At 72.3% G+C, this 44,276-nt stretch carries 42 protein-coding genes and 4 pseudogenes; 26 read left to right on the top strand and 20 right to left on the bottom strand.

All coding sequences use genetic code 11. From position 1 onward, the window contains the following. Positions 1–193: 193 nt before the first annotated feature. The 3 genes from V7E45_RS11730 (at position 194) to V7E45_RS11720 (ending at position 2,956) form a co-directional block, all read left to right on the top strand. The gene (locus V7E45_RS11730) at positions 194–760 is read left to right on the top strand and encodes a GNAT family N-acetyltransferase (RefSeq protein WP_333774047.1); all 567 of its coding nucleotides are present in this window, start codon (positions 194–196) and stop codon (positions 758–760) included. A 661-nt stretch (positions 761–1,421) separates the two neighbouring features. After that, entirely contained in the window at positions 1,422–1,988 is a 567-nt protein-coding gene (locus V7E45_RS11725; RefSeq protein WP_333774046.1) for a GNAT family N-acetyltransferase, read from the top strand. 170 nt (positions 1,989–2,158) lie between these two features. After that, positions 2,159–2,956, top strand: coding sequence for an NAD-dependent epimerase/dehydratase family protein (locus V7E45_RS11720; RefSeq protein ID WP_333774045.1), 798 nt, complete (start codon positions 2,159–2,161; stop codon positions 2,954–2,956). A 138-nt stretch (positions 2,957–3,094) separates the two neighbouring features. Here the strand turns inward: V7E45_RS11720 and V7E45_RS11715 are convergent, their stop codons facing one another. Further along, positions 3,095–3,991, bottom strand: coding sequence for a hypothetical protein (locus V7E45_RS11715; protein WP_333774044.1), 897 nt, complete (start codon positions 3,989–3,991; stop codon positions 3,095–3,097). Positions 3,992–4,059: 68 nt separating this feature from the next. Further along, positions 4,060–5,490, bottom strand: coding sequence for a selenium-binding protein SBP56-related protein (locus tag V7E45_RS11710; protein WP_333774043.1), 1,431 nt, complete (start codon positions 5,488–5,490; stop codon positions 4,060–4,062). A 760-nt stretch (positions 5,491–6,250) separates the two neighbouring features. On the opposite strand from V7E45_RS11710, the gene lanL reads away from it, so the two are divergent. The 5 genes and pseudogenes from lanL (at position 6,251) to V7E45_RS11685 (ending at position 12,331) form a co-directional block, all read left to right on the top strand. Further along, entirely contained in the window at positions 6,251–9,187 is a 2,937-nt protein-coding gene (gene lanL, locus V7E45_RS11705) for a class IV lanthionine synthetase LanL (RefSeq protein WP_333774042.1), read from the top strand. A 44-nt stretch (positions 9,188–9,231) separates the two neighbouring features. Further along, positions 9,232–9,387, top strand: a complete 156-nt coding sequence (locus tag V7E45_RS11700) for a VenA family class IV lanthipeptide (protein WP_317440737.1) — start codon at positions 9,232–9,234, stop codon at positions 9,385–9,387. 111 nt (positions 9,388–9,498) lie between these two features. Then, positions 9,499–10,119, top strand: a pseudogene (locus V7E45_RS40570) (ABC transporter ATP-binding protein); the annotation flags it as partial. Between the two features lie 459 nt (positions 10,120–10,578). Beyond that, entirely contained in the window at positions 10,579–11,325 is a 747-nt protein-coding gene (locus V7E45_RS11690; protein WP_333774052.1) for an ABC transporter permease, read from the top strand. Positions 11,326–11,461: 136 nt separating this feature from the next. After that, entirely contained in the window at positions 11,462–12,331 is an 870-nt protein-coding gene (locus tag V7E45_RS11685; RefSeq protein WP_333774041.1) for a class II glutamine amidotransferase, read from the top strand. Between the two features lie 114 nt (positions 12,332–12,445). Here V7E45_RS11685 and V7E45_RS11680 read toward each other — a convergent pair. Both V7E45_RS11680 and V7E45_RS11675 read right to left on the bottom strand, forming a co-directional pair. Then, positions 12,446–12,577: pseudogene (locus V7E45_RS11680) on the bottom strand (DNA mismatch repair protein MutT); the annotation flags it as partial. Positions 12,578–12,599: 22 nt separating this feature from the next. Next, a pseudogene (locus tag V7E45_RS11675) lies at positions 12,600–12,795 on the bottom strand (ATP-dependent DNA ligase); the annotation flags it as partial. An 80-nt stretch (positions 12,796–12,875) separates the two neighbouring features. Here V7E45_RS11675 and V7E45_RS11670 point away from each other — a divergent pair. Beyond that, positions 12,876–13,652 carry a hypothetical protein gene (locus tag V7E45_RS11670; RefSeq protein WP_333774040.1) on the top strand — a complete coding sequence of 259 codons (777 nt, stop codon included), beginning with the start codon at positions 12,876–12,878 and terminating at the stop codon, positions 13,650–13,652. 7 nt (positions 13,653–13,659) lie between these two features. Here the strand turns inward: V7E45_RS11670 and V7E45_RS11665 are convergent. Beyond that, positions 13,660–14,040 (bottom strand): annotated as a pseudogene (locus V7E45_RS11665) (ATP dependent DNA ligase); the annotation flags it as partial. An 88-nt stretch (positions 14,041–14,128) separates the two neighbouring features. Beyond that, a complete protein-coding gene (locus tag V7E45_RS11660; RefSeq protein WP_333774039.1) occupies positions 14,129–14,914 on the bottom strand; it encodes an SDR family oxidoreductase in 786 nt (261 codons plus the stop codon). A 99-nt stretch (positions 14,915–15,013) separates the two neighbouring features. On the opposite strand from V7E45_RS11660, the gene V7E45_RS11655 reads away from it, so the two are divergent. After that, complete coding sequence (locus tag V7E45_RS11655) at positions 15,014–15,592, top strand: winged helix-turn-helix transcriptional regulator (protein ID WP_333774038.1); 579 nt, start codon at positions 15,014–15,016, stop codon at positions 15,590–15,592. Between the two features lie 914 nt (positions 15,593–16,506). On the opposite strand, the gene V7E45_RS11650 is transcribed toward V7E45_RS11655, so the two are convergent. The 5 genes from V7E45_RS11650 to V7E45_RS11630 form a co-directional block, all read right to left on the bottom strand. Beyond that, the gene (locus V7E45_RS11650) at positions 16,507–16,998 is read right to left on the bottom strand and encodes a hemerythrin domain-containing protein (RefSeq protein ID WP_333774037.1); all 492 of its coding nucleotides are present in this window, start codon (positions 16,996–16,998) and stop codon (positions 16,507–16,509) included. Between the two features lie 361 nt (positions 16,999–17,359). Then, a complete protein-coding gene (locus V7E45_RS11645) occupies positions 17,360–17,755 on the bottom strand; it encodes a hypothetical protein (RefSeq protein ID WP_333774036.1) in 396 nt (131 codons plus the stop codon). Next, positions 17,752–18,036 (bottom strand): hypothetical protein, encoded by a 285-nt coding sequence (locus tag V7E45_RS11640; RefSeq protein WP_333774035.1) that lies wholly within the window; start codon positions 18,034–18,036, stop codon positions 17,752–17,754. Before V7E45_RS11640 ends, V7E45_RS11645 begins: the two co-directional genes overlap by 4 nt. Positions 18,037–18,543: 507 nt before the next feature. Then, positions 18,544–19,722, bottom strand: a complete 1,179-nt coding sequence (locus tag V7E45_RS11635) for a PP2C family protein-serine/threonine phosphatase (RefSeq protein WP_333774051.1) — start codon at positions 19,720–19,722, stop codon at positions 18,544–18,546. A 169-nt stretch (positions 19,723–19,891) separates the two neighbouring features. Then, positions 19,892–20,383 carry a hemerythrin domain-containing protein gene (locus tag V7E45_RS11630; RefSeq protein WP_333774034.1) on the bottom strand — a complete coding sequence of 164 codons (492 nt, stop codon included), beginning with the start codon at positions 20,381–20,383 and terminating at the stop codon, positions 19,892–19,894. A 216-nt stretch (positions 20,384–20,599) separates the two neighbouring features. On the opposite strand from V7E45_RS11630, the gene V7E45_RS11625 reads away from it, so the two are divergent. Both V7E45_RS11625 and V7E45_RS11620 read left to right on the top strand, forming a co-directional pair. Then, positions 20,600–20,827 carry a DUF5133 domain-containing protein gene (locus tag V7E45_RS11625; RefSeq protein ID WP_333774033.1) on the top strand — a complete coding sequence of 76 codons (228 nt, stop codon included), beginning with the start codon at positions 20,600–20,602 and terminating at the stop codon, positions 20,825–20,827. 27 nt (positions 20,828–20,854) lie between these two features. Next, complete coding sequence (locus V7E45_RS11620) at positions 20,855–21,310, top strand: DUF6098 family protein (RefSeq protein WP_333774032.1); 456 nt, start codon at positions 20,855–20,857, stop codon at positions 21,308–21,310. Between the two features lie 81 nt (positions 21,311–21,391). Here the strand turns inward: V7E45_RS11620 and V7E45_RS11615 are convergent, their stop codons facing one another. Beyond that, positions 21,392–21,733, bottom strand: a complete 342-nt coding sequence (locus V7E45_RS11615; RefSeq protein ID WP_333774031.1) for a hypothetical protein — start codon at positions 21,731–21,733, stop codon at positions 21,392–21,394. 118 nt (positions 21,734–21,851) lie between these two features. On the opposite strand from V7E45_RS11615, the gene V7E45_RS11610 reads away from it, so the two are divergent. Further along, positions 21,852–22,385, top strand: coding sequence for a 2'-5' RNA ligase family protein (locus tag V7E45_RS11610; protein ID WP_333774030.1), 534 nt, complete (start codon positions 21,852–21,854; stop codon positions 22,383–22,385). 14 nt (positions 22,386–22,399) lie between these two features. Here V7E45_RS11610 and V7E45_RS11605 read toward each other — a convergent pair whose 3' ends face one another. Beyond that, positions 22,400–23,125, bottom strand: a complete 726-nt coding sequence (locus V7E45_RS11605) for an SDR family NAD(P)-dependent oxidoreductase (RefSeq protein ID WP_333774029.1) — start codon at positions 23,123–23,125, stop codon at positions 22,400–22,402. A 542-nt stretch (positions 23,126–23,667) separates the two neighbouring features. Here V7E45_RS11605 and V7E45_RS11600 point away from each other — a divergent pair. From V7E45_RS11600 to V7E45_RS11585, 4 genes are all read left to right on the top strand, one after another. Continuing rightward, positions 23,668–27,837 (top strand): SpoIIE family protein phosphatase, encoded by a 4,170-nt coding sequence (locus tag V7E45_RS11600; RefSeq protein ID WP_333774028.1) that lies wholly within the window; start codon positions 23,668–23,670, stop codon positions 27,835–27,837. Beyond that, entirely contained in the window at positions 27,837–28,148 is a 312-nt protein-coding gene (locus V7E45_RS11595) for an STAS domain-containing protein (protein WP_333774027.1), read from the top strand. Before V7E45_RS11600 ends, V7E45_RS11595 begins: the two co-directional genes overlap by 1 nt. A gap of 29 nt (positions 28,149–28,177) precedes the next feature. Continuing rightward, positions 28,178–28,618 (top strand): STAS domain-containing protein, encoded by a 441-nt coding sequence (locus V7E45_RS11590; protein ID WP_333774026.1) that lies wholly within the window; start codon positions 28,178–28,180, stop codon positions 28,616–28,618. A gap of 148 nt (positions 28,619–28,766) precedes the next feature. Then, complete coding sequence (locus tag V7E45_RS11585; protein WP_333774050.1) at positions 28,767–29,585, top strand: class I SAM-dependent methyltransferase; 819 nt, start codon at positions 28,767–28,769, stop codon at positions 29,583–29,585. 18 nt (positions 29,586–29,603) lie between these two features. Here the strand turns inward: V7E45_RS11585 and V7E45_RS11580 are convergent, their stop codons facing one another. After that, a complete protein-coding gene (locus tag V7E45_RS11580) occupies positions 29,604–30,788 on the bottom strand; it encodes an abortive phage infection protein (protein WP_333774025.1) in 1,185 nt (394 codons plus the stop codon). Between the two features lie 319 nt (positions 30,789–31,107). On the opposite strand from V7E45_RS11580, the gene V7E45_RS11575 reads away from it, so the two are divergent. The 6 genes from V7E45_RS11575 to V7E45_RS11550 all read left to right on the top strand — a co-directional run bounded on the left by V7E45_RS11575 (position 31,108) and on the right by V7E45_RS11550 (position 36,194). Beyond that, positions 31,108–31,509, top strand: a complete 402-nt coding sequence (locus V7E45_RS11575; protein ID WP_333774024.1) for a hypothetical protein — start codon at positions 31,108–31,110, stop codon at positions 31,507–31,509. A 333-nt stretch (positions 31,510–31,842) separates the two neighbouring features. Next, complete coding sequence (locus V7E45_RS11570) at positions 31,843–32,484, top strand: hypothetical protein (protein ID WP_333774023.1); 642 nt, start codon at positions 31,843–31,845, stop codon at positions 32,482–32,484. 202 nt (positions 32,485–32,686) lie between these two features. Then, the gene (locus tag V7E45_RS11565) at positions 32,687–33,670 is read left to right on the top strand and encodes a potassium channel family protein (protein WP_333774022.1); all 984 of its coding nucleotides are present in this window, start codon (positions 32,687–32,689) and stop codon (positions 33,668–33,670) included. 111 nt (positions 33,671–33,781) lie between these two features. Next, entirely contained in the window at positions 33,782–34,594 is an 813-nt protein-coding gene (locus tag V7E45_RS11560) for an alpha/beta fold hydrolase (protein ID WP_333774049.1), read from the top strand. Next, positions 34,594–35,844, top strand: coding sequence for a PP2C family protein-serine/threonine phosphatase (locus V7E45_RS11555; RefSeq protein WP_333774021.1), 1,251 nt, complete (start codon positions 34,594–34,596; stop codon positions 35,842–35,844). The genes V7E45_RS11560 and V7E45_RS11555 overlap by 1 nt, the downstream gene beginning before the upstream one ends. Continuing rightward, positions 35,841–36,194 (top strand): STAS domain-containing protein, encoded by a 354-nt coding sequence (locus V7E45_RS11550; protein WP_333774020.1) that lies wholly within the window; start codon positions 35,841–35,843, stop codon positions 36,192–36,194. Before V7E45_RS11555 ends, V7E45_RS11550 begins: the two co-directional genes overlap by 4 nt. 117 nt (positions 36,195–36,311) lie before the next feature. On the opposite strand, the gene V7E45_RS11545 is transcribed toward V7E45_RS11550, so the two are convergent. Beyond that, positions 36,312–36,743, bottom strand: a complete 432-nt coding sequence (locus V7E45_RS11545) for a gas vesicle structural protein GvpA (protein ID WP_333774019.1) — start codon at positions 36,741–36,743, stop codon at positions 36,312–36,314. A gap of 221 nt (positions 36,744–36,964) precedes the next feature. Beyond that, positions 36,965–37,228 (bottom strand): hypothetical protein, encoded by a 264-nt coding sequence (locus V7E45_RS11540; RefSeq protein WP_333774018.1) that lies wholly within the window; start codon positions 37,226–37,228, stop codon positions 36,965–36,967. A 210-nt stretch (positions 37,229–37,438) separates the two neighbouring features. Between V7E45_RS11540 and V7E45_RS11535 the strand changes: the two genes are divergently transcribed. Beyond that, the gene (locus V7E45_RS11535) at positions 37,439–38,629 is read left to right on the top strand and encodes a PP2C family protein-serine/threonine phosphatase (RefSeq protein WP_333774048.1); all 1,191 of its coding nucleotides are present in this window, start codon (positions 37,439–37,441) and stop codon (positions 38,627–38,629) included. A gap of 101 nt (positions 38,630–38,730) precedes the next feature. On the opposite strand, the gene V7E45_RS11530 is transcribed toward V7E45_RS11535, so the two are convergent. Next, complete coding sequence (locus tag V7E45_RS11530) at positions 38,731–39,282, bottom strand: YceI family protein (RefSeq protein WP_333774017.1); 552 nt, start codon at positions 39,280–39,282, stop codon at positions 38,731–38,733. Between the two features lie 230 nt (positions 39,283–39,512). Next, positions 39,513–40,118, bottom strand: a complete 606-nt coding sequence (locus V7E45_RS11525) for a TetR/AcrR family transcriptional regulator (RefSeq protein WP_333774016.1) — start codon at positions 40,116–40,118, stop codon at positions 39,513–39,515. A gap of 182 nt (positions 40,119–40,300) precedes the next feature. Here V7E45_RS11525 and V7E45_RS11520 point away from each other — a divergent pair, with 182 nt between their 5' ends. Further along, the gene (locus tag V7E45_RS11520; protein WP_333774015.1) at positions 40,301–41,266 is read left to right on the top strand and encodes an alpha/beta hydrolase family protein; all 966 of its coding nucleotides are present in this window, start codon (positions 40,301–40,303) and stop codon (positions 41,264–41,266) included. Between the two features lie 74 nt (positions 41,267–41,340). Here the strand turns inward: V7E45_RS11520 and V7E45_RS11515 are convergent, their stop codons facing one another. Continuing rightward, the gene (locus V7E45_RS11515) at positions 41,341–41,868 is read right to left on the bottom strand and encodes a DUF6584 family protein (RefSeq protein ID WP_333774014.1); all 528 of its coding nucleotides are present in this window, start codon (positions 41,866–41,868) and stop codon (positions 41,341–41,343) included. Positions 41,869–42,051: 183 nt separating this feature from the next. After that, positions 42,052–42,717: a TetR/AcrR family transcriptional regulator gene (locus V7E45_RS11510; RefSeq protein WP_333774013.1), complete on the bottom strand. Its 666-nt coding sequence runs from the start codon at positions 42,715–42,717 to the stop codon at positions 42,052–42,054. A gap of 111 nt (positions 42,718–42,828) precedes the next feature. Between V7E45_RS11510 and V7E45_RS11505 the strand changes: the two genes are divergently transcribed. Beyond that, entirely contained in the window at positions 42,829–44,268 is a 1,440-nt protein-coding gene (locus V7E45_RS11505) for an MDR family MFS transporter (RefSeq protein ID WP_333774012.1), read from the top strand. Positions 44,269–44,276 lie beyond the last annotated feature (8 nt).

Genomic DNA, 44,276 nt, shown 5'->3' with positions numbered 1-44,276 from the left:
GCCCCCAGGCCCGCCCCCCGCCCTTCAGGGGCCGGGAAGAAGCCGTCCTCGCCCGCGCGGGGCGGAGTGATTTCGACGAGTTGTGCGGCGGTGTCACGGTGTCACAGGGCGAACGCATCACGCGCGGCAAGGGCCCGGGCCGAGGAACGCGGGCACCGTCCGCCGGCTCGGACGGCCCTGTTAGCGTGCGCGGATGGAAGATCTCCAATCCGTCGCCTGGCCGCCCGAGCCGATCAGGACCCGCAGGCTCGTGCTCCGTGCGCCCCGGAGCGGGGACCGTGCGGCGTTCATCGAGCTGCTCGCCTCGCCGGAGGTGCACACCTACCTCGGCGGCCCCCGGCCGCGTGAGGAGCTCGAACGCCAGACGCCTGAGGTGCCCCAGCAGTGGCCCGGGAGCTTCGTCGTCGATCTCGACGGGGCGATGATCGGCCACATTCTGCTCAGGAGAGCGACGGGGCACCGCCGCCCGGCCGCCGCGGGGAAGGCCGACCTCGGCTACCTGTTCCTTCCGCGGGCGTGGGGCCGGGGGTACGCCGTCGAGGCGTGCGAGGCGGCGCTCGGCTGGCTCGCCGGCGCGCTTCCCGGCGAGCCGGTGGTGCTCACCACCCAGAGCGCCAACGTCGCTTCGATGCGTCTGGCGGCGAAGCTGGGGTTCACCGAGGTGGAGCGGTTCGAGGCATGGGGATGCGAGCAGTGGCTCGGCATGCGCTCCCCGGCCGCCCCGGCCGCCCCGGCGGTCGGTGAGGGGCAGCAGCCGTGAGTCTGCCGTAGGGGCAGACGCGAGAGTGGGGGCATGGACGGCGACACGCTCTGCTCGATCGCCTCAGGTTCTCCTCCGATCGCGGGATCGTGGTGCCGAGGGACCGCAGCCCGGCCGGCTTCGTGGGGGTCAGGCGCTCGATGACTCCCGAGCTGCCCGACACCCCCCGAGGCGGAGCAGGTGAGGGCCTGAGGGGAGTGGGCCGAACCGGCCATGGACCCCGATGTCCGTGCCGGCCTGCGCCAGGCGGCCCGAAACCACACGCCCCGGGCAGGCACACGCCGCCGCGCCCCCTGCGCCGCGTCCTCGCCGCGGTCGTCCGTGACCGGGCCGGCGCCGCCCTGGCAGCGGGGCATCGATCCGGCCTCGCGCCAAGCCGATCCGGTCCTCGCGGCGGTCACGGCCCACGACGCCCGCCTCCTCGGCCGCCCCGACGACGCCGAGCCGCGCCGCCGGCTCCTTCGCCCGGCCGCGGAGCATGAGCGACCCGCGCCGCGACCGGCACGCCCGAGGTGCTCGCAGTGATCAACGGCCGGCCGGCCCCGCAGAGCCTGGCGCCGGTGTGCGCAGGGTCCGTCCCGGCCGTCCGCGCCCGGATCGAGCGGTAGGGGGCCGGGATCGTCGGCGCGGGCGCACCACCTGGCCGCCATAGGATCGGCCGGTGAACGACACCGTCATCCTGCATGCGGACGCCACGCCCTGCGCCCCCGCCCTTGTCCTTCGCCCCTGGTGCGCACGGGACGCTGCCGCGCTTGTCGCCGTGGCCCGGGATCCCGCACTGCGCCGCTGGACCAGTCTGGCCGTGGAGGACGAGGCCGATGCGCTGCGCTGGGTGCGGGGCCAGGAGCGGGGCTGGGCAGCGGGGGATCGCTTCAGTTTCGCGGTGGTCGAAAAGCAACCCGGCTCGTCGGACGGGCCGTTGATGGGCCATGTGGTCCTCAAGGAAGTGGTTTTCGGTCAACCGTCGGCCGAGGTGGGCTACTGGACCGCGGCGCATGCCCGCGGCCGGGGCGTGGCGCCCCGCGCTCTTTCGACGCTCACCACCTGGGCCTTCGACCGTCCGGGGGCCGGCCTGCTGAAGCATCTGGAACTCCGGCACCAGGTGGGCAACGCCGCCTCTTGCCGCGTGGCCCACAAGAGCGGGTACCTCCTGGAGGCCGTCCTGCCCGCGACGCCGCCCGCATACCCCGGTAAGGGGCATCGGCACATACGGCGCAGGGACACCTGAGCGGGCGGCACTCCCGGAGGCGGCGCGTCTTCACGGAGCCCGCCGCTTCCGGAGACAGCCAGACCCTGCGCACCTGTTCCCCCCTCTTGAGGGGGTGGATCACGGGTCTTGAGGGGGTGGATCACGGGCCGGGATGATGCGAGGGTGGTCGAAAATCGGGGGGAGGCGCGGTGGGTCTGGGAACGGTGGCGATCACGGGCGCGGCGGGGAACATCGGTTCCGTGGTGCGTCAGGCGCTGCAGCGTGAGGCGGGGCGCTTGATCCTGCTCGACCGCGTGCCGTTGCGGCCCGAGGCCGAGAACGAGGACGTCCGCACGGTCGACCTCGGGGACGCGGCCGCCGTGGAGGCGGCGCTTGCCGGCGCCGACCGCGTGCTTCACCTGGCCGGTGTGCCGGACGAGGCGCCTCTGGGCGACCTGCTCGAAGCCAACGTGCTCGGCACCCACCACGTGCTGGAGGCGGCGCGGCGCACGGGAATCGAACGGGTCGTCCTGGCCAGCAGCAACCGCGTGACCGGCTTCTATCCCACCGGACACCTCACCGGTCCCAAGGAGCCGGTACGCCCCGACGGCCTGTACGGGGTGAGCAAGGCGGCCGTCGAGGCCCTCGGGCGGCTGTACGCCGACAAGTTCGGCCTGTCCGTGATCTGCCTGCGCATCGGCAGCTTCGAGCAGGCGCCCACCGAGCCCCGCCATCTGGCCACCTGGCTGAGCCCGCGCGACGCCGTCGGCTACATCCGGGCCGCCCTGACCGCCGCGCCGTCCACCCGCTTCGCCACGGTGTACGCCGTCTCCGCCAATACCCGCCGCTTCTGGGAACTCCCCGACCCGGCGATCCTGGCCTACGTCCCCGTGGACGACGCCCAATGCCACGCCGGGGACATCCCGGGACCCGACCTTCTGGCCGATCCCGCCGCACCCCAGGCCGGCCCCTACGCCCTGCCCGGGTTCACCCTCAAGCACCTTTAGACCCTCACCCCGCCCACCCGCCGTCCGGGCCGCGCACTCCTTGCCGGCTCCGCACACCCGCCGTCGGGCCGCGCACTCCTTGCCGGCTCGGCGATTCCTCACCCACCTCGCCATCGATCGACCGCGGCGTATGAGGCCTCACAGCGAAGGCACCACAAGCGGGCCGCGTCCGCGCTGGTGAAGGCGGCCGTGCCGCGTCGCGGTGGCGGGCCCGCCCGGCCCCCCCGGGGGGGCCGGGCGGGCCTTCAGCGGCCGGCGCCGACCAGCAGGACCAGCGCGGTGACGACGGCCGCGAGCGTCGTCGCCGCCGTGACCGGGACCGTGCCGACGCGCCGGTGGCCGGGCCGCGGTGGCCGCTGCGTGAGGGCGTGGTCGAGCGCCACCCACGCCGCCTGCGCGAGGGGCGCCGGCGACGACGGCGAGGAGGAAGGGCAGCAGGCCGTCCGGAACAGGAGCGGCGCCGGCCACGAAGACTCCCGCGACCGGGCTGAGGCAGGCCGGCGCGATCCACGGCGCCACGCGCCGCCCCGGCCGCGTTCCCAGCAGAGCGGTAAGCGCCGGCCCTTCGCCGGCCGCGTGCACGAGGAGCGCCGTCACCACGGCGGGGGAGGAGGTCAGGGCGAGGGCCGCCCCCTCCACGAAACGGTGCACGGCGAGCCCCGAGGCCGCGCCGATGCCGCCCGCACGCCCCCGCGTGCACGGGCAGCCCAGAGGGGTGACGGCGCCCGTCACGGCGAACGAGGCGAGCGCGGTGAACGGCACCGCCCACGGCGGCAGGCCGGCCTGCCGGGCCTCGTCCCACGCGTCGGGCAGCAGGTCGAGGACGGCGATGACCAGCAGGATCCCGGACGCGGCGGCCGGCACGAGCACGGAGCGGCCCGAGGCCCGCCGCGCCGAGCAGACCCTGGCCGCCGTGGCCCCCGCCACCGTGGCCGGGGCCACCAGGACCACGGCCACCAGCGACGCGGCGGGGGGCGGCTGCCCTCCCGTTCCGCCGGCGGTGGGCGCGAGCGCCGCCTCGCACACGCAGAGCATGGTCCCTCCTGCGGGGCGCGGCGGCCCTTCGCGGACGGCGCCCGGGCGCACCGGATACCGGACAGGGGTCAGCGGCGGTAGCAGTAGGAGTCCGAGGAGGCGTCGCCGCCCTGCAGACGCGTCTGGTGCACGCGCAGGCCGCCGAAGTCCTCGCCGTGCGGGAAGAAACGGCTGTCCACCGACAGCCCGCCGTGCGTGGTGTCGGCGTCGAGTCTGACCATCCACGGCTCGATGCCCGCGGGATAGAACTGTTCGTCCCAGGCGGCGTACAGCGAGTTCGTCAGGTACACGCGCCGCCCGTCGCGGCTGAGTTCGACCATCTGCGCCCCGCCGGTCAGCGGCACCTCGGGTGCGGCGGGGTGCGGCCGGCGGGCGGTGATGCCGCCCAGGCGCACGGCCGCGGTCCGCCGCGGACGCAGCGGGTCGCTCACGTCGTACTGGAGCAGGTCGCCGGTGCCCCACGCCGAGACGTACAGCCACCGGTCGTCCACCGAGAGGTCGATGTCGGTGATCAACGGGGGCACGGCGCCGAACGGCTGCAGCGCCGGCGGCAGGTCCCCGGCCGGGGCGGGCTCGGCCGGGAGGGTGATCACCTCGGTGACCTCAAAGTCTCCGCCGTCCCGCCGCCACAGCCACACCGACGCCGACAGGTCCTGGACGTCGACGACGGTGTTGGTGAACCCCCACGTGGCCTCCGGGTCGTGCGCGGGCCGCAGTTCCAGCACCATCTGGTGCTCATCGCCCAGGTCCACGTCCCTCAGGTGCCGGCCGCTGTCGAGCTCCCAGAAGTGCAGGCGGTGGCCGTAGCGGCGCTCCAGCAGCAGCTCGGGGACCAGACCGTCCTCGATCATGGAAGGGGTGCCCCACTCGCTGGTCACGGCGATGTTCTGGGCCAGGTGCCACCAGACGTCGTAGGCGAGGTGCTGCGGCCCGCGCTCGCTCTCCCAGCCGCGCAGCACCTCGAAGCTCTCGTGGTCCAGCAGCGCCACGCCGCCGGGCCCGTCCGCACCGTCCGCGCCGCCCAGGCAGGACAGGAAGACGCCGTCGGGCCCGCAGTGCAGGGTGTGGGGGCGCGAATAGCCGGCCCTGGCGGCCAGTTCCCCGGGCTCGACCGTCTTGACCAGGCGAGGACGGGCGGGATCGGGGACGGTGTCGAAGACGTGCAGCCGGGAGGAGCGCAGCCCCGGGACGATGAGGTAGCGGCGCGCGGCGTGGTGGTGGCCGGCATGGGCCAGCGCGCTCGAGCAGGCGTTCCAGCCGAAGTGGTGCAGCTCATTGCCCACGCCGGGCACCTCGGCATGGGAGATCACCCGGCCGTACGCGGGGGAGTCGGGGTCGGTGTCGAGGGTGAACAACGCGTCCGCGCGCGCTCCGGCCGGGTCGAACCCGACGACGTAGGCGAGCTTCTCCCCGGGCGCGGCGACGGCGTCCGCCGGGGAGCGGTACAAGGTCGGGTCCTGGTGGCCGTCGTGGCCGTGCGGGTGCTCGGTCGTCGTCATCGCTGTTCCCCACTTGGGCGAACAGCGAGCCAGGACCGGGTGAACCCCCGTCACGGACGGGCCGGGCTCTCTCGTCCGCCGTCAACTGCGGTGAGGGACGGATATGCCACTGGATCCGAGCGTTTCACAGTCCCCGCAGCCCTGCCACGGCGGCCACCGCGACGACGCTGCCGGCCACTGCCATCGCGTCCGCCCCCGCCCCCGGGCACCGCACGCCTGGGCCCCGCGCCCGGAGCCCGATGTCCTTCCTGGACGGGCCCCGAAAGTTTTAATTCACTCTGTGAGTCGTTTTCGACCGGTCACCGGTAATCCGGTGACCGATGGACTTCATTGGCGGATACAGGTGGGATCACTGATCACAGCCGTGCTGATGTTCCATATCGCGCCCTTCGCCGGTTGGATGGCAGTGGAAATCGAACTCCGCTCGCGCGTATTTCACGGATCGCCCGGAACGGGTGTCGGCCGGTGGGGGAGATGGGGGCGATGAGGGTCGCCGGCGAGGGGAAAGGTGCTGGTGGGAGCGCTGGGATCTGTTCGGTTTTTCCGGATTCGGGTGCGGCCGCCCCATCGAACAGATGCCGTATTAAAAGCTCCGCACGGAATATGTGCGCCTGATATTCGCGCCGGACTGCGCCATCTGTCGTCGCAATAGCGCCGTGCGCTCACCGAATCCAGTGACGTTCGCCGGATACGCGCTGTACGTTCTTCCGTGCTGAAGGCGTATTCCAGCCAGCGGGTCTCGCCGTTGAGAGGGACGTGTATGACGAGCCACGCAACCGAAGTCGACCTCGAAAGCCTCCTCCGCCGGGCGTTACAGGCCACCGGCACCGACGCGCGGTGGACGATCGACGCGGACGAGATGTGGTGCCGCCTGACCCACCGGTCCGGGATGCAGCGCCGGCAGGGCTGGAAGCTGCACGTGTCCGCGACGGCCGCCTCCGCACCCGAAGTCCTCGTCAGGGCCCTGGACGTGCTGCTGCCCGAGGAGTCGGGATTCAAGTTCGTCCGCTCCCTGGAACAGGTGAGCGCGCTCAACTCCCGTGCCACGCCCCGCGGAAGCTCGGGCAAGTTCATCACCGTCTACCCGCCCTCCGACGAGGACGCCGCGCGGGTGGCGCTCCAGCTGCACAAGGCCACGGCCGGCCTGCCCGGCCCCCGGATCCTGTCCGACCAGCCCTACGCCCCGCAGAGCCTGGTGCACTACCGCTACGGAGCCTTCGTCGGCCGCCGCCGGGTGTCGGACCAGGGCCTGCTGGTCTGGTTCATCGAGGACCCCGACGGCAACCCCGTCGAGGACAAGCGCACCGGGCAGTACTCCCCGCCGTCCTGGGCCGTCAGCCCCTTCCCGGCCTCGGTACCGCTCCCGCCCCGCCGGCAGAAGGCGGCGAGCGGCCCCGTACTCCTCGGTGGCCGGTTCTCGGTACGCGAAGCGATCCGGCACACCAACAAGGGCGGCGTCTACCGGGGCACCGACACCACCACGGGCGCCCCCGTGGTGATCAAGGAGGCCCGGCCGCACGTCGAGGGCGACGTGGCCGGATCCGACGTCCGCGACTGGCTGCGGGCCGAGGCCAGGACGCTTCAGAAACTCAGGCACACGGGGCTGGCACCGGAGCCGCTGGCGACGTTCGAGATCGGCGGCCACCTGTTCCTCGCCCAGGAGGAGGTGCCGGGCGTGCCCCTGCGCACCTGGGTCGCCGAACGGTTCCGCGACGTCGGCGCCGAGCGCTACCGGGCGGAGGCGCTCGCCCAGGTGGGACGGCTCGTGGACCTGGTCGCGGCGGCCCACGCCTGCGGCTGCGTCCTCAGGGACTTCACCCCCGGCAACGTCATGGTCCGGCCCGACGGCGAACTGCGCCTCATCGACCTGGAGCTCGCCGTCCTGACCGACGAGGACATGCTCCCGAGCCGGGTCGGCACCCCCGGATTCAGCGCCCCGGAACGCCTTCAGGACGCCGCGGTGTCCCCGACGGCCGACTACTACAGCCTCGGCGCCACCGTGTGCTTCGTCCTGGCCGGCAAGGTGCCCAACCTGCTGCCCGAGGAGCCCGACACCCGAGCGGCCGAACAGCGGTTCGCGCAGTGGCTGGCCGCCTGCGCCGGAACGCTCCGCCTGCCGGACGGCATGCGGGAGATGATCCTCAACCTGACGAAGGACGATCCCGGCGAACGCTGGGACCCCGACACCGCACGCGAGGCACTCCAACGGATCGCCCCGCCCGGACCCGGGACCGTCCTGCCCGGACACGGGACGGGCCTGGCCCTGTCCGGACACGGGACTGGCCTGGGCCTGCCCGGACACGGGACAGCCGTGCCCCGGCAGGGGACCGCCCTGCCCGGACCCGGCACGGACCCCGAGCGACCCGGCACGGATCTGCCGCGAGGCGGCACGGACCCCGAGCGATCCGGCACGGATCTGCCGCGAGGCGGCACGGACCCCGAGCGACCCGGCACGCACCCCGAGCGACACGGCACGGACCTGCCGCGGCCCAGGCATCCCGCCCCCGGGCCGGCACCGACGGCCGGGCCGGACGCCGCGAGCGAGGCCACGATCACCGGGATGGTGAACCACCTCCTCGACACCATGACCCCGGCCGGCGAGCCGCGGCTGTGGCCCGTGTCCACCCTGGCCGGGGAGACCGGCCCCTGCACCGTGCAGCAGGGCGCGGCAGGCGTACTGGCGGTCCTGACCCGGTACTTCGAGCTCACCGGCGACCCGCGCCTGCCGGAGGTGATATCGGCCGCGGGCGGCTGGATCGTCGCCCGCACCGACACCCGCTCCATCCGTCCGGGCCTGCACTTCGGCGGCCGCGGCATCGCCTGGGCGCTGTACGACGCCGGCCGTGCCGTTGCCGACCGACGGCTGACGGACCACGCGCTGGCCCTGGCCCTGGCCCCGCTGGAGCCGACCCCCAGCCACGACATCACCCACGGCACCGCCGGCAGCGGACTGGCCGCCGCCCACCTGTGGCACCGCACCGGTGACGCGCGCCTGGCCGAACTCGTCGTCGACGCCGCCGACCGGCTGGCCGCCGCGGCCCAGCCCGAACCCTCCGGCGTGAGCTGGCCCGTCCCCGCGGAAGCCGTGTCCCAGGAGGCCGGCAAACGCTACCTGGGCTTCGCCCACGGATCGGCCGGCATCGGCAGCTTCCTCCTCGCCGCCGCGCACGTCTCCGGCCGGCCCGAACACCTGGAACTGGCCGTCGCCGCGGGAGAACACCTGGTGGCCAACGCCGTGACGGTCGGCGAGGGAGCCCAGTGGCCGGCCCAGGCCACGGACCCGCCCACCGCGCCGTACTGGTGCCACGGCTCCGCCGGCATCGGGTCCTTCCTGATCCGGCTGTGGCAGCGCACCGGCGACGACCGGTACACCGGCCTCGCCCGCGGCGCCGCGCACGCCGTCATGGAACGCGCCTCACGCGCCGCCGTCGCCCAGTGCCACGGACTGGCGGGCAACGGCGACTTCCTCCTCGACATGGCGAATGCCACCGGGGAGGCCCCCTACCACGCGATGGCCGAGAACCTGGCCCGCCTCATCGTCTGCGAACGGGCCCACCGCACCACCCACGTCGTCTTCCCCAACGAGTACGGGGAGATCTCCACGAGCTGGAGCGACGGCGCCGCGGGAATCCTGGCGTTCCTCCTCAGGACCCGCCACCACGACTCCCGGCACTGGACCATCCAGCAGCCGGGCTGAGCGACAGGGCCCCCTGTCGCCGCCGCACGGAGAAGGAGAATGTCATGGAGAACCAGACCCTCGAGCTCCTGGCCCACCTGCACGCCCTTCCGGAGACCGACCCGGTCGACTTCGACGGAGCCTCGTTCTCCGGGACGTGCGCCTGCGTCGGCCTGCTGACGCTGCTCAACACCGTCTGTGTGGGCATCAGCTGCGCCTAGCCGAAAACCTCCGGCCGGCGGCAGCCCCCCAGGGGCCGCCGCCGGCCGGAGCGCGGCCGCGCCGCGGCCCGCAGGCCCGCGCACGACACTCCCGTGGACGAGGAGCCGACCATGCAGGCACCCGCCGGCGACGCCGCTCGCGCCCGAGCAACCCCCCCGACCACCGCACCCGGCACCACCGCACCCGGCACCGCCCCGGACGCCACCGCGCCCACCGCCCCGAGCACCGCCCCGGACGCCACCGCACCCGGCACCGCCCCGGGCACCGGGCCGTCCACCGCCCGGCCCGTGCCCGCCATCAGCACCCGCGGCCTGGTCAAGAGCTACCCGGGCCCCAACGGGAGCACCACCCACGCCGTCCGCGGCCTGGACCTCGACGTCTTCCAGGGCGAGACCTACGCCTTCCTCGGCCCCAACGGCGCGGGCAAGTCCACCACCCTCGCCCTGCTGTGCGCCCTGGCCCGCCCCACCGCCGGACAGGCCACGGTGGCGGGCGCCGACGTGCTCAGCCGGCCCGACCAGGTACGACGACGGGTCGGCATGCTCTTCCAGCACAGCGCCCTCGACCCCGACCTGACCGCCGAACAGAACCTGCACATCCACGCCCGCCTGTACGGACTGCGCCGCCGCCACGCCCGCCTGCGCGTCACCGAGATGCTCGAGACCGTCGCACTGGCCGACCGGCGGCGCTCCCCGGTGCGCACCCTCTCCGGAGGCATGCGCCGCCGCCTGGAACTCGCCCGCGGCCTGCTGCACGCCCCCCAGGTGCTCTTCCTCGACGAGCCGACCACCGGACTCGACCCGCACGCCCGCGCCCAGGTCTGGCAGCACCTGCGCGCCCTGCGCGACCAGCACGGCAGCACCCTCTTCATCACCACCCACTACCTGGAGGAGGCGGAGAACTGCGACCGCCTCGGCATCCTCGACCACGGCCGGCTCGTGGCCCAGGGCACCCCCCACGCCCTGAAGGCCGAGATCGGCGAGGACCGGGTGGTCCTGCGCACCGGCGACGACACGGCGGCACACCAGGTCGTGAGCCAGACCGTGCCGGCGGCCACCCCCGTCACCCCGGACACCGAGGGACTGTCCCTGCGCGTACCCGACGGCAGCGCCTGGATCCCCCGGCTGTGCGCGGCCCTGGCAGCCCGCGGCATCGCCGTGCACGCCCTGGTCCACCGCGACCTGCTGCGCATGGCGGCCCAGCCCACCCACACCGCCCTGATGGTGCTCCAGCCGGTGCTCTACCTCTTCGTCCTGGGCGGCGGGTTGGCCGCGCTGATCCCCGATTCCTCGCTCGGCGTCGGCTACCAGGCCTACCTCTTCCCGGGCATGCTGATGATGACGGTCCAGGCACCGGCCATCATCGTCGGCGTCCGTATGATCACCGACCGGCAGAGCGGCTACCTGCGGGAACTGCTCATGGCCCCGGTCACCCGGCCCACCCTCCTGCTCGGCAGCTGCGCCGGCGGCACCCTCGTCTCCACCGTCCAGGGCGCCGTCCTGCTCACCCTGGCCGGCGCCGTCGGCCTGCCCTACGACCCGCTCCTGCTCGCGCTGCTCCTGGCCGGCATGATCCTGGCCTCCTTCACCGTCACCGCCCTGGCCCTGCTGCTGGCCGTGAGCATCGACCGGCCCGAGGCCTTCCACATGCTGCTCGGCCTGGTCATGATGCCGCTGCTGTTCCTCTCCGGCGGCTTCTTCCCCCTGCACAACCTGCCCGGCTGGGCCCACGCCCTGGCCGCCGTCAACCCGCTCGCCTACGGCGTGGACCTGCTGCGCCGCTGCATCGCACTGCGCGTACCGGGCCAGGCGGCCACCGCCGCGGGCATCACCTGGTTCGGCTGGCAGCCCCCGCTGCTCCTGGAGGGCGCGCTCCTGCTGGCCGGCGGCGCCATGGCCCTGCTCTGGGCCGCCCACCGCTTCAGCCGCCCCGAATGACCCCCGGCCGCACGCGCGCACCACAGCCGCCACGCTCAGCCTCGCGGCGGGGCACATGACAAAATGACCGGGGGACGTCCCGCCGGGTTCACCCCCCGGCCTCGGGGGCACTTTCGGCACACACCCTGGAGGAACCATGTGCCGCCTTTTCGGCCTCAGCAGTGCCCCGCTGCGCACCCACGCCACCTTCTGGCTGCTGGACGCCCCCGACAGCCTGAGCCGGCAGAGCCACCGCGACCCCGACGGCACCGGCCTCGGCCACTTCGCCGCCGACGGCACCCCGCACGTCGACAAGGCCCCCATCGCCGCCTACCGCGACCGGGCCTTCGCCGAGGAGGCCCGCCAGGAGGAGTCGCAGACGTTCGTCGCCCACGTCCGCTTCGCCTCCACCGGCAGCCTGGACATGCGCAACACCCACCCCTTCGAGCAGGACGGGCGGATCTTCGCGCACAACGGCGTCATCGAAGCCCTCGACCGGCTCGACCACCACCTGGGCGCGGACCGGTCACTGGTGAAGGGGGACACCGACTCCGAGCGCTTCTTCGCCCTGATCACCCGGGAGACACGACGGCACGACGGCGACGTCGGCGCGGGCATCCGCGAGGCCGCCGGCTGGATCGCCGCGCACCTGCCCGTCTACGCCCTGAACCTGATCCTCATCACCCCCCGGGAACTGTGGGCGCTGCGCTACCCCGACACCCACGAGTTGTACGTCCTTCAGCGCCAGGCCGGGGGAGAGCACGGCAGCCGGCACCTGGACCACAGCGGCAGCCACGGCCGCATGCGCGTCCACTCCTCCCACCTGGCCGATCACCCCGCCGTGGTCGTCGCCAGCGAACGCATGGACGACAACCCCCACTGGCGGCCGATGGAACCCGGCGAACTCCTCCACGTCGACCCCCACCTCCACCTCACCCGCCAGACCGTCCTGCCGGACGCACCCGCCCACCAGCTCACCCTGGAGGACCTGCACCCCGACGCGGCCGCCTCCCAGAAAGCCGCCTGACCGCAAGCGGCTTGACCGGCACGAACGCCCCCCTGGCCGGACGCCCCACCCGCTGGGCGCCCCCCGGAGAACGAAAGGGCGCCCGCGCCGCGCCGCACCCGGCCCGGGCGCCCGGGCCGGGTCGTCCGGCTCGTACTCGTCCTTGGGCACCGTCCACGCGCCCGCGTCCTTCCTCGCGTAATACGGCCCGCCCATGTGGCCGACCAGCACCTCCAGGCCCTCGCAGGTGCGCCGGAACAGCAGCAGCCCCGCACTGCGCCGCGCCGCCCGGGCCGACCTCCGGGTGGGCCGCCAGTACGGCCTCGCCGGTGTCGGCCTCCCCGGGCCGCTTGTCCTCCCTCCACGACGAGCTCGGGGCGCACTCGCACGCCCCAGCCATGCTCCTCGACGGCCAGTTCCGTCAGCCGCCCGGTCCGCCAGGCGAGCATCGCGTCGGTCATGCCCTTGAAGGTCTTGGTGACAAGCCGATGACAGATGGGATGACGCCGCGGGCATGGGCGGGCCGGCGCAGAATGGCGCCGGGGTCCTGTTCCACCATGCAGGCATGAGCGACGGGAGCCACGGCGTGCTGAACCTCTCTCTCACCGTGGCGATCGGCCTGCCCCTGGCGTTCTTGCACGTCTGGTCGCCCTACGTGCACCCCGGCAGGTACATCGACTCGAGGTACTGGCGTGCGTTCGCCGACGGCATCTCCATCACCTACATCTTCCTGCAGCTGTTGCCCGAGATCACGCGCCTCGCTGACGAGGAACTGCACGCGGATGAGTCCTATGTCCTGAGGTTCCCCGGGTGGCTCGGGGCGCTCTCCGCCTGGGGCGAGCAGAACCCCTTTCTTCCCCTGCTGTTGGGGTTCACGCTCTTCTACGGGCTGGAGAGAGGGATCGAACGACCCGTCGACCATGGGTCCAGCGGCGGGGCGGGGCGTCCGGTGCACTTCTGGGTGCATATGGTCGGCATGTCGCTGTACAAGATCCTGCTGGGCTACCTGATGGGCCAGATCACCAGTGTGTTCGGCCTCCTCATCTTCGCCTTCGCCATCACGATGCATTTCCTGGTGATCGACTTCCACCTGCTGGAGATGCACCACTCGGCCTACCATCGGATCGGCAGATGGATCCTGACCGGCGCCTTCCTTGTCGGATGGTTCCTCAGCACGCAGGTGGCGATCGACCCACCGGTGCTCGCCATGCTGGTCTCGTTCGTCGCGGGCGGCGCCGTGCTGATGATCATTCAGGACGAGTTCTCGGAGAGCGTCGACAACTCCTATGCCGCCTTCCTGATCGCGGTCCTGCTGTACGGCTCGCTGCTGCTGGCGTTGTAGGGGTGGCTCAGGTCGGGTCGTCGGCGGAGCGGGCGGAGTCGAAAAACTGCCGGACGATGCCGATCGTGTCGGCGTCGGCGGCAGTCTTGTCGTCCCGATAGCGAAGCACCCGGGCGAAGCGCAGCGCCCTCCCGCCGGGGTAGCGCGAGGAGCGCTGCACGCCGTCGAAGGCGATCTCCACGACCTGCTCCGGGCGCACGGTCACGACGTACGACGTGCGGGACTCCTCGAGCGCGAGGAAGCGCTCGGTATGCCAGGCCAGCATCTCGTCGGTCATCCCCTTGAAGGTCTTGCCGACCATCGCGAAGCCGCCGTCCTCGGTGCGCGCGCCCAGGTGCAGGTTGGACAGCCTGCCGGTGCGCGCCCGTGGCCCGCGGTGCGCTGTGAGGTAGCGGGTGATCACCTTGGGCAGGTCGTCCGGGGGGATGGTCCGGAGCTGGTTGTCGTGCATGACGCTCCTGATGGTGGTGGCGGGTTCAGACGGTGGGGGTGGTGCCGCCGTCGATGACGTGTTCGGCGCCGACGATGGCCGAGGCGCGGTCGGAAACGAGGAAGGCGACGAGCTCGGCAACTTCCTCGGGCTGGTCGGGACGGCCGAGCGGGATGCCTCCCAGGGAGTCCATGAGCCGGCCCAGCGCCGCTTCCCGGGTGATACCGGCGTCGTGGGCGATCCGGGCGACGAGGTTGTCGGCGGCCGAGGTCTGGACGAAGCCGGGTGAGACGGTGTTGACGCGGACGCCGTGGGGGGCGACCTCGTTGGCCAGTCCTTTGCTGTAGGTCGTCAGGGCGGCTTTGGCGGCGGCGTAGGCCAAGGTGCCGTTCCACAGCGGCATGCGGCGCTGGATCGAGGTGACGTGCACGATCGCGCCCCTGCCCTTGGCGAGCATGTGCGGTAGGAGTGCGCGGTCCAGGCGGACGGCGGCCAGCAGGTTCGTGTTCAGCTCCCTTGCCCAGTCGTCCTCGCCGAGCGCGGCGAATCCTCCTGCCGGTGCCTCGGAGCCGCCGAGGGTGTTGACCAGGATGTCGACGCCTCCCACGCGGGCGTCCACCTCGGAGGCGACGTGGGCGGCGCCCTGGGCGGTGGACAGGTCGGCGGCGATGAAGGCCTTCTCCTCGACGTCGTCGGGGCGGCTGCGGGCGGTGACCAGCACGGTCGCACCGGCTTGGGCCAGGCGCCGGGCGATGGCGGCTCCGGTGCCCTTGGTGCCGCCGGTGACCAGAGCGCGTCGGCCTTCGAGGGATTCGCTGATGGATGTGGTCACGTTGCGCTCCGTTCCCGGGCGCGGGTGCACGAGGCGCCGCTCCCGTCTCGACTGCTAAAATAGAAGCCACTAACTTCGACTTTAGCAGTAACTGAGGGGATGGTCGCCGTGGCAAGCCGGATCAGGCTGGAGGACCGGGAGTGCCCGCTGTCCACGACGCTGGAACACGTCGGCGAGTGGTGGACACTGCTCATCCTCCACGACGCCTTCGACGGCTACACCCGCTTCGACCAGTTCCAGGAGAGCCTGGGCATCTCCTCCAGCATGCTCACCACCCGGCTGAAGACCCTGGTCGCGGACGGTCTGCTGGAGCGTCGGCCCTACCAGACCAGCCCCGTCCGGCACGAGTACGTCCTGACCGAACTCGGGCGCTCCCTGCGCCCGGTGATCGTCGCCCTGGCCGCGTGGGGCAACTCCCGCCTCACGCCGACGGAGCGCAGCATGATCCTCGTCGACGCGCACAGCGGCGAGGAAGTCGAGCCCGTGGTCGTCGACGCCAAAACCGGCCGCCGACTCGACGACAGCGCCGTCTACGTCTTCACCGCGGGCCCCGCGGCCAGCGACGCGATGCGCAGCCGCTACGCGGCACGGCCGGCCATTCCCGCGGAAGAGGCGAAAGCAGGTCCGGAAGATTCCCGTACAGCCTTGAGCAGGGCCGCGAGCACCGGCTGCACCTGACCAGCCTCGCGGCACCGGCTTGTCGCCGGCGTGATATCTGCCAACCCTCCCAGTCGTTGAGAACTGGATCAAGTGAGGCGAGGGCAACACCAGTCGTTTCCAACAATCCCCCCCGAGGGGTCGGTCTCGGCAGCCTCGGAGTCCGCACGAGCTCTGCTGGAGCAACTGAAACTACTGCTGGACTGGCTGGAAATTCCGGCGCGAGCGCTGGCCAAACACGGCCAACCTCCACCTGCTGATCAACAACCAGACCGCTACGGGCACTGGTCGCGCCAAGTAACTGCTGGATCCGTGGGCCCCTGCGCGGCCAGGAGGCGACTTTGGAACGACTCCGCATCGATCGGGAGATCGTCGACGGGCCGGACACGTCGGCGATGGTCAGGCGGCGGTTCCCGATGTCGACATCGTCGAGCAGGAGAGTGGCGATCTGGGACCCGGGCCGCGCGCACTGCCGCGAGAGCGAGGACAAGCGGGCGGCAGGGGTGGTGGCCGCGACAACGGAGCGGTCGATCTTGTCGGGTGCGAGCGGTTGGAGCACGCTGTACTCGATCTGGCCGACCTCGATACGGCTGGCCGGGTTGCGAAAGATCAGGCCGGACCGTTTGGCCCAGGCGAACAGTGAGCGCAGGGCGACCAGCATGGGCCAGCACGTCTTCGCGGGTCACCTCCCGCAGATGGTCGTAGCGGTTCGACCACGCCAACAGCGCTGGGCGGCCCGGTTGAGGTAGAGCCGGACCGTGGCTTGCTGCCGGGGCAGGCTGCGGAGGCCGCCGTCGCGCAGAACTTGGGTCCAGCGTTCGGCTTCCGCAGCGATGCCGGGGGCAATGCCTTCCCGACGCTCAGCGAGCCATCGCTCTCGCACATCCGGCCCGGGCGCCTGACCGCAGTCCGGGCCGGGCCGCACCGGGACGGGGTCAGGAGGCCACGATGCGGCGCACGTTGTCGACCGAGCCGCAGCCGGCCTTCAGCTGCCGCTCACGCTCTTCCCAGAACGCCGCGCCCAGTTCCTCGCGCCGCTCCATCGCCACGTTCTCGCGCGCGCCGTTGAGGATGGTGCGCTCCTCCTCGTCGGCGTGGTGGGTGACGGCCTCCACCAGCCCCTCCAGCTTGGAGTCCCACTCCTCGGAGCCGACCTCCTCCACCTCGAGCAGTTCCAGCAGGGCCTGGTTGCCCTCGTCGTGCTCGTGCTCGCCGTGCTCGACCTCGTCGTCGTCGATGTTCTTGTACCGCTTCAGCGCGGGATAGACCTTGGCCTCCTCGGCCTGCGCATGGGCGATCAGCAGGTCCGCGAACTCCTTGAGCGCACCGGCCCGGTCGGCCTCGACGCTGCGCATCAGGCGGAACAGGTCCTCCATCCGCCGGTGGTCCTGGAGTATGAGCTCGACGACGTCCCTGGTTTCGGCCATGACGGGGCACCACTTTCGTGCGAACGGTTGAGAGCCCCTACCGGCTACCCGCGCCACCGGCGTTGATGACCCCCGCTCACCGGACACCGGTGAGCGGGGAAGTTCCCCCGGTCGGCACACGTCCGCGAACGGCTGCTGGAGCGGTCGTGCGGGTGGTGCGGGAAAACGGTGCCGTACAGCGGCAGGGGCCCCGGCCGCTCCTGCTCGCCCCTCGCCCCTGCCGAGGGGCGGCGGACTTCGCTGCTGCGCGAGGTCGACGGGGTGCTGTACCGGGTGCGGACGGGACTTGGCAGATGCTTCTGTCGAAGGTGCGAGCCGCCGAGGACACCGCGGGCCGGGCCCCGCGAGAGCGGGCTCTCGCTCAGTGGAAGCCGAGCATGCCGGGGGTGTCGATGCTGATGGCGAGGATGCCGGGCGGGTAGCGGTCCTCGTCGTCGGTCAGGAGGATGGGCATGCCGCCGGTGCCGGTGCGGCGCAGTGCGGTGTAGAGGGCGTGACAGGTGTCCATGCCGCCGTAACCGTCGCGGAACATGGTGCCCACGGCCGGGGCGTCGATCTGCCCCAGGATCTCGACGTCGGTGCACGGGTAGCCGAGAACGGCCCGTGCGGCGCCAGCCTGGTCGGCCTCGGCCTGAGCCAGGCACAAAGCCGGAACGAGGAGCCGGTCACCGCTCGCGGTGACGTTGACCGCGAGCGCGTTGAGCGCCTTGTGCCCCGTCGTCAGGGCGGTCACGGCGCCGGTGTCGAGAATGATCACGCGGCGTCCTTGCCGGGCATCGCCAAGACCTTCTCCGCCGCGATCCGTCGCAGGTTGCCCAGCACATCGAGAGTGGCGAACTCCTCGTCGCTGACATCGACGCCGATCACCTTGCGGGCATGCGCTCGCGCGGCCGCGACCTGCTCGGCTCGCTGCGCTGCGGTGGGCTGCTCGGCGGCGAGCGCGTCGACGAGCTGGCCGATGCTGAGACCGCGCTCTTCTGCGAGTTCGGCGAGGTGGTCGCGGGTCTGCTTCGTCACCTGGATCGTCGTATTCGCCATAGCGCAACCATAGCACCTCTATAGTCACGTGGATTGGTGCATGCGCAAGGCCCCCGACCGCCCCGGGCGGTGGCACTTTTTCTCCCTTGAAGCTGCAGGAATGCAGAGATCGCTTGATCCCGCCCCGGCCGCACACCTGACGGCGACACCCGCCCGCGCGGCACCAGCACCATCTGACGACTCCTCCACGTCGGCCCCGACCTCCACCTCACCCGCCAGGTGGCCCTGCCCGACCCCCCGGCCCACCAGCTCACCCTGGAGGACCTGCACCCCGCCGCGGCCGCCTCCCAGAAGGCCGCCTAGGAGCTGCCCCGGCGACGGTGCCTGACGCCGGGGTTCAGGCGGTGCCTGACGCCGGGGTTCAAAGGTGCGCGAACCGCCGGCCCACCGGGACGACCCGCATCATCCGGGCCGGAACACCAGGTCGCCGGGGCGAGCGCACCAGGCCGAGGGACGACGCGCGAGAGCCACCCGCCGGCCCTCTGGGACCGTCCAGGACAGCGCCGGTCACGGCTGTCGCCCGGCGCGGCCGACCGAAGCCTGCTCAGTGTCCGCGCCCGAGCTGACGTGCCGCAGGGTCTGCTGGGGGCCGTGCCAGTCCAGGCACATCACGGTGGCGTCATCGGCGAGCCGATCCCCCGCGGCCTCCCGGACCGCCGACGTCAGCGTCAGCGCCGCCTCCCGCGGGTGCAGATCCCGGGTGCGTTTGAGCAGGGCGAGCAGATCGACGGCCTCCCCGTGACGTTCGAGCATGCCGTCGGTCACCATGAGCAGACGATCACCCGGGCGCAGATCGAGATCCTGAACCCGGTAGGGGTGAGTGCCGGACACCAGCAGTCCGAAAGGATGGTCCACCTCGCAGGTGACCGCCTCCGCGGCCCCCTCGCGCACGCGCAGCGGCCAGGGGTGGCCGGCATTGACGAGCTGGGCGCGACCGGTGTGGAGGTTGACGCGCAGCAGTTGCCCGGTGGCGTGGCCGTGGCCGTGCTGGGCCAGGGCCTGGTCGGCCCGGTGGGCCTGCTCGGCCAGGCCGGCTCCCGCGCGACGCGCGCCGCGCAGGGCGCCCACCAGCACCGTGGCGGCCAGGGCGGAATCGATGTCGTGCCCCATGGGGTCGGTCACCGACACGTGCAGGGTGTCGCGGTCCAGTGCGTAGTCGAAGGTGTCGCCGCTGAGGTCCTCCGAGGGCTCCAGGCTCCCGCACAAGGTGAACTGCGCGGCCTCGCACGACAGGGACGGGGGCAGCAGCTGGTACTGGATCTCCGCTGCCAGTGTGGGCGGCCTGGAGCGCTTGCCCCAGGTGTAGAGGTCGGTGAAGCGGCCGTTGGCGATCACGACGTAGGCCAGGATGTGGGCGGCTTCCCCGACCTCGTCCAAGATGTCGTCGCCGGGGTCGGCGGGCAGGAGCAGTTCCAGCAGTCCGATGGCGTCCCCGCGGTTGGTGACCGGCACGATCACCCGCTGCCCCTGCCCGGTCCCCTCCTGATACAGCCGCTGGGTCCGGATCACCTGCTCGTAGACGCTGCCGAACATGGGGATCCGCTCCGCTTCCCGTCCCCCCTCCACACCGGTGGCGGTGGCCAGCCGCGCCACGGCCCTCCCCGTCAGGTCCACGATGAGGAAGGACACCTGCGTGGCTCCGAAACGCCGCCGCAGGTCCTCGGCGACCACCTCGACGGCGTCCACCGGCGCCGCCCTCTCCGCCGCGGTCAGCAGCCGGGGAAGTCCTCTGTGCCCACCGTTCACGGCCGCGGCCCCTTCCTGCTGCCCCTCTCAAGCTTGGGGACACGTCACAGCAGGCGTCAATCCGTGCCCGATCACGGTCGGTGGTCGCCTCGTGCCGGTCGGTTCGCGGTCAGGAATCGACGATGCGGCGTACGTTCTCGACCGAGCCGCAGCCGGCCTTCAGTTGCCGCTCGCGCTCCTCCCAGAACGCCGCGCCCAGTTCCTCGCGCCGCTCCATCGCCACGTTCTCGCGCGCGCCGTTGAGGATGGTGCGCTCCTCCTCGTCGGCGTGGTGGGTGACGGCCTCCACCAGCCCCTCCAGCTTGGAGTCCCACTCCTCGGAGCCGACCTCCTCCACCTCGAGCAGTTCCAGCAGGGCCTGGTTGCCCTCGTCGTGCTCGTGCTCGCCGTGCTCGACCTCGTCGTCGTCGATGTTCTTGTACCGCTTCAGCGCGGGATAGACCTTGGCCTCCTCGGCCTGCGCATGGGCGATCAGCAGGTCCGCGAACTCCTTGAGCGCACCGGCCCGGTCGGCCTCGACGCTGCGCATCAGGCGGAACAGGTCCTCCATCCGCCGGTGGTCCTGGAGGATGAGGTCGACGACGTCCTTGGTTTCGGCCATGGGCGGGCACCACTTTCGTGCGAACGGTTTGAGAGTCACTACCGCCTACCCTCACCACCGGCGTTGATGGCTCCCCCTCACCCGGAAGCACGCATCACGGAACGCTGCCCGAGGGCCGGGCCGCCTCGCCGAGAGGCGCGGGCATGACGGCCGCACGGCGGGGCACAAGGGTCGGTGTACACACCACGTGATTTATGGTGATGAAGGAGACTCTCGATGCTCATGGCGCACCCCGTCGTCCTGACGAACCTGATCGAGCAGTACGAGACGCTGCGGATCCTGCACGCCGAAGACGGCAGCCTTGAGGTGCGCCGGCGCATGGACGACGTCGCCTACACCCTGTGCGTGGCGACCGGCACCCAGGACATCGACGCAGCCCTCATCGCCGCCCGCCACCGGCTGCCCGGCGCCCGCCCGCAGGACGACTCCCTGCTCACCGCCTGAGGCGTCCCCACGCCCGCCCCGCCCGCCATGAGCACCCGCGCCGACCTGCCGACCATCGCCGGCCTGGAGGAACTGACCCGGCTCGTCACCGGCCGCCGGGGCCTGTACGTGCGCTGGTCCCTGGGCCCCGCACACGACCTGCCGCACGCCCGCAGCACCGACGACCTGACCGGCCTTCGGCTGCCGGGGCTCTCGGCCAGCTCGCTGGACCTCGAAGCCTGGTGGGGCGAGCGGCCCGCGAAGATCTGGGTGGCGCGCCGGCTGTACGACTACTGCCATCTGCCCCGGCTCAAGGACCCGCGGACCCGGCCGTGGCTGCTGCACGGCCGCGAGACGGCCCGCGGCCCCGACAACGAACCCCTCGTGACGGACGTCGAACCCCTCGGCTGGATCAGCGACCGGGTCACCACCGAGGCGCGCGCCATCATCACCGAACAACCCGGCCGGTGGGGGACCCTCGCCCGCGACGCGACCCCGCGCTGACAGCGCCCGGAAACCGGCGCCGCACCCCCGCACCCCCGCACGCCCGTGCCCGCCCCGGCGCGGTGCCCGGGCAGGGAGGCCCTACCGCGGATGCGGATGGGCCACGGCCGCCTTCTGCAGCCGCACCGCCGCGAGCAGGCTCAGCCTCGGCTCCGCCTGGCGCAGGGCCTTCACCGCCGCGACGGAGGCGATGTCGCCGGTGAAGCCGACGGCGGCCAGCCGGGCGCGGACCCAGCCGGCCCGCAGCTGGGCCTCACTCGCGGCGGCGGTGGACTCGACGAGCGCGGCGGCGCGCTCCAGGCCGGGACGCTCCCGCGGTGAGGCGGTGGCCAGCGCCTGACGCAGGGCGGCCGCCACCACGTCCGCATCCCGGATGACCGGCACGACGTCGCTCTTCCCGCCCCGTCCCATGATTCCTGTCATGACGATCAGGCTGACGGCCATGTCGGTTGCCTGCCAAGCGACTTGAGGAGATTCAGAGCCGGCCGCGCGGATCCGCCGCCGGCCAGGACCGCAGGAGGACCGCCGGTAGGCTGCGGCGGTGCGCACGATCGAGGCTCTGCTGGACGAGGCGGCGGAGCTGGCGGTCCTACAGGCCTGGCGGCGGCTCGCGGACGCCGGCCTGCCCAGCCAGGCCCGCCACCGCTCACCGACCAACCGCCCGCACCTCACCCTGGCCGCCTGCCCGGAGCTGACCGCCCCGATCCGCTGGGAACTCGCCGAGGCGGCCGCCGCGCTGCCGCTGCCGGTGCGGTTCACCGGCCTGGTCCGCTTCGAACGGCCGACCTCGGTACTGGCCTGGGCGCTGGACCTCGACGTTACGCTGGCCGGCCTGCACCGCCGGGTGTGGGAGGCGGTGGCCTCGGACAGCCCGCCCCAGACCCTCAACCCCTTCCACGACCCCGCGCGCTGGAGCCCGCACATCACCCTCGGCCGCACCCGCCGCGCCGGTGCCTTCGCCGCCCGGCAGATCCCCGAACTCCTCCCCGCACCCCCGCTGTCGGCCCGCCTCGTCACCCTGCGCAGCTACGACACCGAGACCGGCGCCCTGGAGATGCTGGGGCCGCTGAAATAGACGCCCGGAGACGGTCACAGAGCGGTGCCCGTCTCCTGCGCCAAGGCGTGCAGCAGGCGGTCCTGGAACACCTCGTCGTGGACCGCGGGATGCGGCTGCCGCCGCCGGCGGTGGTACCAGTAGCCGCCGCTGGTCAGGGCCTCGGGATCGTCGCTGGCGGCGAGCCACTCCTGCGTCCGGTGACCGAGTTCGAGATCGTCCGGCGCGCCGGGGCCGCCCATCTTGGTCGGTACCCAGCCCGGATCCACGGCGTTGCTCGGTGTCCCGGGGCGCAGGCGGGCCAGGGCAGCGGCCAGGGTGGTGACGAACAGCTTGCTGTCGGCGTACGAGCCCGCGCTCCGGCCCCGCCAGTCGACCCCGGCGAGCGAGGGACGCCCAGTGAAGTGGGAGCCGCTGCTGAGGTACACCAGCCGGTGCCGGCCGCGGAGCAGGGCCGTGAGCAGGTAGGGAGCGACGACGTTGACCGGCATGACCGCCGGTCCGCTCCATACGCCGGCGTTGTGGACGACCGCGTCGAGGCCCGGCGCGTCGTTCAGTTCGGCGGCGATACGCCGTACGGCGTCACGGTCGGTGAAGTCCCCCACCACGAGGTGCGCCCCACGGTCGACCAGCGGCTGGAGGCCGGCGGCGCGCTCCTGGTTGCGGGCGTGTACCACCACCTCGTGTCCGGCGGACAGCAGCGCCTGGGCCGCGGCACGGCCGAGGCCGTCCGCGGAACCGGTCACCAGGATCCGGCTCACGACCGCACCGCCTTTCCCGGGCCGCGATCACCCGCAGGGGCGGCCGCCCGGCCGGCGAGGAGGGTGAGCCGCTCTTCGCCGGGGGAGCGGGGAGCTGGACCACCACACGGGTGGCCGCCTCGGCCCTGCCGTGGACCTGGCGATGCCCGCCCGCCAGGCGCGGCCGGCCGCAGGACCACGGGGCCGGCCGGGCAGGGGCGCGCGCCGATGGCCACCGTGCCCTCTGTCTCGTTCACCCCAGGTCTCCTGCCGTGTCGGCCGCGCGGGTTTCCCCCCGCCCGGATTATCCGCCGCAGGCGGATCAGCCCGCCCGGTGAGCAGGAAGAACTTCCCTCCGGGGCCATGCGTTCGAGGGGTCTGGAAGAATGCCGGCCGGAGCCAGGGAGCCCCGCCGTCGCTGTGACGGGTGGGACAGGGCGTGCGCCGGCATCAGGCGGCGTTCCGGGGGCAGGCAGGCATAGGCACGCCGTTATGAGATACGCGTGCGCTCTGGGTATCGGGGATGTCCACCGGGTGGGCGGGTGCGAGGGGACGGGTGTCGCGTGGAGCGTTCGGAGCAGGCGGGACGCCGGCCGCAGCCGGGCACGACGGCCGGTGACGTCTTCGCCGCCGACCGTGAGGTGGGCCGGGACCTGGCCCGGGTGGACTGGGCGGCCACGCCGCTCGGCCCGCCGCAGCAGTGGCCGCAGAGCCTGCAGACGGCCGTCAGCATCCTGCTGTCCTCACGTTTTCCCATGTGGATGGCCTGGGGCGAGGAGCTGACCTTCTTCTGCAACGCCGCCTACCGGCGCGACACCCTGGGCCGTAAGTACCCGTGGGCACTGGGACGGCCCGCCAACGAGGTGTGGGCGGAGATCTGGGGTGACATCGGCCCCCGCATCGACACCGTGCTCCGTACGGGGGAGGCCACCTGGGACGAGGGCCTGCTGCTGTTCCTGGAACGCTCCGGCTACAGCGAGGAGACGTACCACACCTTCTCCTACAGTCCGCTGCGCGACGACGCCGGCACGGTCGTCGGCATGCTGTGCGTGGTCAGCGAGGACACCGACCGGGTGATCGGCGAGCGGCGCATGGCCACCCTGCGCGACCTGGGCTCGGACCCGAGCGTGATCCGCACCGAGCAGGAGGTGCTGGCCTTCACCGACCGGCAGCTGGACCGCAACCGCAAGGACCTGCCCTTCACCCTGACCTACCTGTTCGACGAGGACAGCGCCCGGCTGTCCGGGGCGAGCGGCATCGACACCGCCCACCCGGTCGCGCCGGCCGTCCTCACCCACGACGCCCCCGACCCGGTGTGGCCCGCCGCGGCTCTGGCCAGGGGCGAGACGGCCCTGGTGCCGCTGGGCGCGGACACCCTCGCCGGCCTGCCCACGGGCGAGTGGCCCGAGCCTCCCGCACAGGCACTCGTGGTCCCGCTGCTGCAGCAGGGCAGCGCCCCGTACGGCTTCTTCGTGGCGGCGCTCAACCGCTACCGCGTGCTGGACGAGGGCTACCGGGGGTTCGTCGAACTGACCGCGGGGCACATCGCCTCGGGCATCGGCAGCGCCCGCAGCTACCAGGCGCAGCAGCGGCGCGCGGAGGAACTGGCCGAACTGGACCGGGCCAAGACCGCCTTCTTCTCCAACATCAGCCACGAGTTCCGCACCCCGCTGAGCCTGATCATGGGGCCGGCCGAGGAGCTGCGCACCCGTCTCGCCGACGCGCAGGAGCCCGTACGGCGCGAACTCGACGTCATCCTCCGCAACGGGCTGCGGCTGGGCAAGCTGGTCAACACGCTGCTGGACTTCTCCCGGATCGAGGCCGGCCGCATGCAGGCCTGCTACGAGCCGGTCGACCTGGCCGCGGTGACGGCGGAACTCGCCAGCGTCTTCCGCTCGGCGATGGAGAGGGCCCACCTCGTGTTCGACGTGGACTGCCCGCCCCTGGACGAGCCGGTGTACGTCGATCGCGGCATGTGGGAGAAGGTGGTCCTCAACCTGCTCAGCAACGCGCTGAAGTTCACCTTCGAGGGATCGGTCCGCATCGGTGTGCGCCGGGTGGGCGGCCATGCCGTCATCACCGTCGCCGACACCGGGATCGGGGTGCCCCCGGCGGAGATGCCGCGGCTGTTCGAACGCTTCCACCGCATCGCGTACGCCCGCTCCCGCTCCAACGAGGGCAGCGGCATCGGGCTGGCCCTGGTGCAGGAACTCGTCGGCCTGCACGGCGGCACGATCAACGCGCACAGCACCGAGGGCGAGGGCACCACCTTCACCATCCGGCTGGCGTTCGGCACCGCGCACCTGCCCGCCGAGTCCGTGGTGCCCGCGGGCCGCACCACCACCGGGTCCGCCACCGCCGACCCTTACGTCCAGGAGGCCCTGCGCTGGCTGCCGGGCGATCCCGGCACCCCGGCCGGCGGCACCGGCCTGGGCGCCCAGGCGAACCCCGCCGCGCCCGCCCCGGGCCCCTCCAGCACCGCCCGGGTGCTGGTGGCCGACGACAACGCCGACATGCGCGAGTACCTCACCCGCATCCTGACCGGAGCCGGATACGACGTCACCGCCGTCACCGACGGAGTCGAAGCCCTCGACTCCGCCCGCCGCGACACCCCCGACCTCGTCGTCAGCGACGTGATGATGCCCCGCCTGGACGGACTGGCCCTGCTGGCCCGACTGCGCGGCGACACCCGCACGGCCTCGGTACCCGTCCTGCTGCTGTCGGCCAGGGCCGGCCAGGAGGCGTCGATCGAGGGACTGCAGGCCGGCGCCGACGACTACCTCGTCAAACCGTTCGCCGCCGCCGAACTGCTGGCCCGCGTGCGCGCCAACGTCGAACTCGCCCGCCTGCGCACCCACCACGTGCGCTGGCGCACCGCGCTCATCGACTCCCTGCAGGAGGCGTTCTTCGTCTGCGACGAGTCCGGCGCCGTCGTGGAGATCAACACCGCCTTCACCGACATCCTCGGCTACGGCCCCGAGGACCTGCCCTACGCGCCGATCCAGCCCTGGTGGCCGAACGCCGCCACCGACCCCGAGGCCCACCACCAGGTCGACGACGCCTTCGCCGGCCTGCTGCAAAACCCCCAGGGCTCCTACACCGTCCCCGTCTGCCACCGCGACGGCCACCGGCTGTGGGTCACCGTCACCTACAACAAGGCCCAGGACCCCGACACCGGACGCCGGGTCACCGTCGGCACCTTCCGTGACGTCACCGCCGAGCACTACGCCGTCCAGCGCGACAGCGCCCTGGCCGCCCTGAGCACCGCCCTGTCCACGGCCGTCAGCCTGCCCGAGGCACTCTCCGGCGCCCTGGGCCAACTGCACACCCTGTGGCGCGCGCGGAGCGTGGTGGCCGCCCTCTTCGCCCGCGGTGACGTCCCCGTCCTCACCGCCACCGAGACCCGCCTGCGCTGGGAGGACCTGTCCGCGCGGCACCGGGAGCTGCTCGCCGGACTGCGCCGGCAGCCCACCCTCACCCCCGTCGCCGACGACACCGGCGCCGGCGTCCTGCTGGAACACCCCGACGGCCCGCTCGCCCTCTGGATCGACCTGGGCGAGCACCGGCCCTTCACCGCCGAGGACCAGCTGCTGCTCTCCCTGCTCGCCGGGCACCTCGCCCAGGGCCTGGTCCGCGCCCACCAGATCGACCAGCAGCGGGAGACCGCCATCGCGCTGCAACGCGCCATCCTGGGCCCGGCCCAGCTCCCCGACGGCTTCGCCGTGCGCTACGAGCCCGCCACCCGCCCGCTGGAAGTGGGCGGCGACTGGTACGACACCGTCGCCCTGCCCGACGGACGGATCGGCATCGTGGTCGGCGACTGCGTCGGACGGGGCCTGGAGGCGGCCAGCGTCATGGGGCAACTGCGCAGCGCCTGCCGCGCCCTGATGCTGCAGGACCCGAGCCCGGCGCGGACCCTGATGGCCCTGGACCAGTTCGCCGCGAGCGTCCCCGGCGCGCTGTGCACCACCGTCTTCTGCGGTGTCCTCGAACCCGGCACCGGAGAGCTGACCTACTCCAGCGCCGGACACCCGCCGGGCATCCTCGCCCACCCGGACGGCACCATCCGGCTGCTGGAAGAGGGACGCTCGCTGCCGCTGGCCGTACGGCCGGGCCTCGAGCGCCCGCAGACCTCGTGCACCCTGCCCGCACGGGCCACGCTGCTGCTGTACACCGACGGGCTCGTGGAACGCCGCCGCCGCCCGCTCAGCGAAGGGATCAGCCAGGCCGGCGACGCCGTGCACGACGGCCGTGACGTGCCCGTCGACGACCTCGCCACCGAGGTCATGTCCCGGCTCGCGCCGGCCGGCGGCTACGACGACGACGTGGCGCTGCTGCTCTACCGCCACCCGGCCCCGCTGGACGTCTCCTTCCCCGCCGAGTCCGCCCAGCTCGCCCCCGTGCGCAAGGCACTGCGCAGCTGGCTCGCGCAGTGCGACCTGCTCCCCGGCGACGTGCAGAACGTCCTCGTCGCCGCGGGCGAGGCGTGCGCCAACGCCATCGAGCACGGCCACCGCGACGCCCCCGGACAAGCCGTGCGGCTGCGGGCCGAAGTCCGGGTGGACCGCCTGCGCCTGACGGTCGCCGACAGCGGCCTGTGGAAGGACCCCCAGCCCGAGCGCAACGCCCACCGCGGCCGGGGGGTGGCCCTGATGCGGGCCATGATGCAGCAGGTCACCATCACCCCCGGCCCGTCCGGCACCACCGTCGACATGCAGATGAGGATCGCCTGATGACCACCCCGCTCACCCTCACCTCCGGCCGGCACCCGGACGGCACCGACCGCCTCACGGCCAGCGGTGAGATCGACATGAGCAACGCCGGCTGCCTCGCCCAGGCCCTCGACGGCCACCCCGGCCCCCTCGTCCTCGACCTGACCGCGGTGGAGTACCTCGACAGCGCGGGCCTGAGCGTGCTCTTCGCCCACGCCGACCGGCTGGAGCTCATCGTCACCCCTCTGCTGGAGCCCGTCCTCGCGGTCTCGGGCCTCACCGACATCGTCACCGTCCGCGGCCCCGGCCCCGACCACCGGCCCCACTCGTGAACCACCCCCAGCCCCGCACGCCAGGAGCGATGACCGACGTGAGCGACATCCTCGACCTGACCGTCCACCACCCCGGCGAGGGCACGGCCGTCGTCGCCGTCACCGGGGACCTGGACCTGCACACCGCGCCCATCCTGCAGGCGCGGGCCCTGTCCGTCGTCGGAGAAGAGGTCCCGCACCTCGTTTTGGACCTGACCCATGTCGACTACGTCGACTCCACCGGCCTGAGCACCCTCATCACGCTCCTGTACGCGACGCAGGAAGTGGGCGGCTGGCTCCGCCTCGCCGAGATCCCCGGCCGCCTCATGCGGATGGTGACCCTGACCGGCATCTCCCAACTGCTGCCCGTCTACGACACCGTCGCCGACGCGCTCGCCGACCGCACCCAAGCCACCCCCGAAGGCAGCCCCGAAGGCAGCCCCGAGGGCACGCCCGAAAACACGCCCGGAACCACCGGCCTGCCCGACTGACAGCACGTCACACCACCGACGGGGGCCCAGGGGCAGAGAGGCAGAGGGGCCGGGGGGCCGGGCGGCAGGGCCTGTTCAGGTCCCCTTCGAACCGGTCATCTAGGCTGGCGCGGTGACTGATGAGCGGGAGCGGGCGCAGCCATCGGGGGTGTGGGCCACGGCGGTGGGCGTGGCCAGGGTGCGGGCGCTGGAGACCGAGCGGGAGAACCCGCTGTTCCGCGACCCACTGGCACAGGCGTTCGCCGCTGCCGGCGGCCTGTGGCCCTCCTCGTCGCCGCTGCCCGAGGGCGACGAGGCCGCGCGCCGCCGCCGGCTGGGGATCGCGCTCTCCATCGTCATCAGGACGAAGTTCCTCGACGACCTGCTGCGGCAGGCCTGCGCGTCGGGGGTCCGGCAGGTCGTGCTGCTCGGCGCCGGCATGGACAGCCGGGCCTTCCGCATGGACTGGCCCGAGGGCACCCGGCTGTTCGAGGTCGACACCGCCGCACCACTGGACTTCAAGGCTTCGGTGCTGCGCCAAGAGCGGGCCGTCGCACGCTGCGAGCGGATCACCGTCGCGGTGGATCTGCGGGAGGACTGGCCGGGCGCGCTGGCCGCCGCAGGGCACGACCCGGCCGCGCCGACCGTGTGGATCGCCGAAGGACTGCTGATCTACCTGCCCCAGGACGCGGTGGAACTGCTGCTGGCCCGGATCAGCGCGCGCTCGGCGCCCGGCAGCCGGATGGGGCTGACCCTGGGCTCGCGCGGCGTGATCGAGCGCTTCGGCGCCGACGCGGTGGCGGGATCGGCGGCGTCCCTGTGGCTCTCGGAGATGCCCGAGGACCCGGTGGGCTGGCTGGCCGGACACGGCTGGGAGGCCGACCCCCACACCCTGCGCGAGCGCGCCGCCGCCTACGGCCGCCCGATCAGCACCCCGCCGCAGAGCGAGGAACGGCCCGGCTCACTGATCGAGGCGGTCCGCCGCTAGAGCGCGGTCCCGGACCCCTCAGCAGGTGCTCAGCCGAGAGCGGCCCCCGTCCGCCGCGGTGTGCGGCCGCTCGCGCGCGTAGCGGCGGGCCAGGGCGTGGAAGGCTTCCTTCGGCTCCCAGTGCCAGCCGGAAGCGGGGTCGAACGGGCGGTCCTGGACGGTCTTGGTGATCGAGTAGCTCGCCAGGTCCAGGTCGTGCAGCGGGTCGCCGGGGCGGTGCGGGGCGTCGGGCGTCACGAACTCGAACGCCATCGCCGCGTACAGGCCCAACGACGAGAAGACGTCGAGGAGTTGCGTCAGGTACGCGGCCTGGGTGCGCTCGCTGCGGACCAGGTGGCCCTTGATCTCCTCAGGGTTCTTGTCGTGGTCGACCACGTCCCAGCCCATGCCGGCGGTCCGGGGCGCGCCGACGTAGGCACAGGTGCCGAACTCGGTGACGGCCAGCGGCTTGCCCCACCGCAGATACCGGCTCAACTCCCGTGCGTAGTCGGCCCGGTGAGGAAAGCAGGAGTAGTAGTCGATGCCGACGATGTCGAACAGCCGCCAGTCGACCTCGTCGTCCTGGGCCGCGGCATAGCTCAGCCGGCCGTGGAACACGCGACGGCCGACCGCGGCGGCCTTCGCCGTGAACCGGCCGAGGCGACGCTGCATCGCGACGGGGTCCACCTGGCCCTGCTGGAGGTTGCGGATCCGTTCGAAGACGTCGGCGCCGGGCACGATGCCCGGCACGAACAACCAGAACTCGCAGCCCACGCTCAGCTCCACGGCCGCCCCCTGCCGGCGCAGCCGCTCCGCGAACCGGCCGGTCTCGGCGAGGTGTTCGAGGATGTCCCGCTCGGGCACATCACCGAGGGTCGGCTGGAGCCAGACGCGCAGACCCCGTTCCGCGGCCTCGGCGGCCGTCGCCGTCAGCCGTTCGACGCCGTCGCCGGTGACGTCCACGGTGTCGGCGTGCAGCCGGTCGCGGATCACCCCAAGGTCCCGCCGCATCCGGGCCGTACTGAACGCCGTGCCCGGCGTCTCGCCCTCACCGACGGTGTAGACGACCCCGCGGTGCCGCAGCCCGGGCCGCGCCGCCACCGCCCGGGCGGCACCCGCCGCAAGCACGCCCGCGCCGGCCACCCCGGCGCCGGCCATCCCGGCGAGGAACCGGGCCCGCGTGAGTCCCCGACCCGTCTGCCCACGATCATCAGGTTTCTGCATACGGCCACCGTGGCGGGCCCCGCCCGCCGGCGCCGTCCGCCAACGGTCTACGGCACAGGGCCCGACGGTCTACGATCCACCGTCCCGAAGGCGGCGACCGGGCGGCGAAAGCCGGAGGACTCGCGCAGCCGAGCGTCGTGAGGACCCGGGAGACGCGACCCGCGAGCCCAGGTTCGGCATGGTTAGCCCAACAAGATGGTCGTACAGGCGTGTCTGTCCTGCTTTCCGGCGTGTGCGGCGCACCATGAGCGAGGCACCCCACCCGGGTGGCCAAGTCTCCCCACGCCGTACGCAGTTCGTCACAGAAAGCAGGTCAGCCATGCGCGCCGGACGCCGCTTCAGTCCGCTTACCCGCTCCACAGGCGTGTGGGCCGCCGGCCTCACGGTCCTGCCGGCTCTGTTCGCCCTGGGCGCGGTCACGCCCGCCGCGGCGGCCGTGCCGGCTCACCACAAGGCCCAGCAGCATGTCCGCTACGTGCAGGTGTCCAACACCCAGACGTGCAACCCCGACGGCCTGTGCACCATCACCGCCACCTGCCCCTCCGGGACGGTGGTCACGGGCGGCGGCGTCTCGGAGACACCCCTGGTCAGCAGCGGCGTGTACCTCATGGAGACCGAGCCCACCAGCAACCGCACCTGGCGAGGCACCCTCCGCAACGCCAGCCAGTTCCCCGTCCAGGTCACCGTCACGGCCGTCTGCGCCCGCATCCCCGGCGTCTGACCCGGCCCGTCGCCCTGCCCGAAGTCCGCGTCGAGGAACCGACGCGGACTTCGGGCTGTGACGGGCGGGCCCCACCTCACGGTCGGGGCGCCGACCGGCACCACCGGGCACTTCCTCACCTTCCGGGCTCCCGAGAGCCGCAGGCACTGGCGGCGTGCTTCGGGGTACATGCTGGGGGTGCGCGGCGGCCGGCACCGTTCAGGTGCACCAGGCGGCCGTGGCACTGTCCGTGCGGGAACGACCGGAAGGCCAGGTGGTATGGCGCGTACGCGGGCAGAGGCGAGTACCCGGCATCCTCGGCACGAGCGAAGGGGAGAGGCGCGGCTGCCGGCGGTGGTCGCCACGCTCGCCGCGATCGCCCTGTACCTGGTGCTGCCGCAACGGCTGCTGATCGCCCCCCGTTACGTGCTGCCCGCCCTGGAATGCCTGCTGCTCATCCCGCTCATCGCCATCAACCCCAAACGGCTGACCCGGCAGACGAAAACCTTCCGGGTGCTGTCATTGACGCTCGTCGGGGTCATCGCGGTCAGCAACCTCGTGGCGCTGGCCATCCTGATCCATGAACTGGTGTACGCCGGGGTGAAGGACGGCCGGTCCCTGCTGGTGGCCGCGCTGCAGGTCTGGCTCACCAACATCATCGTCTTCGGGCTGGCCTACTGGGAGCTGGACCGGGGTGGTCCGGTCAGCCGCACCCAGGCGCCCCGTTCCGCCCTGCCCCTGGCGGACTTCCGTTTCTCCCAGGACGAGAACGACGACGCCGTCCAGGAAGTCGCCGACGGCGCCAGCGCGACCTCGGACTGGGTCCCCACGCTGGTGGACTACCTGTACGTGTCCACCACCAACTCCACGGCCTTCAGCCCGACCGACACCATGCCGCTGTCGACCCGCGCCAAGGCCCTGATGGCCGTCCAGAGCGTCTCCGCGCTCCTGACCTCGCTCCTCGTGATCGCGCGGGCCGTCAGCATCCTGCACTGACAACCCCCGCCCCGACGACCCCGGTGCGGCCGGGCGAAGTGGCCGCCACGCGGGCCGCCACGCGTACATTCACCGCACATGGACCGTACGGACCCCGGCGCGGCGGGACTCGACGTCCGGGCGCGGGGGAGGGATCCCTTTGGCGCCGTGTTGCTCCGCGATGCCCGATGAGGACACTGAGAGAAAGGGTGAGGGAGGTGCTGTGTGGCCGCCACGCGGTATCGGGCGGCGGGTGCTCCTGGCGGCGTTCGCGCTCCTGGCGCTGCTCGCCTGTGGCGTCGGCGGGTACGCGCTGTTCGGGTTCTCCCTGCCGGAGGCCGTCTACATGACGGTGATGACGCTGACCACGGAGGGGTTCTCCGGCGCGGACCGGCTCACCGAGGGCGGCAAGCTCTTCACCGCCGCGCTGGCGGTGGTGGGGGTCGCGGTCTTCGTCGCCGCCCTGGGTCTGATCGGAACGGCCTTGGTGGAGGGACGCTTCGGGCCTGCGGGAAGGAAGCGGCGCATGCAACATCGCATCGACGCGCTGCGCGAGCATTTCATCGTCTGCGCCTACGGGCGGGTCGGCCAGGCCGTGGCCCGCGAATTCGAAGCCGAAGGCATCCCCTTCGTGGTGATCGAGAGCAAGGCCGCGCTGGAAGAGAGGCTGCAGCGTGAGCGTGTGCCCTACCTGATCGGCAACGCGGCCTCCGAGCAGGTACTGCGCCGCGCGGGCATCGAGCACGCACGCGGCCTGGTCTGCGCGGTCGACTCCGACGCCGAGAACGTCTACATCACCCTGATCGCCCACTCCCTCAATCCCGCTCTCGCCATCGTCTCCCGCGCCTCCGAGGCGGCGTCGGCCGAACGCCTCACCCACGCCGGCGCGAGCAGCGTGGTCTCTCCCTACACCACCAGCGGCCGGCGTATGGCCCTGCTGGCGGTCCGCCCCCACGTGGTGGACTTCCTCGAGTTCACCCGGCCCGGCAGCTCCGACTTCCGGATCGAGGAGATCCGCATCGACGCCGACTCCCGGCTTCTGGGACGCCCCTTGCGACAGGCGTGCGGCGGAGCGCTCCCCCTGCTGATCCGCCGCGCCGACGGCGCCCTGGAGCCCAACCCTGATCCCGACACCGCGGTGCAGGCCGGTGACACCATGATCGTGTTCGGCGACCCCGGCGCTCTGCGCCCCATCGAGGACGACTAGGCCAAAGGGCGTGGTCGTCCTCGTCCGGCACGCTGGGCGTCCGTTCGCCGGCCCGGCGGGACGGCAGCGCAGGGCCGAGGGCCCAAGGGCGAGGATGCGAGGATGGCTCGTATGGATGTACGCGCCAGGAACCATGTGATGGTGACGGGCCGGGCGAACGGGCCGGTGGTGATGCTCGCGCACGGGTTCGGCTGCGACCAGAACATGTGGCGTCTGGTGGTGCCGGCCTTGGAACACGACTTCCAGGTGGTCCTCTTCGACCACGTGGGGGCGGGCCGCTCGGATCTGTCGGCCTGGAGCGAGGAACGCTACGCCGGCCTCGACGGCTATGCGCAGGACGTGCTGGAGATCTGCCGTGAGCTGGACCTGGGCCCGGTGATCTTCGTGGGGCACTCGGTGAGCGCCATGATGGGCGTGCTGGCCGCCGCCCGGGAGCCCGAGCGCTTCGCCGGCCTGGTGCTGCTCACCCCCTCGCCGTGCTACATCGACGATCCCGCCACCGGCTACCGGGGCGGGTTCAGCGCCGAGGACATCGACGAGCTGCTTCACTCGCTGGAGTCGAACTACCTGGGCTGGTCGGCGTCGATGGCCCCGGTGATCATGGGCAACCCGGAGCGGCCGGAACTGGGGCAGGAGCTGACCAACAGCTTCTGCCGCACCGACCCGCAGATCGCCCGCGTCTTCGCCCGGGCCACGTTCCTGTCCGACAACCGCGCCGACCTCGACGCGGTCACCGTCCCCACCCTGATCGCCCAGTGCTCCCACGATGCGATCGCCCCGCCGGAGGTGGGTGGTTTCGTCCACGCCCGGATCAAGGGCAGCGAACTGCTCACCCTGCCCGCGACCGGGCACTGCCCGCAGCTGAGCGCGCCCGAGGCGACCGGCGCGGCGATCGCCTCGTTCGCCGCCAGGACCGCCCGGTGATGGGCGTGGATGACGACGGACACGACCACGAAACAGGCTCCGCCGGCAACCAGGCGTCGTTCTCCGCGCTGCTGGAGGACAGCGCCGAGGACCTGTACGAGAACGCGCCCTGCGGCTATCTGTCCACGCGGCTGGACGGGCAGATAGCCAAGGTCAACAAGACGCTGCTGGAGTGGCTCGGCTACCGCCGGGAAGACCTGGTCGGGCAAAAGCGGTTCTCCGACCTGCTCACCGTCGGCGGCAAGCTTTACCACGAAACCCATTTCGCGCCGCTGCTGTCCATGCAGGGCGCCGTCGGCGGCATCGCGCTGGAGCTCAGGGCCGCCGACGGCGCCCGCCTGCCGGTCCTGGTCACCTCCACCGTCAAGACCAGCGAGGACGGGCAGCCGCTGCTGATCCGCACCACCATCATCGACGCCCGCGACCGGCGCGCCTACGAGACGGAACTGCTGCGCGCTCGTCAGGAAGCCGACCGCGAACGCGACCGTCTCAAGGTCCTCGCGGCCACGCTGCAGCGCACCCTGCTGCCCCCGGTCCTGGACGACGTACCCGGGCTGGATGTCGCCGCCCACTACCACATCGCCTCGATCGACGAGGTCGGCGGCGACTTCTACGACCTGTTCCCCCTCGCCCACGGCACCTGGGGCCTGTTTTTGGGCGACGTGTGCGGCAAGGGCGCCGCCGCGGCCGCCGTCACCTCCCTGGCCCGCTATACCCTGCGCGCCGCCGCCGTCTACGATCCCGACCCCGCCGCCGTGCTCGGCAACCTCAACACCGTCCTGAACCACGAGTACAACGGCACCGACCCCCGGTTCTGCACCGTGATCTTCGGCCTGCTCACCCCCGCCGGCGACGAGGGAGCCTTCCAGATCACCCTGGCCAGCGGCGGCCATCCGCCGGCCATCCTGATGCGTGCCGACGGCAGCGCCGACTACCTGCCCACGCCCGACGGCCAGCTCATCGGCGTCCTGCCGAACGCCCACATCGCCACCACCACCATCCGCCTCGACCCGGGCGACACCCTGCTGCTCTACACCGACGGCCTCACCGAAGCCCGCACCGACCAATCCGGCGGACGCTACAGCGACGAAGCACTTCTGGGCTTCGCACGCTCACTGGCCCCCACCACCGCCTCGGACACGATCCAGGCCCTGAGCGACCTGCTCGACGTCCTCGCCGGCGGTCTGGACGACGACACCGCCGTCCTGGCCATCAACGTGCCCCGACCCTGCGACGAAGAGCAGCAGTGAACCCCCTGACGCTGAGCATCCGCACCGCCCCCCACGGGCCCGTCATCGAACTGGCCGGCGACCTCGACCACCACAGCGCCCCTCAGGTCCGCGACGCCCTGCCGGGCCTGGACCTGCACACGGGCCAGCAGCTCATCGTCGACCTGGGCGCTCTCACCTGCTGCGACTCCAGCGGCATCACCGTGCTGATCGCAGCCCGCAACCACGCCCTCCAGGCGGGCGCAGACATCGCCCTGGCCGCCGTCCCCGACCGCGTCCGGCGCATCCTCCGCGTCGTCGGCCTGGAACAGGTCTTCGCCACCCACCCCACCGTCCACGAGGCGGCAGCCGCCTGGGCGGCACCCGCCTGATCGAGCTCCGCTCGTCTCCGCATCAGGCGGAGCACCCCCTCTTCACCCTGGTGGGCGCGCCCCCTCGCCCGGGCGCATCACCCGTACCGGCCGCGGGGGGGGGGGGGGACCCCTGCGTCATTCCTCTCTCCTGCGCGGGGCCCGGTCGTCCTGCCGGTCGTCCTGCCGCTCCCGGCCCTCGCCGCGGGCCTGGTTGAAGGCGTCGGAGATGGTCTCCGCAGCGCCGGAGAGTGCTCCCTTGGCCTTGCCGGTGCCGGACTCGGACAGCTGTCCGCCGTCGGACCGGGTGAGCTGTCCGGTGAGCTCCGTCAGCCCGGCCGGCTTGTGGGGCCCGGCTTCCAGGTCGAGGCGGTTGCAGGCCTCGGCGAAGCGGAGGTAGGTGTCGACGCTGGCGACCACGACCCGGATGTCGATCTTGAGTATCTCGATCCCCACCAGGGAGACCCTCACGAACGCGTCGATCACCAGTCCGCGGTCGAGGACGAGCTCCAGGACGTCGTAGAGGCCGCTGGAGCCGCCCCCGCCTCCCTGCTGCGTGGTCATGGTCATCGCGGACCATCCCCTTTGTCTTTCCGTCCGTGGTCCCCGTCGGCCCACCCTGCAGCAAGGCCGCCGCCTTGGTGCGTCCCCCGCTGCGGCGCAGGCCTTCGCCTGCGAGTAGCCCCCACCACCCGAGGCGAAACGCCGGTGCGGGACCGGCGCCTGGGCCGCCCTGAGCGGCCGGGCGCCCGCCCCCCGGGCGCAGAGCGGGCGCACTCGCAGCGCTGCTGTCAGCCGGCGTTCCTCACCGGGTGCAGGGAGCCGCTGAGGGTGCCCTCCTGCTGCTCGTAGTGGGAGAGGGCGAGGCCGAGGCCGATGAACGTCGGCGCCCATTCGCCGACGAAGATGCCCCACCGGTCGGCGCGTTCGATCCCGGCCTTCTCGGCCTTGAGGCTGGCGCACCAGGAGGCGAAGCTCAGGCCGATCGAGGCCAGGCCGGCGATGTAGGCGTGCTCGCTGCGGATGCCCGCGTCGTGCATCTTCTTGATCACCATGGGACGGTCTCCGTTCTGTAGCGGCCCGGGAGGGGCCCCTGTCCGAGTAACCATTCCCTTTTCACACCATTCACCCCATAAGTGAACTCTCGCATCAGGTGACCAGTCCGGCCGGCAGCAGCCGGGTCACCGGGGGACCGGCGGTAATCTGTGCGCGCACTGCATCCAGGACCGGCTCGCCGGGAATCGGGGTGGTGGGAGGTGCCTGTGCTGGATGGTGAGGGCTTGGGTCTGGATGAGGTGCTGCGCGCGGCGGAGGACGCCGCGCCGGTGGAGTCGGTCGACGTGGTGGCCCGGAACCTGGAGAAGCGGTTCTCGGCGAGCGAGGTGTCGTTCTGGCTGGTGGACGTGGTCGGGCAGGAAGCCGTCCGGCTGCCCAGAGCCGGCACGGCCGCGGAGAGGCGCGGTGAGACCCGAAGACGGGAACTGGCGGGCAGCGTCCACGACCGGGTGCTGCGTTCCCAGCGTCTGCACCAGGAGCCGGACGAGGAGGGGGGCTTCCGGTTGGTGGCCCCGGTGACCAACCGCGGCGACTGCGTCGGCGTCCTGGACATGGTCGTACCCGAAGTGGACGACGCGGTGCGGGACGGGGTGGTGCAGGCCGCGCACGCGCTGGCCTACATCGTGGTCACCGACCGCCGTTTCACCGATCTCTACCACTGGGGCCGGCGCACGACCACGATGAGCCTGGCCGCGGAGATCCAGCACCAGCTGCTGCCCTCGGCGTCCTGCTGCGAGGCCGCGCAGTTCACCCTGGTCGGGGGTCTGGTCCCGGCCGACGACATCGGCGGCGACACCTACGACTACGCCCTCGACCAGGACGCCCTCTACCTGTCGATCACTGACGCGATGGGACACGACACGGCCTCCGCGCTGCTGGCCACCCTGACCGTGAACGCCCTGCGCGGCGCCCGCCGTGCCGGGCGCAGCCTGCTCGAGCAGGCTCACGCCGCCCACCAGGCGATCACCCGCCACGGCCGCGGCATGACCACCGGCCAGCTGCTGCGCGTCCACCTGGAGACCGGCACCTGCGAACTGGTCAATGCCGGCCACCCCTGGCCGCTGCGCCTGCGCGACAAGAAGGTGGAGGAACTGACCCTCACGGTGAACCTGCCGTTCGGAGTGCCCGCCCCTGTCGCCTACCAGGTGCAGCGCCTGCAGTTGGAACCCGGCGACCGTCTGGTCCTGGTCACCGACGGCATGCGGGAACGCGCGGCCGCCGCCGTCGACCTTCCCGCCCTGATCCGCGCCACCCGTGACGAACACCCCCGGGAAGTGGTCCGGGCCATGACCGCGGCGGTCCACGAGGCCTGCCGAGGCTCCCTGCCCGACGATGCCACCACCATGGTCCTCGACTGGCACGGCAGCCGTACGGGACAGCGCCACCTCGAAGGCGGCTGAGAACACCGACCGGATCGAACCGGTGGCCTACGCCTTTCACCTGCGCGCCCCTGGGCTGTCCGTGGCTCGGGGGCGCGGTCGTGCTGAGGTGAGAACAGGCCCTAGCCCTGCTTGATCGCGGAGATGTCGAACTCCAGGACGACCTTGTCGCCGACCAGGACGCCGCCGCCTTCCAGGGCCGCGTTCCAGGTCACGCCGAACTCCTTGCGGGAGATGGTCACCGAGCCCTCCAGGCCGACGCGCAGGTTGCCGTAGGGGTCGACGGCGTTGCCGGTGTACTCGAAGTCGATGGTGACCGGCTTGCTGGTGTCCTTGACGGTGAGGTCGCCGGTGACCCGGTATTCGGTGTCGGACTTCTGCTCGACCTTGGTGCTGCGGAAAGTGATGTCGGGGAAGTTCGGCGCGTCCAGAAAGTCATTGGTGCGCAGGTGCTGGTCGCGCTGCTCGACGCCGGTGTCGATGCTCTGCGCCTTGATCACCACCTGGCCGGCGGACCTGGCCGGGTCGGCGCCGTCCAGGTGCGCGGTGCCCTCGAACTCGTGGAAGGCGCCGCGCACCTTGGTGACCATGGCGTGGCGGGCGACGAAACCGATCCGGGTATGGGCCGGGTCGAGGACGTAGTCCCCGGTGAGCTCGGGGAGCGAGACGGTCATGGTGAGGTGCCTCCGTAGGGTCGGGACTGTTCCCGAATCACGCTAGGGGGCCGACGACTCCCGGCCCTGCCGGGCGCGCGTGGCCGCAGAGAACTGCACCCTGACCGGTGACTCCGCAGGAGCGGTCCTGCGACTCGGGCCGCTGCTGGTGGCCGCACCGGTGATCACTGTGCGTCGGCCGGGCCGGGCCAGATCGGATGAAGCCGTCGAGAGCCGACGGTTGCCGTCGCTCAGCGCGATGACGCCGCGTCAGGTCGCTGCAGTCCCTGGAGGAGGAGAGCGATCAGGCGTCGGGGGTCGTAACGGGGGTCGTCGTCGCGTCCGATGCAGAGGTTGCCGATGCCGCGCATCAGCTCGTACGGCTGCGTACCGGGCCTGATGTCGCCGGCCTCGACCGCGGCGTCGAGCAGTTGGGCGCAGACGGGCAGCAGGCGGTCGATGAAGTAGGCGTGCAGCGCGGCGAAGCGGTCGTTGTCGGACTGCAGGGCGTCGGCGAGTCCGTGTTTGGTGACGAGGAAGTCGACGAAGAGGTCGATCCACTGACGCAATGCGTCGAGCGGGGAGCCGGCACTGGCCAGCAGGTTCGGGCCGGCTTCGGCGCATGCCTCGATCTGGTGGCGGTAGACGGCTGTGACGAGGTCCGCCCGGGTCGGGAAGTGGCGGTAGATCGTGGCCATCCCGACGCCCGCCCGGGCCGCGATCTGGCGGATCGGCGCGTCGACGCCGGAGGCGACGAACACCTCGGCGGCGGCATCGAGCACCGTCTGCCGGTTGCGCTGGGCGTCGGCCCGCTTGCTTCGTGACGGCGACTGCCCAGCAGGGCTGTCGGTGGTCATCGCGTACTCCTCCACGCCGATTGACAAAGCGGAGCAGCGCTCCGGATACTAAATGGAACGGCGCTCCGCTTCAGCTTAGCCGAGCGGGACGCCCCTGACCGCCTTTGTCCTTGACCGCCTTTGTCCGTCACGGTCGCAGGAGACCAGCGGGCGGCAGGTGCCACCGAAAGGGAACCCACATCGTGAGCACATCCCCCACCACCCACGCCGACGCCCTGGCCGCGCCCGCCCCGGTGTTGTCCTTCAGCCCCGTGGTCCTCCCCGTGCCCGGACGTCCCGTGGACCTCCAGGTCCGCGTCTCTGTACCCGCGACGGGAACCGGCCTCCCCGTCATCCTCCTCTCCCACGGTCACGGTCCCTCGAACAACCTCTCCTCGCTCAACGGCTATGCGCCGCTCGCCGACTTCTGGGCCGCCCACGGATTCGCCGTCATCCAGCCCACCCACCTCACCTCCAGGACGCTGAGCCACCTGGTCGCCGACGCACCCGGCGCCCCCGACTTCTGGCGATCCCGCGCCGAAGACATGACCCACATCCTCGACCGGCTCGACCTCATCGAGCGCACCGTGCCGCAGCTCGCGGGACGGATCGACCCCGCCAAGGTCGCCCTCGCCGGCCACTCGCTCGGCGGCTTCACCGCCGCTCTCCTGCTGGGCGCCGGGCTCAACGACCCCGACACCGGGAACGTGGTGCACCTCGTCGAGCCCCGGATCAAGGCCGGCGTACTGCTTGCCGCGCCCGGCAGGGGCGGCGACGCCCTCAACGGGCCCATGGCCGAGCAGTGGCCGATCATCGGCGCCCTCGACTTCTCCACCATGACCGCACCGGCGCTGGTCGTCGCCGGCGACAAGGACGACTCCCGGCACTTCACGGACATGGGACCGGACTGGCACGCCGACCCCTACACCCTCGCCCCCGGACCCAAGACCCTGCTCACGCTGTTCGACGCGGAGCACGGACTTGGCGGGATCGCCGGGTACGACGCCGCCGAGACCACTGACGAGAACCCCGAGCGAGTCGCCGCCCTCGCCCGGCTCACCGCGGCCTACCTCCACACCCGGCTTCACCCCGGCGCCCCCACCTGGCAGGCCGCGTGCGAGGCACTGACGACCGGCCCCAACCCGATAGGACGAGTCGAATCCAAGTAACCCCCGGCACGTATGCGGCCGCCGCGGCGTTGCCCGGGCTGCCGCACTGTTCGTCCACCGGCCGGCGGCCTGAGTCAGTCGAAGAGGGCGACGATGCCGTTCACCCAGACCGCGAGGAACACAAGGGCCGCCGCCAGACAGCCGGCGCCCGCCAGCACACCGCCGACCGTCCACGGCTCGCAGGGCGCCTCGCGTTCCTCTTCCACGGCGTCCCGGTAGGAGGCGGGGTCGTCCCGGTCGGCAGGGTGTCCCAATTCCTCGGCACAGGCGGTTCGCACCGAGGTCAGCTGCTCCTGTGCGAAGGCGGTGGCTGCGTTCGCCTCGGGGCCGTGCCAGGCCAGTGCCTTCATCCGCCGTCCGGGAGTTCCGTACCGCGCCTCGAAAGCGGCGGTCTCCTCGGCGCTCCGGTCATCTTCGAGGTACATCCAGCGCCCAGCCTCGGCGCTGTCGCCGTAGAGCCGGTACACCTCGGCCAGACGACGGCGGAGCGTCAGGTCGTGCGGGAAGGACGAGATGAGCCCGCGCAGCCGCTGGCGCGCGACGGGAACCCGGCCGGCGGCCAGGTCCGCATCGGCGCGGGCAAGGGTCTCTCTCAGGGGCATGAACGCATGATCAGGTACAGCATCGACCTGCGGCGACCAGATTTCGGCGCTCGATCGAAGCAGGCGGACGTGGCGACTTCGTGCGCCGCATCCGCGACGACGGTCACGCCGGCCGGCCTATCCACGGACAAGTGAGCCTGTGCTGGGTGATGGAGGAGCGCGGCGCTTCTTTCGCGACAGGCCCTACCGCTCCCGCAGGCAGTAGTCGCCGAGAACGGGCTCCAGCATGCCGAAGGCGGTGCCGGCCAGCTCGGTGATCTCCTCACGCAGCCGCGCCGCCGGGACCGCGGCGCGGCACAGGGCCCGTACCCGGCGGCACAGCACCCGGTGGGCGCCCGCGAGTTGAGCCGCGCTCACGTGCGGCACGGGATCCTCCGCACCGGTCCGTGCCGCGTCCGCCAGGGCCGCGGCGAGCGCCGCCTCGCGCTGCTCGTCCATCTCCCGCTCGCGGGCGCGCAGCCGCGGGCTGTCGTGCACGAGCCGGGCGAAGCCGGGCGTGCAGCGCCCGTTGACCGGGTGCGGCCGGTCGAGCGAGGAGACGAAGACACGGTGCAGGGCGTGCAGCGCGGACTCTCCCACGGCGCGTTCGCGCACCACCCGGGCGAGGCTGTCCACGACGCCCTCGTGGGCGTCGAAGACGAGGTCCTCCTTGAGCGGGAAGTAGTTGCTGACCGTCATCTTCGAGACGTCGGCGGCTTCGGCGATCTCGGTGATCGTCACGTTCTCGAAGCCGCGCTCGATGAACATCAGCGTCGCGACATGGGCCAGCCGTTCGCGGGTCTCACGCTTCTTGCGCCCTCGCCGGCCCTCTTCCGGGGCGGCCGCCTGGGTCGTCTGCACCTCGGTCATGCGCCCCATCCTACCCGTTCGATTTGCCCGTCATAGATATTGCATTGACAAAAGATTTGGTGCGACCTAAGTTTGCGTCGTCCGTAACACCACCACCGCCCCGGAGGCCTCTTGGACCCCACGGTCGCCCGCCGCGACACCCCATCCCATTTACGGCCGGAGCGCCTGGACCCGGCCCTGGTCCGGCTCGGCTCGGTGCTGGTCCTGGGCGCCGTCCTCGTCCAGCTCGACGCGACGATCGTCAACGTCGGCCTCGGCCCGATGGCCGACGCCCTGGACACCTCCATGGCGACCGTGCAGTGGGTGAGCGCCGGATACCTGCTCACCGTCGCCTTCGTGGCCCCGCTCTCGGGCTGGCTGCACAAGAGGTACGGCGGCAAGCGCGTCTGGCTCGCCTCGGTCGCCCTGTTCCTCGCCGCCTCCATACTCAGCGGCCTGGCCTGGTCCGGCGGCTCGCTCATCGCCTTCCGGCTGCTCCAGGGCGTCGGCGGCGGGCTGATGCAGCCCGTCGGCCAGTCCCTGGTCGCCCGGCACGCGGGCCCGCAGCGCATCGGACGGCTGGTCGGCATCATCACCGTGCCGGTCTCCGTCGCCCCGATCCTCGGCCCCGTCCTCGGCGGCGTCCTCGTCCAATGGGCGGGCTGGCGCTGGCTGTTCCTCGTCAACGTCCCCGTCGGGCTGATCGCGCTGGCCCTCGCGGCCCGCATCGTCCCGTCCGACACCGGCGAACGCGACACCACCGTACGCCCCGACGGCATCGGCCTGGCCCTGCTGCCCACCGGACTCGCCGCCCTCGTCTACGGCCTGGCCCGGTACGGGCAGGGCGACGGCGAGGACCTCACCCAGGGCCTGGCCCTCGCCGTCGGCGCCGCCTTCCTGGCCGGCTACACCGTGCACGCCCTGCGCACCAGCCGTACCCCGCTGCTCGACCTCAGGCTGTTCGCGGGCCGCGGCTTCACCCTGGCCGGCATCAACACCTTCCTGCTGGGCGCCGCCCTGTACGCGTCGATGATGCTGCTGCCGCTGTACTTCATGCAGGTCGAAGGGGTGAGCGCGCTCCAGGCCGGCCTGATGCTCGCCCCCCAGGCGCTCGGCAGCGCCCTGATCACCCCGCTCGCCGGCCGGCTCACCGACCGCCACGGACCGCGCACCGTCGTCCTCGCGGGCATCACGCTCACCGTCCTCGGCACCCTCCCCTTCGCCCTGGACGGCGGCGCACCCGGCGAACTCCTGCTGGGCGCCGCCCTGTTCGTACGCGGTGTCGGACTCGGGGCCGTCGTCCCGCCCAACGTGGCCGCGACCTACACCTGCGTCGACCGCAGCCAGGCACCGGCCGCCACCAGCGCCCGTACCGTCCTCAACCGCGTCGGAGGATCGGTGGGCACCGCCCTGCTCGCCGTCCTCCTGCAGAGCGCCCTCGCCGGCACCACGGCACACGGCGCCGGCGCCGCGAGCGCCTACGCCCACACCTTCCGCTGGGCCCTGGCCCTCGCCGCGCTGACCCTCCTGCCCGCGGCCCGCTACCCCCGCCGTGCGCCCGGCAAGGGCTGACACCCGCC

The organism is Streptomyces sp. IBSBF 3136 (assembly GCF_036815105.1).
Lineage (GTDB): Bacteria > Actinomycetota > Actinomycetes > Streptomycetales > Streptomycetaceae > Streptomyces.
The sequence above is the reverse complement of the archived record's forward strand: the minus strand, read 5'-3'. Positions and strand labels throughout refer to the sequence as shown.

What these genes read in the sequence shown, in the direction of transcription:
- V7E45_RS11525 (WP_333774016.1), bottom strand. Translation starts at nt 40,118, where the DNA reads ATGACCACCGACAGCCCTGCTGGGCAGTCGCCGTCACGAAGCAAGCGG.
- lanL (WP_333774042.1), top strand. Translation starts at nt 6,251, where the DNA reads ATGACGAGCCACGCAACCGAAGTCGACCTCGAAAGCCTCCTCCGCCGG.
- V7E45_RS11530 (WP_333774017.1), bottom strand. Translation starts at nt 39,282, where the DNA reads ATGACCGTCTCGCTCCCCGAGCTCACCGGGGACTACGTCCTCGACCCG.
- V7E45_RS11650 (WP_333774037.1), bottom strand. Translation starts at nt 16,998, where the DNA reads ATGGCCGAAACCAGGGACGTCGTCGAGCTCATACTCCAGGACCACCGG.
- V7E45_RS11685 (WP_333774041.1), top strand. Translation starts at nt 11,462, where the DNA reads ATGTGCCGCCTTTTCGGCCTCAGCAGTGCCCCGCTGCGCACCCACGCC.
- V7E45_RS11615 (WP_333774031.1), bottom strand. Translation starts at nt 21,733, where the DNA reads ATGACAGGAATCATGGGACGGGGCGGGAAGAGCGACGTCGTGCCGGTC.
- V7E45_RS11655 (WP_333774038.1), top strand. Translation starts at nt 15,014, where the DNA reads ATGGTCGCCGTGGCAAGCCGGATCAGGCTGGAGGACCGGGAGTGCCCG.
- V7E45_RS11540 (WP_333774018.1), bottom strand. Translation starts at nt 37,228, where the DNA reads ATGGTGATCAAGAAGATGCACGACGCGGGCATCCGCAGCGAGCACGCC.
- V7E45_RS11625 (WP_333774033.1), top strand. Translation starts at nt 20,600, where the DNA reads ATGCTCATGGCGCACCCCGTCGTCCTGACGAACCTGATCGAGCAGTAC.
- V7E45_RS11595 (WP_333774027.1), top strand. Translation starts at nt 27,837, where the DNA reads ATGACCACCCCGCTCACCCTCACCTCCGGCCGGCACCCGGACGGCACC.
- V7E45_RS11590 (WP_333774026.1), top strand. Translation starts at nt 28,178, where the DNA reads ATGACCGACGTGAGCGACATCCTCGACCTGACCGTCCACCACCCCGGC.
- V7E45_RS11580 (WP_333774025.1), bottom strand. Translation starts at nt 30,788, where the DNA reads ATGCAGAAACCTGATGATCGTGGGCAGACGGGTCGGGGACTCACGCGG.
- V7E45_RS11510 (WP_333774013.1), bottom strand. Translation starts at nt 42,717, where the DNA reads ATGACCGAGGTGCAGACGACCCAGGCGGCCGCCCCGGAAGAGGGCCGG.
- V7E45_RS11575 (WP_333774024.1), top strand. Translation starts at nt 31,108, where the DNA reads ATGCGCGCCGGACGCCGCTTCAGTCCGCTTACCCGCTCCACAGGCGTG.
- V7E45_RS11640 (WP_333774035.1), bottom strand. Translation starts at nt 18,036, where the DNA reads ATGGCGAATACGACGATCCAGGTGACGAAGCAGACCCGCGACCACCTC.
- V7E45_RS11620 (WP_333774032.1), top strand. Translation starts at nt 20,855, where the DNA reads ATGAGCACCCGCGCCGACCTGCCGACCATCGCCGGCCTGGAGGAACTG.
- V7E45_RS11670 (WP_333774040.1), top strand. Translation starts at nt 12,876, where the DNA reads ATGAGCGACGGGAGCCACGGCGTGCTGAACCTCTCTCTCACCGTGGCG.
- V7E45_RS11630 (WP_333774034.1), bottom strand. Translation starts at nt 20,383, where the DNA reads ATGGCCGAAACCAAGGACGTCGTCGACCTCATCCTCCAGGACCACCGG.
- V7E45_RS11700 (WP_317440737.1), top strand. Translation starts at nt 9,232, where the DNA reads ATGGAGAACCAGACCCTCGAGCTCCTGGCCCACCTGCACGCCCTTCCG.
- V7E45_RS11710 (WP_333774043.1), bottom strand. Translation starts at nt 5,490, where the DNA reads ATGACGACGACCGAGCACCCGCACGGCCACGACGGCCACCAGGACCCG.
- V7E45_RS11690 (WP_333774052.1), top strand. Translation starts at nt 10,579, where the DNA reads ATGGCGGCCCAGCCCACCCACACCGCCCTGATGGTGCTCCAGCCGGTG.
- V7E45_RS11555 (WP_333774021.1), top strand. Translation starts at nt 34,594, where the DNA reads ATGGGCGTGGATGACGACGGACACGACCACGAAACAGGCTCCGCCGGC.
- V7E45_RS11545 (WP_333774019.1), bottom strand. Translation starts at nt 36,743, where the DNA reads ATGACCATGACCACGCAGCAGGGAGGCGGGGGCGGCTCCAGCGGCCTC.
- V7E45_RS11560 (WP_333774049.1), top strand. Translation starts at nt 33,782, where the DNA reads ATGGATGTACGCGCCAGGAACCATGTGATGGTGACGGGCCGGGCGAAC.
- V7E45_RS11715 (WP_333774044.1), bottom strand. Translation starts at nt 3,991, where the DNA reads ATGCTCTGCGTGTGCGAGGCGGCGCTCGCGCCCACCGCCGGCGGAACG.
- V7E45_RS11515 (WP_333774014.1), bottom strand. Translation starts at nt 41,868, where the DNA reads ATGCCCCTGAGAGAGACCCTTGCCCGCGCCGATGCGGACCTGGCCGCC.
- V7E45_RS11730 (WP_333774047.1), top strand. Translation starts at nt 194, where the DNA reads ATGGAAGATCTCCAATCCGTCGCCTGGCCGCCCGAGCCGATCAGGACC.